Annotated in this window: 50 protein-coding genes (2 of these 50 cut by a window edge); 6 read left to right on the top strand and 44 right to left on the bottom strand. The window is 46.7% G+C overall.

Annotated elements, in window-relative coordinates; translation table 11 throughout:
- The 10 genes from gltA to allE all read right to left on the bottom strand — a co-directional run.
- Positions 1–321, bottom strand: the 5' end (the start) of a protein-coding gene (gene gltA / locus HMPREF1152_RS05345; RefSeq protein ID WP_009644100.1) for an NADPH-dependent glutamate synthase. It extends 1,080 nt beyond the left edge of the window; 321 of the gene's 1,401 nt are visible here — the first part of the coding sequence; it begins with the start codon at positions 319–321; its stop codon lies off the left edge, out of view.
- A gap of 2 nt (positions 322–323) precedes the next feature.
- Positions 324–1,160: a sulfide/dihydroorotate dehydrogenase-like FAD/NAD-binding protein gene (locus HMPREF1152_RS05340; protein WP_009644132.1), complete on the bottom strand. Its 837-nt coding sequence runs from the start codon at positions 1,158–1,160 to the stop codon at positions 324–326.
- Positions 1,161–1,616: 456 nt separating this feature from the next.
- Positions 1,617–2,642 (bottom strand): FadR/GntR family transcriptional regulator, encoded by a 1,026-nt coding sequence (locus tag HMPREF1152_RS05335; RefSeq protein ID WP_009644106.1) that lies wholly within the window; start codon positions 2,640–2,642, stop codon positions 1,617–1,619.
- 37 nt (positions 2,643–2,679) lie between these two features.
- On the bottom strand, positions 2,680–3,921 hold the full coding sequence (locus HMPREF1152_RS05330) for a M20 family metallo-hydrolase (RefSeq protein ID WP_009644102.1): 1,242 nt from the start codon (positions 3,919–3,921) through the stop codon (positions 2,680–2,682).
- A gap of 11 nt (positions 3,922–3,932) precedes the next feature.
- Positions 3,933–4,133, bottom strand: a complete 201-nt coding sequence (locus HMPREF1152_RS05325) for a hypothetical protein (RefSeq protein WP_009644115.1) — start codon at positions 4,131–4,133, stop codon at positions 3,933–3,935.
- A 100-nt stretch (positions 4,134–4,233) separates the two neighbouring features.
- A complete protein-coding gene (locus HMPREF1152_RS05320; protein WP_009644133.1) occupies positions 4,234–5,847 on the bottom strand; it encodes an L-lactate permease in 1,614 nt (537 codons plus the stop codon).
- Between the two features lie 51 nt (positions 5,848–5,898).
- Positions 5,899–6,831 carry a carbamate kinase gene (gene arcC, locus HMPREF1152_RS05315; RefSeq protein WP_009644069.1) on the bottom strand — a complete coding sequence of 311 codons (933 nt, stop codon included), beginning with the start codon at positions 6,829–6,831 and terminating at the stop codon, positions 5,899–5,901.
- Positions 6,832–6,920: 89 nt separating this feature from the next.
- Positions 6,921–9,932, bottom strand: coding sequence for a DUF1116 domain-containing protein (gene fdrA, locus HMPREF1152_RS09300; RefSeq protein WP_009644082.1), 3,012 nt, complete (start codon positions 9,930–9,932; stop codon positions 6,921–6,923).
- Positions 9,933–9,953: 21 nt separating this feature from the next.
- Positions 9,954–11,006, bottom strand: a complete 1,053-nt coding sequence (gene allD / locus HMPREF1152_RS05300; RefSeq protein WP_009644149.1) for an ureidoglycolate dehydrogenase — start codon at positions 11,004–11,006, stop codon at positions 9,954–9,956.
- A gap of 104 nt (positions 11,007–11,110) precedes the next feature.
- On the bottom strand, positions 11,111–11,896 hold the full coding sequence (allE, locus tag HMPREF1152_RS05295; RefSeq protein ID WP_009644137.1) for a (S)-ureidoglycine aminohydrolase: 786 nt from the start codon (positions 11,894–11,896) through the stop codon (positions 11,111–11,113).
- A gap of 386 nt (positions 11,897–12,282) precedes the next feature.
- Between allE and HMPREF1152_RS05290 the strand changes: the two genes are divergently transcribed.
- Entirely contained in the window at positions 12,283–13,146 is an 864-nt protein-coding gene (locus HMPREF1152_RS05290; RefSeq protein ID WP_009644083.1) for an alpha/beta hydrolase, read from the top strand.
- Positions 13,147–13,326: 180 nt separating this feature from the next.
- Here the strand turns inward: HMPREF1152_RS05290 and HMPREF1152_RS05285 are convergent, their stop codons facing one another.
- From HMPREF1152_RS05285 to allB (HMPREF1152_RS05265), 5 genes are all read right to left on the bottom strand, one after another.
- Positions 13,327–14,139 (bottom strand): protein-ADP-ribose hydrolase, encoded by an 813-nt coding sequence (locus tag HMPREF1152_RS05285; RefSeq protein WP_009644127.1) that lies wholly within the window; start codon positions 14,137–14,139, stop codon positions 13,327–13,329.
- A gap of 167 nt (positions 14,140–14,306) precedes the next feature.
- The gene (locus HMPREF1152_RS05280; protein ID WP_009644120.1) at positions 14,307–15,680 is read right to left on the bottom strand and encodes an NCS1 family transporter; all 1,374 of its coding nucleotides are present in this window, start codon (positions 15,678–15,680) and stop codon (positions 14,307–14,309) included.
- A gap of 32 nt (positions 15,681–15,712) precedes the next feature.
- On the bottom strand, positions 15,713–17,116 hold the full coding sequence (gene allB / locus HMPREF1152_RS05275; protein WP_009644055.1) for an allantoinase AllB: 1,404 nt from the start codon (positions 17,114–17,116) through the stop codon (positions 15,713–15,715).
- 84 nt (positions 17,117–17,200) lie between these two features.
- The gene (locus tag HMPREF1152_RS05270; RefSeq protein ID WP_009644071.1) at positions 17,201–18,562 is read right to left on the bottom strand and encodes an NCS1 family transporter; all 1,362 of its coding nucleotides are present in this window, start codon (positions 18,560–18,562) and stop codon (positions 17,201–17,203) included.
- 30 nt (positions 18,563–18,592) lie between these two features.
- A complete protein-coding gene (gene allB / locus HMPREF1152_RS05265) occupies positions 18,593–19,966 on the bottom strand; it encodes an allantoinase AllB (RefSeq protein ID WP_009644130.1) in 1,374 nt (457 codons plus the stop codon).
- Between the two features lie 290 nt (positions 19,967–20,256).
- On the opposite strand from allB (HMPREF1152_RS05265), the gene HMPREF1152_RS05260 reads away from it, so the two are divergent.
- Together HMPREF1152_RS05260 and HMPREF1152_RS05255 are read left to right on the top strand one after the other, a co-directional pair.
- Complete coding sequence (locus HMPREF1152_RS05260) at positions 20,257–21,144, top strand: DUF2877 domain-containing protein (protein ID WP_009644104.1); 888 nt, start codon at positions 20,257–20,259, stop codon at positions 21,142–21,144.
- 110 nt (positions 21,145–21,254) lie between these two features.
- Positions 21,255–21,782: a nitroreductase family protein gene (locus tag HMPREF1152_RS05255; RefSeq protein WP_009644066.1), complete on the top strand. Its 528-nt coding sequence runs from the start codon at positions 21,255–21,257 to the stop codon at positions 21,780–21,782.
- Positions 21,783–21,977: 195 nt separating this feature from the next.
- Here the strand turns inward: HMPREF1152_RS05255 and HMPREF1152_RS05250 are convergent, their stop codons facing one another.
- The 14 genes from HMPREF1152_RS05250 to HMPREF1152_RS05185 form a co-directional block, all read right to left on the bottom strand.
- Complete coding sequence (locus HMPREF1152_RS05250) at positions 21,978–22,769, bottom strand: DUF4352 domain-containing protein (protein ID WP_009644058.1); 792 nt, start codon at positions 22,767–22,769, stop codon at positions 21,978–21,980.
- Positions 22,770–22,823: 54 nt separating this feature from the next.
- A complete protein-coding gene (locus HMPREF1152_RS05245; RefSeq protein ID WP_009644053.1) occupies positions 22,824–23,777 on the bottom strand; it encodes a 2-hydroxyacid dehydrogenase in 954 nt (317 codons plus the stop codon).
- 111 nt (positions 23,778–23,888) lie between these two features.
- Positions 23,889–24,320, bottom strand: a complete 432-nt coding sequence (locus tag HMPREF1152_RS05240) for an aspartate carbamoyltransferase regulatory subunit (protein WP_009644073.1) — start codon at positions 24,318–24,320, stop codon at positions 23,889–23,891.
- Positions 24,320–25,249 carry an aspartate carbamoyltransferase gene (pyrB, locus tag HMPREF1152_RS05235; RefSeq protein ID WP_009644139.1) on the bottom strand — a complete coding sequence of 310 codons (930 nt, stop codon included), beginning with the start codon at positions 25,247–25,249 and terminating at the stop codon, positions 24,320–24,322. Before pyrB ends, HMPREF1152_RS05240 begins: the two co-directional genes overlap by 1 nt.
- Positions 25,231–25,857, bottom strand: a complete 627-nt coding sequence (pyrE, locus tag HMPREF1152_RS05230; protein ID WP_009644107.1) for an orotate phosphoribosyltransferase — start codon at positions 25,855–25,857, stop codon at positions 25,231–25,233. Before pyrE ends, pyrB begins: the two co-directional genes overlap by 19 nt.
- The gene (pyrF, locus tag HMPREF1152_RS05225; protein ID WP_009644118.1) at positions 25,850–26,557 is read right to left on the bottom strand and encodes an orotidine-5'-phosphate decarboxylase; all 708 of its coding nucleotides are present in this window, start codon (positions 26,555–26,557) and stop codon (positions 25,850–25,852) included. The genes pyrE and pyrF overlap by 8 nt, the downstream gene beginning before the upstream one ends.
- Positions 26,558–27,472, bottom strand: a complete 915-nt coding sequence (locus tag HMPREF1152_RS05220) for a dihydroorotate dehydrogenase (protein ID WP_009644123.1) — start codon at positions 27,470–27,472, stop codon at positions 26,558–26,560.
- Positions 27,457–28,188, bottom strand: a complete 732-nt coding sequence (locus tag HMPREF1152_RS05215; protein WP_009644081.1) for a dihydroorotate dehydrogenase electron transfer subunit — start codon at positions 28,186–28,188, stop codon at positions 27,457–27,459. The genes HMPREF1152_RS05220 and HMPREF1152_RS05215 overlap by 16 nt, the downstream gene beginning before the upstream one ends.
- Position 28,189: 1 nt before the next feature.
- A complete protein-coding gene (locus HMPREF1152_RS05210) occupies positions 28,190–29,428 on the bottom strand; it encodes a dihydroorotase (RefSeq protein WP_009644116.1) in 1,239 nt (412 codons plus the stop codon).
- A gap of 157 nt (positions 29,429–29,585) precedes the next feature.
- Positions 29,586–30,002, bottom strand: coding sequence for a Fe-S cluster assembly scaffold protein NifU (nifU, locus tag HMPREF1152_RS05205; RefSeq protein ID WP_009644096.1), 417 nt, complete (start codon positions 30,000–30,002; stop codon positions 29,586–29,588).
- Positions 29,989–31,182 carry a cysteine desulfurase family protein gene (locus tag HMPREF1152_RS05200; RefSeq protein WP_009644135.1) on the bottom strand — a complete coding sequence of 398 codons (1,194 nt, stop codon included), beginning with the start codon at positions 31,180–31,182 and terminating at the stop codon, positions 29,989–29,991. The genes nifU and HMPREF1152_RS05200 overlap by 14 nt, the downstream gene beginning before the upstream one ends.
- A gap of 122 nt (positions 31,183–31,304) precedes the next feature.
- A complete protein-coding gene (locus HMPREF1152_RS05195; RefSeq protein WP_009644144.1) occupies positions 31,305–31,727 on the bottom strand; it encodes an RrF2 family transcriptional regulator in 423 nt (140 codons plus the stop codon).
- Positions 31,728–31,918: 191 nt separating this feature from the next.
- Positions 31,919–33,655 (bottom strand): ABC transporter ATP-binding protein, encoded by a 1,737-nt coding sequence (locus HMPREF1152_RS05190; RefSeq protein WP_009644056.1) that lies wholly within the window; start codon positions 33,653–33,655, stop codon positions 31,919–31,921.
- A gap of 7 nt (positions 33,656–33,662) precedes the next feature.
- Positions 33,663–35,036, bottom strand: coding sequence for an MATE family efflux transporter (locus tag HMPREF1152_RS05185; RefSeq protein WP_009644148.1), 1,374 nt, complete (start codon positions 35,034–35,036; stop codon positions 33,663–33,665).
- 153 nt (positions 35,037–35,189) lie between these two features.
- Between HMPREF1152_RS05185 and HMPREF1152_RS05180 the strand changes: the two genes are divergently transcribed.
- Entirely contained in the window at positions 35,190–36,089 is a 900-nt protein-coding gene (locus HMPREF1152_RS05180) for a YitT family protein (RefSeq protein ID WP_009644105.1), read from the top strand.
- 189 nt (positions 36,090–36,278) lie between these two features.
- Here HMPREF1152_RS05180 and HMPREF1152_RS05175 read toward each other — a convergent pair whose 3' ends face one another.
- The 9 genes from HMPREF1152_RS05175 to HMPREF1152_RS05135 form a co-directional block, all read right to left on the bottom strand.
- Complete coding sequence (locus HMPREF1152_RS05175) at positions 36,279–37,622, bottom strand: DNA-methyltransferase (protein ID WP_009644145.1); 1,344 nt, start codon at positions 37,620–37,622, stop codon at positions 36,279–36,281.
- A 319-nt stretch (positions 37,623–37,941) separates the two neighbouring features.
- Positions 37,942–39,102, bottom strand: coding sequence for a D-alanyl-lipoteichoic acid biosynthesis protein DltD (gene dltD / locus HMPREF1152_RS05170; RefSeq protein ID WP_009644117.1), 1,161 nt, complete (start codon positions 39,100–39,102; stop codon positions 37,942–37,944).
- 18 nt (positions 39,103–39,120) lie between these two features.
- A complete protein-coding gene (gene dltC, locus HMPREF1152_RS05165) occupies positions 39,121–39,360 on the bottom strand; it encodes a D-alanine--poly(phosphoribitol) ligase subunit 2 (RefSeq protein ID WP_009644093.1) in 240 nt (79 codons plus the stop codon).
- A 105-nt stretch (positions 39,361–39,465) separates the two neighbouring features.
- Positions 39,466–40,632 (bottom strand): D-alanyl-lipoteichoic acid biosynthesis protein DltB, encoded by a 1,167-nt coding sequence (gene dltB / locus HMPREF1152_RS05160; RefSeq protein WP_009644086.1) that lies wholly within the window; start codon positions 40,630–40,632, stop codon positions 39,466–39,468.
- On the bottom strand, positions 40,633–42,147 hold the full coding sequence (gene dltA, locus HMPREF1152_RS05155) for a D-alanine--poly(phosphoribitol) ligase subunit DltA (protein ID WP_009644097.1): 1,515 nt from the start codon (positions 42,145–42,147) through the stop codon (positions 40,633–40,635).
- Between the two features lie 280 nt (positions 42,148–42,427).
- The gene (locus HMPREF1152_RS05150) at positions 42,428–43,039 is read right to left on the bottom strand and encodes a trigger factor, C-terminal domain protein (RefSeq protein WP_009644103.1); all 612 of its coding nucleotides are present in this window, start codon (positions 43,037–43,039) and stop codon (positions 42,428–42,430) included.
- Positions 43,026–44,489, bottom strand: coding sequence for a GH25 family lysozyme (locus HMPREF1152_RS09025; protein WP_009644088.1), 1,464 nt, complete (start codon positions 44,487–44,489; stop codon positions 43,026–43,028). The genes HMPREF1152_RS05150 and HMPREF1152_RS09025 overlap by 14 nt, the downstream gene beginning before the upstream one ends.
- A gap of 168 nt (positions 44,490–44,657) precedes the next feature.
- Positions 44,658–45,332: an NUDIX hydrolase gene (locus HMPREF1152_RS05140; protein ID WP_009644091.1), complete on the bottom strand. Its 675-nt coding sequence runs from the start codon at positions 45,330–45,332 to the stop codon at positions 44,658–44,660.
- Positions 45,333–45,477: 145 nt separating this feature from the next.
- On the bottom strand, positions 45,478–47,172 hold the full coding sequence (locus tag HMPREF1152_RS05135; RefSeq protein WP_009644121.1) for a hypothetical protein: 1,695 nt from the start codon (positions 47,170–47,172) through the stop codon (positions 45,478–45,480).
- A 381-nt stretch (positions 47,173–47,553) separates the two neighbouring features.
- Between HMPREF1152_RS05135 and HMPREF1152_RS05130 the strand changes: the two genes are divergently transcribed.
- Both HMPREF1152_RS05130 and HMPREF1152_RS05125 read left to right on the top strand, forming a co-directional pair.
- Positions 47,554–49,071, top strand: coding sequence for a Mur ligase family protein (locus tag HMPREF1152_RS05130; RefSeq protein ID WP_009644099.1), 1,518 nt, complete (start codon positions 47,554–47,556; stop codon positions 49,069–49,071).
- Positions 49,072–49,126: 55 nt separating this feature from the next.
- Entirely contained in the window at positions 49,127–50,164 is a 1,038-nt protein-coding gene (locus HMPREF1152_RS05125) for a threonine aldolase family protein (RefSeq protein ID WP_009644131.1), read from the top strand.
- A 110-nt stretch (positions 50,165–50,274) separates the two neighbouring features.
- Here the strand turns inward: HMPREF1152_RS05125 and HMPREF1152_RS05120 are convergent, their stop codons facing one another.
- The 6 genes from HMPREF1152_RS05120 to HMPREF1152_RS05095 all read right to left on the bottom strand — a co-directional run.
- Positions 50,275–50,697 carry a hypothetical protein gene (locus tag HMPREF1152_RS05120; RefSeq protein WP_009644140.1) on the bottom strand — a complete coding sequence of 141 codons (423 nt, stop codon included), beginning with the start codon at positions 50,695–50,697 and terminating at the stop codon, positions 50,275–50,277.
- Between the two features lie 105 nt (positions 50,698–50,802).
- Positions 50,803–52,071, bottom strand: a complete 1,269-nt coding sequence (glyA, locus tag HMPREF1152_RS05115) for a serine hydroxymethyltransferase (RefSeq protein WP_009644067.1) — start codon at positions 52,069–52,071, stop codon at positions 50,803–50,805.
- A 4-nt stretch (positions 52,072–52,075) separates the two neighbouring features.
- Positions 52,076–53,428, bottom strand: a complete 1,353-nt coding sequence (locus HMPREF1152_RS05110) for a bifunctional folylpolyglutamate synthase/dihydrofolate synthase (RefSeq protein WP_009644065.1) — start codon at positions 53,426–53,428, stop codon at positions 52,076–52,078.
- On the bottom strand, positions 53,418–56,102 hold the full coding sequence (locus tag HMPREF1152_RS05105) for a valine--tRNA ligase (RefSeq protein ID WP_009644155.1): 2,685 nt from the start codon (positions 56,100–56,102) through the stop codon (positions 53,418–53,420). Before HMPREF1152_RS05105 ends, HMPREF1152_RS05110 begins: the two co-directional genes overlap by 11 nt.
- 147 nt (positions 56,103–56,249) lie before the next feature.
- Positions 56,250–56,939 (bottom strand): GTP pyrophosphokinase, encoded by a 690-nt coding sequence (locus tag HMPREF1152_RS05100; RefSeq protein ID WP_009644068.1) that lies wholly within the window; start codon positions 56,937–56,939, stop codon positions 56,250–56,252.
- Between the two features lie 84 nt (positions 56,940–57,023).
- Positions 57,024–57,671, bottom strand: the 3' portion of a protein-coding gene (locus tag HMPREF1152_RS05095; protein WP_009644080.1) for a bifunctional 5,10-methylenetetrahydrofolate dehydrogenase/5,10-methenyltetrahydrofolate cyclohydrolase. It continues 219 nt past the right edge of the window; 648 of the gene's 867 nt are visible here — the last part of the coding sequence; its start codon lies off the right edge, out of view; its stop codon occupies positions 57,024–57,026.

The raw sequence follows: 57,671 nt of genomic DNA, 5'->3' as shown, positions 1-57,671 counted from the left end.
TCGAACGCACCTTCCCTCACACTGATCCTCCTGAGGACATACACGCCCGCAAATGGCAGGCAGTGCATTTTCACGAGTAATTACTTCATATGCTGCGTCGAAATCGCCTTCGGCAACCTTCTCTATGAACTCGGGAATCGGAACATTTACAGGACATCCTCCCACACAAGGCCTGTGCTTGCAGTGCAGACATCTACGAGCCTCTTCCATTGCCATCTCCGGAGTATATCCGAGCGCAACCTCATCGAAATTCTTGTTTCTTACGTTAGGATCCTGTTCAGGCATCTTGACCTTCTCAAGGCTCATGTTTCTATTAGCCATTATTAACCCCTTCCTATCTTACATGCGTGGTCGTTCATTTCCTGCTCCTTATCCTTGAAGAAGCTCTGACGCTCCATACATTCCTTAAAATCAACCTTAAATCCGTCAAAATCCGGTCCGTCGACGCACGCAAACTTCATCTCACCGTCTATTGTTACACGACATCCTCCGCACATACCCGTTCCGTCAATCATCAAAGGGTTAAGCGATACCATAGTGTGGAGCCCGGCCGGCTTAGTAACATCTACTACACCCTTCATCATGCCGAGGGATCCGATGGCAATGCATTCTTCATATTCCTCACCCCGGTCCAGCAGCTCCTGTAAAACCACCGTTACGAATCCTTTAGCTCCATAAGAACCGTCATCCGTACAGATATATACATTGTCACAGAATTCTCTGAACTGTTCTTCGAGGATGATAAAGTCCTTGGATCTTCCACCGATAATCACATCAACCTTTACTCCCATCTCATGAAGCTTCTTGAGCTGTGGGTAAATAGGCGCTGCCCCCAGTCCTCCGGCAACTCCGATAACCTTCTTGTCGGTATACTTGAGGGGTGAAGGGACACCGAGAGGACCGACGAAATCCTCTACATAATCTCCCTCCTGCTTCTCCGATAGCAGATTTGAAGAATAACCAACCTTCTGATAGATGATTGTAACTGTCTCCTTTTCTCTGTCGAAGTCTGCAATTGTAAGCGGAATTCTCTCTCCATCCTCATCCACTCTGATGATGATAAACTGTCCCGCTTCACATTTTCTAGCGACGAACGGTGCATGAATCTCCATCAGCTCGAGAGCAGAATTCAAAATTTTTTTGCTAACTATCTTATACATGTGGCCTCCATATTAAAATCATTAATGCAATTTAAATCACACAAAGCACTTTTTATACAACGTGTATTATTCGCAAGACTTAACATTGTTAATTCACAAACAGCTTGTATCTCAAGCCTCATAATATTTATACTACTCATTAACGCTTATGTCAATACGAAATTAAAAATTGGTTGACCCAATTTCACCAAAGCGGTTTCATTATTCTTCAACCAATTTTTAACAACATTTATTGCACTCTATAATACAACAGCCAATATTTACTTATGCATACAGGCCGGAATTCAGCCGTTGTTCTTCCATGCAGCTACAGCATTTTGAGCTTGATGTAATCCGAAAAGCTCATTAAAAATGCAGCAGCACTCCCTTTTTTAACAGGCTCGAAGTGCGCTGCTTATTCTCAAAGCACTGCCTGCGTCCTGCATCCTGTATAATCTAAATCAGCCAAAGTCACTATCACAGATCATAACGCAAGCTCGATTCATTTAGGTGATTCTGCATTGCCTTAGCTGCCGCCTCTGAATCCTTGGACATTATTGCATCAAACAGCTCCTTATGCTCAACCAGAACTGCAGAAATCTGATTGGGCTCTACCATGCCTGTGCCGCTGACTCTCTGCAAGAAGTTCCTGATAGTTCTTAGCATGGATAGGATTATCTGATTACCTGAACATTCCGCGATACATGTGTGGAAATCAATATCTTCATCCAACGTTTCCTTGAGCGCCGCCTGCGCGTTTTTATTGATATCGCAGTTAGCGAAGGTGTGTTCCATGCGACTATAGATTTCAGCCAGTCTGTCAAGCTTAACCTGATCCTCGCACTGTGCTGCCAGCTCTGCTGATTTAACCTCAAGAATCGATCTGACAGTCAGGATGCTGTCGACCTGATCACCATCCAGAAAAAGCGACCACGATAAGGGGATAGAGAAGAAATTAGTCTCGCGGCTCGAGATATACGTACCCTGACCAAGTCGAATATCGATCATGCCCAGTACGTCCAGTACCTTGAGCGATTCTCTGACTGCAGATCTGCCTACGCCCAGCTTTCGAGCCAGCTCACGGTCGGATTCTATCTGATCGCCACGCTTCAATCTACCTTCGAGCATCTCGTCTGCAAAATACATCGTAAGACGATTTACAAGCTTGCTGATACTGCCCTTCTTCTCAATGCCTCGTAATAGTTCTTCGTTCTCTTTGTGTTCTGCCAGATATTTCTCGATCTCCTTCATAAACTCATCCGGATTGAGGGAGAACAGCATCGTGTCTATCTGGAGCTTAGCACAAACCGAGCTGACAACCTCGTTGACACGCTCTCCGCCCTTTGATTCAAGGTTGGAGAGTGTGGCAATGCTCATCAACGGCTTATCGTCTCGCTTGCACAGGAAGTAGTCTATGAACTCCTTTTGTGTCATCTTGAGAGAGCGCCTCAATGACCTGATGTTGTTTCTCTTGAAGGCAGAATTGTATCTACCATCTACCATATTTTTTCACCATCCATATCCATCTTATGCAAAGTTTTTATTTGTTGAGCAGCTCCGCAATTAGATCTGTCATCAGTACCGACGCCTTAGCCAGGTCGCTGTACTTGCTGAACTCAACCGGCGTATGACTTCTTCCATCCTTGCTCGGTACAAACACCATCACTGTAGGAAGCTGCTGCCCTATCTCAAGAGAATCGTGGCCTGCACCGCTTGGAAGTCTCATGTAAGAATACCCTCTCTTCTTGCAGGAATCCTCCAGTATATCAAGCATTGAGCTGCTGAGCTCTACCGGTGTGATGACAAGCTTAGTATCGATCTCGTAGGTTCCGCCCATAATCTTGCACTCACGAGCAAGAGCCGCCTTAATTCTATTTGCGATATCATTAATATTGTCATTGTTCATCGAACGAATGTCAACTGTGAATTCAACCTGCTCAGCAACAATGTTCATCCCGCCGTTTGGGACCTTAATCAGACCAACCGTAGCAACTGTACCGTCAGCCTTCTCTCTAGCCCAGTCAGCGATCTTGGAGATAACCTTAGCTGCTGCATCTGCTGCATCGAGTCTCATATCCATTGGGGTTGTACCTGCGTGGTCGGCCCTTCCGTGGATTGTCACCATATATCTCTGGATACCTACGATACCTGTAACAAGACCGAGCTCAATCTGCTTCTGGTCTAATACCGGACCCTGTTCGATGTGAGCCTCTACGAAGCTGCCGATCGATCCATCCGGCCACTTAGCGTCCTCAAGCTTATCCGGATCCAGACCGTACTCCTTCATGGCCTCTGCGATCGTTACACCGTTAATATCAGCAAATTGCCTTGTATATGCCGCATCTCTGTGACCGAGTATAGCACCGGAGCCGAAGTAACCTGTTCCAAATCTCATTCCCTCTTCATCCATGAATCCGACTACAACTAGATCTCTCTTGTGCTCGAGGCCCATGTCGATAATCTGTCTGGCAACCTCTATGGAGCAAATTACTCCGCCGATCCCATCGTAGTTACCGCCGTGGAGCACCGAATCGAAGTGCGAACCGGTCATAACGCAGGGAAGTGAAGCATCAGTTCCTTTCAGTATACCAAATACGTTTCCGGCTGCATCTTCCTTAACCTCCAAACCGATAGACTCCATCTCCTGCTTGAGATAATCCACAGCCTCACGAGCCTCCTTCGTGAAAGGAAGTCTTGTGCATCCGGCATCAGGTGTGGCAGTAAATCTCTTAAGATGCTCAAGATTCTGAGCGATTCTTCCTGTTACCATTTCAATTTCCATCTTTAGTCCTCCTATTTACCCTTTCTATCGAGTATAAATACCTTTATAGGTGAAATTAAGACTGCAACGATTACGAGAACCAGCCCACAGTTCTCCAGCATTTCCGATTTCATCTTAATTCCTATCAATATTACCATAAAACTGACCATGGCTACCACAAAACCTATTGTCAGCGCGCCGGCCTTTGTCCGCCAGAAGCTCGTCTTTTCCATCTCACACCTCTCCTTAACTGCTTACAAGCTTGCTATAGTCAAATACTATGAACGTGCAGCGTTAATATCTTATGCCTCTACTATCTCGCTTACAAGATTGCTATAGTCCAAATACTATGAACAGGAAAGCTCCTATCAAAATCGTTGCCGGAATTGTTATAGTCAGCAATAGCTTAAGCACTTCGCCCTCTTTCCCGAGAATATTTGCCGTAGTAGTTCCAAGGATGATTTTACTTGGGCTCACTGCAGCTCCTATGGCTCCGCCGGCAGTCTGTGCACCCAATACACCTGCTGCTGAAACGTGGAGCAACTGCGCCGTTGTAACCTGGAATCCGCCGAACAGAATGTTTGAGCTCATGTTGCTTGCAGTCATAAAGGTTCCGAGCAGTCCGACGAACGGTGCCAACAGTAGATACTTGCTGCCGAGCACATTTGCAATTCCCTGCGATAGAACGATCGTCTGTCCCGTTCCACCCATGATTTTGGACATGATTACCAGTCCGATTACGGCCATACCTGATGGCATCGTCATTGAAATCGAGTTCGCAAACGCGTTCCTGATTCCACCTGTCTTGATCCAGCCCTTACTCTTGTAGTACGCAAGCGCAATAATCGCAGCAAGAAACAGAAACATGCCGGCCTGCGTAAATATAGCAACAGGAGAATAGCTGTCGCTTGCCGCATTTACAATACCATAGCCGGTACGCGTCTCAGGTACGACAATTCCTATCTTAAACCGCCCCAGCATCTCGTTGATTGGCTTAATAGCCAGAACAACGAACGTCATAACGGATAACAGCAGGTATGGCATGAAGGCCTGGATCAGCGACATATCCTTAGGAATATAGCTGTCGGCTGCAGCTGCAGGCTCGACCCGCTCCATAATTGGTGACTTTTCAAGCTTCCAATCTGTGTTGTACAACTTCATTCTGCCGAGCAGCATAACCAGCACCAGTGCGATTACTGCAGGGATAAAGTTGCTTAAAGTGGTATTAATCTGGCTGAGAACGAGCTCGCCAGCTCCACCTGCTGCAGTCAGAGCCAGCACTGCAGGTAAGCCCTTGCGCACCGCCTTGCCCTTGCCGTAGAACCAGCAGATAATCAGGCCTGTAATAAAATCCCATGCCAGCAGGAATACCGCAGCCCAGAACGCAGCCTTGAAATATTCCGCACTCCCGGCCTTTAATCCTGACGCATCTGCGAGTGCATCCCACGCGGCACCGAGTGTACCGAAGGTATTTCCCCAAGCCTGTCCCAGCAGAGGAATTGCAACTGCATAGATTGGCCTGACACCGATGCCTATAAGCAGCGGAGCGACCACCGCTACCGGAACTCCAAAGCCGGTAATTCCCTGTAGAAAGCTGACAAATACCCATCCAAGTGCAAGTATCAGCAGCAGCTCATTAGGAATAAGCTTACTGAGTTCATTCTTGATGACAAGAAAGGCGTTTGCCTCTTGTCCGGCCTGATACAGGAGAATCGCTGTCCAGATAATCAACAGGATCACCAGAGAGCTCCATACACCTTTGGCACTCTCCACAGCGACCAGATGAGCCGGAGCCTTATAAAAGGTTAGTGCAGAAAGAATTGTTACAAGCAAACCGACCGGGGCGGCTTCAGTAGCACCCCAGTGGAATTTAATCATTAAAACTATTAATACAATAATCGGGAGCATCGCCATGCCCCACATCGCGAAATTAACAGGTATGTTCATTTCTTAATAACTCCTATGAATTATACAGATGATTAACTTACATGACAGAAATTACTTGTGAATAACTGTTCCTGTCTCTCCGTTAATTCCTTCCTTAGCCTTTTCAAGGAGTGTGATGAGAGCATTTCTGCCTTCACCCGACTCAGCGAAACGAATAGCTGCCTCAACCTTGGGAAGCATTGAACCCTTGGCGAACTGCTCTTCAGCGATATACCTGTTAGCCTGCTCGATTGACAGATCAGACAGCCATTCCTGGTTTGTCTTACCGAAGTTGATAGCAACCTTTTCCACAGCAGTCAGAATTACTAAGTAATCAGCTCCAAGCTCTCTGGCAAGAAGACTTGATGCATTATCTTTATCGATCACAGCCTCAGCGCCTACGAGTTTTCCGCCCTCATCAAATACCGGGATTCCGCCACCGCCGCAAGTGATCACAACATGGCCCGCATCAGCAAGCGTCTTAATCGTTCCCAGCTCACAGATCTTGAGCGGCATTGGGGAAGCAACAACCTTGCGGTAGCCCCTGCCAGCATCCTCAGCTATTGAAATTCCTTCAGCAGCCAGCTTATCAGCCTCTTCCTTAGTGAGGAATCTGCCGATTGGCTTGGTAGGGTTCTTGAATGCTTCATCGGCCGGGTCAACGAGTGTCTGTGAGATAATGGAAGATACCTTCTTATCCATTCCTCTCTTCTTGAGCTCGTATTTGATAGCGTTCTGAAGGTCGATTGCAATGTATCCCTGTGACATAGCAACGCTTGTAGGCAGTGGTACTGCTCCATATCCGCCATTAGCTGCTGCAAGAGCATCCATAGCATTCTGAATCATTCCGACCTGTGGACCGTTTCCGTGTGTAACGATTAAATCGTGCCCCTCTGCGATGAGGTCTACGATAACCTCCGCAGTATGAGCAACTGCTTCACGCTGCTCATCAACTGTGTTGCCAAGTGCATTTCCACCCAGCGCGATGACAATCTTCTTTGCCATGTGTATATCCCCCTTGATATTCTCTGATAATAGTAACGACCTGATTGCTCAGGCCGTCACATTACTTGTTATTGTGCTCTTCACTTGGATTAACCTTCGTAACCAAGCTTTTTGGCGTAAGCAAGTACAGCTCTTTCAAATGCTTCAATTGGTGGATGTACTGTTCCGGCACCAATCTGTCCGAATCCGGCAATCTTGTGCGCAATCCCTGTATTGATTACAGGCGTGATTCCTTTCTCAACCACGAGTCTTGCATCGATTCCAAGGCATGTACCTGTGAAGTTCCAATTAGGAATAATGTAGTTAGGATTTCTATCTATTGTGATCTCTGTCATCTCGTTTGATGTGCTGAGAGCATCCTCGTATCCGCCGGCTCCGACAAATCTTGTTACGGCCGGAGCAGCAATCATGGCCATCCCACCTACACCTACTGTCTCAGTGATAGCGCTGTCACCGATATCCGGGCAAGCATCCTCACCGTCATATCCGGTAAAGTATAGACCCTGCGGGGTGTTAACCGGTCCGGTGAACCACTCGTCTCCCATACCTGCGATGCGGATGCCGAAGTTCACTCCGTTTCTGCACATTGCAGTAACAACAGTTCCCTCTGTAAGTGTTCCGGCTCCATCCATGATGGACTTGCCTGTAGCCATCATTACATTGAGGAAGAACTGATCTGTATCAGCGAGGAACTTGATGACCTGTGACTTCTCTTCCTCCGGCATATCCATGTCTGTTACGATTGGAGCCATCTCCTTGAGGAAGCAGAGAGAAGCAGCGATGTTTCTCTGGTGGAACTCGTCTCCCATTGCAATTGCCTTAGCAATCAGCGGGTTCACTCTGAGTCCGCCTTCAAGACTTCTGAGTGCTCTTCCCAGTGTAGGACCGAGTACATCTCTCATCCACCTCAGTCTGTTAACAACCTCTTCCGAATAAGCTCCGAATCTCAGTACCTTTCCGATACCCTCGTTCATCTGGCAGTAAGCATAATTACCGTCAGTCTCGTTCTGTACTACGAATACAGGCATGTGCTGAGTTGTGATTCCTCCCATAGGCCCTACTGCATTGCAGTGATGGCATGGGATGAACTTAATCTCGCCGGACTCGAGAAGCTTACGGGCGTCAGCTTCGTTATCTGCCCACTCCTCAAAGAGCACAGCACCTACACAAGAGCCTTGAACTGTTGCGGGCATATCCTTGTACTCGATTGGCGGACCGGCGTGAAGAATAACCTTTCCGTTATTCTCATTAAGCTGAGGAATTACTGCCATAGCCGGAACATTATCCTTGAGCACCGGCTGCGCAGCAACGACCTTAGCTATAACCTCGCGGTTAGCCTCGTCAATGTCAATATCTTCATAATTTCTGAGGAAGTTGAGAGCCTTGATTAACTCGAGGTTTCCGCCTGCCGGTGGCATCCAGTCATATTGAACAACATCGCATCCGAATTTGGCAGTTACTTCTGCGAAGCTCCTAAGGCCAATGTTGATAACCTTTGGCTTATTAGCGAGCATAAAGAGCAGCTTCTCTGATGGTTCAGCCGGAGTGAAGTCCTTAACTTCCTTAGGCCGAGTCTCCTTGTGCTCCTCTGTAAACCTGTATCCGATTGCTTCGATTGCAGTCTCAACAGCAAGCTTATTGGTCTCTGCCACGATTACCCCTGCAGCCTGAAGCTTCTTAACGGACTCATCGTATCCCTGATAGTCATTTCTGGTTCCACAAACCTCTGCAACAAAGAATATCTCTCTGTTCTGCTCTGCAGCCTTCTTCTTGAGAGTCTCAACAGCCGGAATCAGAGCCCCGGCCATATCGTCATGTGAACCGTATCCGAGAACTACGTCGAACAGGATAACGCCTGTGCTCGGATCATCCATAGCCTCTGCCATGCACTCAACTCTCTTGGTTGGGTCGATCATTGGATGTGGCTTGCCTTGAGTGTACATGTCATCACCGAGGTCGATAACGACGTGCCCCTTGTGGTTGAGTTTAAATCCATCCTTGTGAGTATTATCAGTGAACGCCAGAGCATCCTTGATCATCATTGCAGCTTCGCCTGCAAGAGTACCGCCGGAGTAGTAAGCCTTGATGGTCTTCTTGTCCTCAGCCTTAAAGAACTTGGACTTATCGCACTCTACAGCTCCTTCAGCAACCTTCCGCCCTCTCACCAGGCTAACAGCGAGACGCGCGCACTCATCGAGCGTATAGGTCTGATATAGGCCTTCCTCGTAGTACTCCGGCTTCTCGCCGAGAAACAGGCATACAACAGGCTTGCTGTAAACGCTGAGTCTGGCGGCGATTCTGTCTCTGACAGCCTTAGCCGGCGGCTTAGAGATAACCACAAGCACTTTAACTGTCTGATCCTTCTCCATAGCATCGATGACGTCCATCATAGTAGTTCCGCCGACTTCCTCGGAGAGGTCACGACCGCCGGTACCGATAGCATTTGTAACACCCTCACCAAGCCTATCTATGATAGTCGTCAGCTCCTGGATACCGGTACCTGATGCACCGATGATACCGATTGAACCGGGATTTACAGTGTTAGTGAATGCGATCGGCACACTCCGGATGATCCCGGTGCCACAGTCAGGGCCCATTACAACGAGCCCCTTCTCATGTGCCTTATCCTTAATCTTCTTCTCATCCTCAATTGTTACGTTATCGGAGAACATGAATACGTTCATCCCCTCATCCAGCGCTCTCTCGGCTTCGAGTGCAGCATAAGCTCCCGGGATGGAGATTACGGCCAGGTTAGCATCCGGCATCCGGCTGAGAGCCTGCTCCCAGCTCTTAGCTGACTTGTTTTCTTCGCCCTTCTTATTGGCGTTAGCTTCCTTGGCAAAGTACTCGTCAACCTTATCCATAAGGGGATCCAGCACGCTCTCGTCGTCTACGTCGGCAACTACAACCATGTCGTTAGCCGTTGCATTCATCAACTCCTCAGTCTCAAGTCCACTCTGCTTAAAAATATCCTTGTTAGCCGGAGTTGCCATCATGATGGAAACCTTATTGACGCCATCAACTGTTGAAACAGCATTGGTGAGAAGCATCAGTGTAACAGAATCATGGTAGCTTCCTGCTTTCACAATTGTCTTCAGCATTTATAAATTCTCCCTTTTTAATTAATCAGCAAATCTATTCTTGTGATCGTATCTATTGAAGTGAACGGGCTCCCCCTTCAGGTACTCTACCAGCTCGTCAGCGACGTCCAGACCGCCTGTTGCATAAGCCTTATCCATTCTGGCCTTAGCTCTCTCCCCGGGGTAATTAACCTTGTCGAATCCAGGAGCAGGCTTCATAGCATCAAGCTCGTCCAGGCACTGTGCCATAGCCTTCTTAAAGGCGTCTGCGCCTACAAATCTCTCCGGATCCATTACAATATGCATCTGCCCCAGTCTTCTGCCCTCAGAAAGGTCGTGATACATAGAGCTTACATGTCCGCCGAAAGGAACTCCCAGAAGGATCCCGGAGAATACGTCAACCAGCATCATCAGTCCATAGCCCTTAGCTCCGGCGATTGGATTAAGAGCGTTGACCTTGTGCGGATCAGTTACAGGAGCGCCGTCCTCATCTACCGCCCAGTCCGCCGGAATTTCCTGATGCTTGGATCGCTTGTCGAGGATCTTTCCCCAAGCCTGAACTGTAGTAGCCATATCGAATACTACCTTCCTGTCGTCAGCTGTCGGAGCTGCAAATGACATTGGGTTTGTGCCGTAATAAGGCTCAGCGCCACCATAAGGAACTGCCATTGGATCCGACTGGCAGAATGAAATTGCCAATAGATCCTCATCAGCTGCCATCTCTGTATAGTAGCCGATAGAACCGGAGTGTGAAAGGTTGGACATTCCGACAACTGCGATTCCGTTCTTCTTAGCCATTTCGATAGCCTTCTCCATGCCCTTCTTAGCAACAGTGAACCCAATTCCATTGTCACCGTCGAGGATTCCGGAGCAAGGGCCTGTTTCCTTCCAAGTCATATTAGGCTCTGCAGTAATACCGCCCTTTGCGATTCTCTCACTGTAGTACTCTACTCTTACAGCACCATGGGAATAGTAACCTCTCTCGTGTGCCCATGTAAGAACCTCCGACGTTGTCTCTGCATCATCCTCATGCAGACCTGCCTGCATGAGCTTGTCCTTCATCAAGCCCTTAAGCTCTTCTCTTGATAGTTTCACTTATTTACCTCCACGAATTAGTCAGTAACGAATTCTATTTCACAAAAGCAGGTTCGTATCTGTGACACGAACCCGTTATCAACAATGTTCATTATTGTTTAAACTTACAGCTCAACGTCTCTGTTGCAGTCCTTTGAGTAAATGTAGATGAAGTCCTCGGTACCTACACCGTAGCAAGCTTGAGGTACGTAAGAATCCATGAATACGTAGTCACCCTTCTGTAGCGGAATCCACTCATTGTCCAGTCTGTACATTCCCTTACCCTGTAGGAAGTACATTCCGTGCTCCTGGATGTGAGTCTCAATATATCCGTGGCATGCTCCCGGAGCAAATTTTAGGATATGCATATTCATATCAAAGCCAAAGTCTTTAGCTGCAGGGAGAAAGTCCTTGCTCTGGCAGTTTGTCATGCCCTCGTAGTCCATCCAGTCAACGTCGTTAATATTTGCAACAACTGTATGAGCCGACATACCTTCAACAGCAACGTATCTTCTCCTGTAAATGTAAACAAAAGCGTCCTCGCCGCTCTTGTTCTCGAAGCGGAACGGCTTATCAGCCGGTGAGAAGATATATCCACCCTTTGTAAGAGTTGCTTCTTCATCAGCGTTCTTAACTGTGAGCTCTCCGCTGATAACATACATGAAAGCCTCGATTCCTTCTCCACCGATCCTCTCGTTCTTGCCACCCGGGTGAACTGTCGAGATATAATCTGCAAAAGATGCTCCCATTGCAGGCGAACCGAGAATAGTTGTATCGCAGTTCTCATATCCGGGAATTGCATTCTTAACAAGACCGTCCGGTTCTAGAATTACATAATTCTCTTTCTTAAAAACGGATCTGGTGTCTAAAAGCGACTCTCTGTAACCGGTATTATTGTTTAAATAACTCATGAAGTTTACCTCTCTTCCTCATGCTTTAATAATAATAAACTTTTCAAGTTGGTCTTCAGTTGTCAACCAATTTCTTAAGATATTTAATCATCTTTCAACCTTTTTTTCAAGGATATATGCAAATTTATATTGTACTAATATTAAGCCATAGTCATCTTTGAAATTCATTTAACAGTATTATATAATTTCGTAGAAAACTCGGGAACTAATAGGTTTTTTCAAGGATTTTTAACATATTGCCTGTGCTTGTCCATATTTTACTCAATTCTGCATTTGCGATGTATATCGGAATATGAACAGATATATATTGGCAAGCTCTTCAGATAATTTTTATTCTGAAGTAAAATTCGCATTAAAATTTTAACACATGAGATTGTGAGGCAGCAATGGTAACTATCAGGAAGATTTCAACAGCTAAGAACAGGTTAAAAACCGGCAAAGGTTCTGATGGCAGAAATTTTATTTTGTATTATTCAGATGAAATTGATCCGAAGGCTCTGCTCGTATACATACACGGGGGAGGTCTACTCTACGGAACACCGGAGGATCTGCCGAAGATGCATGTAGAGAAATTTACAAGTACGGGATATGCCATATTAGCGATCGACTACCCGCTCGCACCACAGGCGAAAATTGATGCGATACTGGAAGATATAGTTGATTCTATCAACAAGAGCTTCAAAGCTGCAGATCTGGCTGACAGCCTGCCTCTCTTCGTATGGGGCCGCTCGGCAGGCGCTTATCTCGCCCTGCTCTCTTCTGTAAATGACAAGCTTACGGTTAAACTGAACGGAATAATTTCGTACTATGGATACGGATTTTTGAACGATGGATGGTACGATGCACCAAGTGCATTTTATAGTCAGCTCCCGGCTGTTCCCGCAGAGATGGCTAAGACTGATAGGCAGGAAGCTATATATAGCGGCGCACTCGACGAGTACTACAGCACTTACGTATATGCCAGGCAGACCGGAAGATGGAAGGACTTGATCTACGAGGGGCGCGATAAATTTTTCTTCCTGTATTACACGCTCAGAACGGTCGATTCTCTGCCTGCACCTGTATTTGCAGCACACAGCACAGGCGACACCGATGTACCGTATAGCGAGTTCATCTCATTGTGCAATAAGTACAAGCCCGAGAAGTTCATCGTTTCGATCCATGCACACGATTTTGACAGAAATACCGACGACCCTGCGACAAAGGATCTGTTAAGTAAGACATCTGATTTCATAGAAAACAACCTATAACCTATAACCTATAACCTATAACCTATAACCTATAACCTATAACCTATAACGGATTATATATTCATCAGAACTGAATAATACTCATTTAAATCCATAAAACCATCCACGCATCAAACGCGTGGATGGTTAATGAACGGGCAAGGCACTACACCCCCCGCGAGACGCGGCGAACGTACCATATCAAATGCATTGTTCATAATACTCTCTGTCATCATCCTTAAATACGTTAAAAATCACCCGTTCCATCGCCCCCGGGTGCTCCGACAACCACTCTTTAACAGTGGCAACCGCAATTTCTGCCGCCCTCCTGTTCGGAAAATGAAATACTCCTGTTGAGATGCAGCAGAAGGCAACGCTTTTTATGTCATTTTCCAGACACATATTTAATACGTTAGCGTAGCAGTCAGCAAGCGCTTGCTCCAGCTCTGATGTCAGACCGAATTGCACAATGGGTCCGACCACATGAATAACCTTCTTCGCCGGCAAATTGTAACCGCCGGTCAGAATCGGAACCGCTGTCGGCTGTTCATAATCGCTCCCATATATCACCCTCAGTCGATTCATCTGTCTGTTGCACTCTTCTCTAAGCTGCACCCCTGCAAAAGTGTGTATGCAGTTGTCAATACACGTGTGCATAGGAATAAAACAGCCGAGCATCTGTGAATTTGCAGCGTTTACAATCGCATCTGCCGCAAGTCTCGTTATATCCCCTTGCCATATTGAAATCACACCTTCTCTAATAGGAATATCGTGCAGCTCCACCACGCCGTGCTCCTTCGCTCTCGACTGCAGATATTCATTTTGTATCTGCAGAGCCATATCGTCCAGGTGACGCGGCATGCGCACGTTCATGAGCGAACGCAGCAGGCGCCTTTTGCCGATTACATCATCAGGTGTTTCAAGCACACTGTATTGTGCAGATTCCGACTTGAATACATCTACCAAGTAATCAAGCTGTTCTATCTCAGTCAGATTTGCTAGTCTCCTCTTCATATGTTCACCCTGCTTCCTTTAACCAAATTTACATGCCATAGTGACATCTTATGAATACTATATATCTTAATGCCCTGCATGACTATATGATATATGAAAACGCACGTATAACAAAATCACCTATCCGCAGAATACGGGTAGGTGATTGATTGTGCTATTGCTATGAGCTACTTCTTCTCAAGGGTTGTTCCCTTTCTGAAGTTATCGCAAGACTTCATGTTTCTCATTAACAGATAGTATACGATTCCTGTTGGAATAGTAGCCGTAAAGAATGAGAGGTTTACATCGAGCAGCCCGATTACACAGCCAACGATTGTGGCAATGATAGCTGCCATGTTGATACCTTTTTTTGAACCCTCAGGATCATACAGATCATCGAGCTGTTCCTTGGTGAAGTTCCTCTTGTGCAGTATGAAATAGTCTACGATAAGGATAGCGAAGATAGGCGCAAAGAACGCCGAGTATACCTTAACAAAGAGTGCAAGTCCTGCTGCGGAGCTGTCGTTAGTCAGAATCCACGGGCAAGTTGCAACTGCGATGATTCCGATGAGGATCACTGCAGTCCTATGCTTCATCTTAAAAGTATCCATGAATACATATGCCGGTGGAATTACGTTGCTTGCAAGGTTCGTCGATAGCTGAGCAAAGATGATAAACGCAAGTGTGACAATAAGAACGACCTTGTTGTCAACCATAGCAGCAAACGCATTGATTGGGTTAGCAATTCCTGTTGCTGTGGATGCCATTGCCCCGATAACGCCGAGCATTACCGTTGCCGGAACCATAGCCATAAAGTATGAGATGCCGCGCACCGGAGCACTGTAGCCCTGCTTCATTTCACGCGAATAGTCAGAAGCGTTGAGCATTACCGTTGTTGAGTTACCGAAGAATGCGATGATAGCAGCAACAAACGGCATGCCCCATGTGCCGCTCTTGTGCATCAGGTTAGTAGAAATTACATCCCACTGAGTTGTTACGCAGATGTAAAGGAGGTAGAACATGGCGATGACAATCACTGTACCCCCGATGTTTCCAACCCACTTTGCACCCTTGAAGCCCTTAATAGATAGAAGGATCTGAACGACCTGGAAAAGGATGAAGAACAGCCAGATGTTGTCATAGTGAAAGAGCAGCTTCGCGATGTTGTTGATAGCTGCACCGCCGAGCCATGTCTGATATCCGTACCATACGATGGCAGGCAGTCCTCTGATCATCGATGGCAGGATGTTACCCTTTGTACCATATGCGCTCTTGAGGTGAATCGAATACGGAGCACCGGTCTTGTATCCGAACTGGTCATTCATGGCGATGCCAACTACCAGAATAGTAGATCCAAGCAGCACTGCCAGGAAGAGCTGCAGGAGGTTAAGTCCTGTCTCAATCTGCGCAGATCCCTGAGCGAGAGTTCCGATTGAAATACAACCGCCGAGCCACAGCATCGTGTTAGACCCCCAGCTCATGGTACGTTTTTCCCAAGGAATCGGCTTAATGCTTTCACCCCCGGTCTCCGTGGCATTTACGTTTTTATTTTCTGTACTCATTACTTTGTTCTCCCTTTAATATTCAGCAACTATTACTTAACAGGCGTTACATACTCTCCATAGCCCTTAGCCTCTTCGAGGTACATACCGTCCTTAGCTACAACGTGCCCGCGGATAACAGTGCATGTTGGAGAGCCCTTTCCTTCCAGACCGTCGAAGCACGTTACGTGTCCCTTGGTGAACAGCTTAGTCTGATCAACCTTCCACGCCTTCTCCGGATCGACGATTACAGCATCGGCATCAAAGCCGATTTCAAATGCACCCTTCTGTCCGTAGAATCCAAATACCTTGGCAGGATTGTAATCCATAACCCGAGCAATCAGGCTTGGACTCAGCTTCTTCTGATGTACAACCATGTCGAACATCATTGGCAGGAAGAACTGGATGGCGTTAAGTCCGCCCCAGGCCTGCCAAATGTCTCTTGTTTCGTTGTCCTTCTCCTCGTCTGCAGCAGGTGAGTGGTCACTACCAACGCATGATAGAGTTCCGTCAAGGACGTAATCCCACAGCTTCTCTACGTCTTCCTTGGTTCTTAGAGGAGGTGTACACTTAGCCGGACCACCTTTCTCAAATACGAAGTCCTCAGAGAATCCGAGGTAGTGTGGGCAAGTCTCGGCTGTGATAGGAAGTCCCTCGTGCTGAGCTTCCTTTACAACCTGTGCAACCATTGGATGGCTTACGTGGCAGATGTGAACTCTTCCGCCCGTAGCTCTAGCCATGTCGATTACATTCTTAGTTGCTACGTACTCTGTCCATACATCGTGGGAATCCAGGAACGCTCTGATCTTTTCCCGTCCTGACCGACCGGACATAGCCTTAGCCTTCTTCTCTCTCTCCAGAACCTGACCATACTCCTCGCAGTGAAATCCGCAGAGCGCGTTGTACGGCCTCAGGATTTCGAGAGCCTCACGAACGTTACCCATGTTAACTGTAGGGAACAGCGGTCCGTTAGGGCAAGTGAAGCCTTTGAATGCAGCAACACCTGCCTGCTCGAGCTCCTCGAGATCAGCGAGGTTGTTATGTACCGAATCAGGATTGTCATCGAAATCTCCTACAATTCCACCCCATAGACCGAAGTCGATGTACGAGTGTTTGCTGATCCTGCTCATCTTGAGGTCAAAGATTTCCTTGTTCATGAGCGAAGGATCATTGTTAAGAGGCATATCGATCAGTGTTGTGCAGCCTGCAACTGCAGCAGCTCTTGACCCTGTCTCAAAATCCTCCCGGTAGTCGAATCCCGGCTCATTGAGGTGAGCGTGGCAGTCGATAATTCCCGGGTATACCAGATTACCCTTTGCATCGATGACTTTCTCTGCTTCCGCATCTGATCCGGGAGCCAGGAATGCAGCATATTTGCCATCCTGTACAGCTATGTCCGCTTCATAAATACGATCAGGGGTAACCAGCTTACCGTTCTTGATAATTAGATCATACATGTCTAATTCCTCCTTATTACTTACACAGAGCAGGGAGTGCAAGTCGCAGCTCTCTGCCTGATAATGTATAGATTAATTTTTTGATTAGTCTTCAAATATAGTTCCAATTCTGAAGTTCCCGGACGCCGGCAGGTACTTCATGAGCAGGTAGTATACAACACCCGTTGGAATGAGGCTGACGTACCATGACAGATCGACTACAAATACCGATACCAGGGCTCCTGCTGCGATTGAGATGATTGCCGCCCAGTTGACACCCCTGAAAGGTCCCAGCTTGTCATATAGCGCGTTTACATCCAGTGTACTCTTGCGCAGCAGATAGTAGTCAACAACCATTACTGCGAAGATAGGCCCCAGGAATGCCGAGTACACCTTTGTGAACAGCGAAAGTCCTGCAGCGGAATCCGCTGTTACAAGCTTCCACGGCATTACGCATACCGAGAGGATGCCTACGAGCACTGTCGCATGCGACCACTTCATTTTGAAGGACTCCATCAACACGTAAGCCGGTGGAACGATATTGTTGAGTACGTTGGTTGTAACCTGAGCAAATGCGATGAATACTAGAGTTACGACTGTAAGTAACTTGCTGCCCATTGTAGTCGAGAACACAACTACAGGATCCGAATTTCCTGTTGCTGCTGTAACGAGAAGTCCGATAAGTCCCATGAACAGAGTTACGGGCAGGATAGCAATCGTGTAAATCGAACCGGTCTTAACCGGCTTGATGTTCTCCTTGAGATTTCTCGAGTAGTCGGAAGCGTTGATAATCATCGTGGAATAGATTCCGAGGAAGGATGTTGTAGCAGCCCAGAAAGGCATTCCCCATGTTCCCTTTACCCCGGCAAATGAAGCGCTGATATCTACTGCGAATTTAGTCTTAACTACGTATAGCATATAAGCAAGAATTACCACGATGAATACGCAAGAGAAGTTCTCGAGCCACTTGATTCCGTGGAAGCCCTTGATCGCAAGGGCAACCTGGAGAAGTGTGAAAAGACCGAAAACCACCGGCAGGTTGTTAATTCCCCACAGAATCTTGAAGCAGCTGTTGATAGCGCCCGCTCCGACCCATGACTGGAATCCGAACCATACGATAGCCGGCAGACCTCTCAGTACACCGGGGATCTTGACACCGGCAGTACCGAAGCTGGATCTCAGCTGAACTACGTACGGCATACCATACTTGTGGCCTGCGTTACCGATCAGGACTAATGCGATAGCGATTACGAGGCATCCGATAGCCATAGCCAGGATAGCCTGAGTGATTGTCAGCACTCCAATCAGTGCAGAACCCATCGAGAATGTTCCGATGGATACACAGCCGCCAAGGAACGATGCTGTGTAAGATAGCGATCCCATGATACGTGTCTTGGTAGGCTGTAGGTCTTCATTGACATCAGCCGCAAGCTTAGGATCGAGCACCTTGTTATCTACAATGCTCATTAAAATTTTTCTCCTTTAAAATAATTTCGTTTAGAATAGTCTCTTAATCAGCTCGCCTTTGCCCTTCAGGCCTACAAGCTTGCCGTCTTCCGCCATCAGCTCACCTCGAACGAGGGTAACTACAGGGAAGCCTTTGCCCTTCATTCCGACAAATGCGGAAATCTTGTTTACATAGTATAGAGAATCCGCGGTGATCTCCCATTCTCTCTCCGGATCAATTATGACGATATCAGCGTCAAAGCCTACCTTGATGTCGCCCTTCCTACCGTAGATATGGAATGTCTCAGCCGGCAGCTTAGCCCAGGCGTTGGCAAGAACACGAGGATCTACACCGCGCTTTACCACTCCCTCCGAGTAGATTGCCTGAACGCAGCTCTGGATACCGCTGATTCCGCCCCATACGTCAAACACATTCTCAATCTTCTGTCCGAGAATTTCATTGTTCTTCTCATCGTATGTGCAGGGCGAGTGGTCTGATGCTAGTCCGGAAAATACTCCTTCTTCGACATACTCCCACATTGCTTCTACATCATCCTTAGTTCTGAGAGGTGGCGCGCACTTAAACAGCGCCCCATGCTCCAGCACATCGTCCTCCGTAAAAGCGAGGTAATGTCCGCAAGTCTCAGCTGACACCTCATATCCTTCGCACTGTGCCTCATATACCTTTTCAGCCGCACCCGGGTGGCTGACGTGGCAGACGTGTGCACGGCACTCCAGCTCTTTAGCAATCTCCACAACAGTCTCTGTTGCTACGATTTCAGAAGCAGGTGTTCTGGAATCGAGGAAGCCTCTCCAGCTGAAGTTGCCGGCTTCCTTCTGAGCCTTCTCACCTTCCTTAATCATCGCAAAATCCTCACAATGGAATCCGGCCATTCCGCCAAATTCCCTGATAATCTTCATTGCCTGATATGCCTGTCCATATGTCAGCGGTGAGTAGTCAGGCGATACAGGTCCGAGGAATGACTTGAAAGCTATAACGCCTCTCTCGTCGAGCCCCCGGAGCTGATCGAGGTTGCCCGGAACAAGTCCTCCCCAGAATGCGAAATCGGAATATGCATTTGGCTGAACCTTAGCCAGCTTGGCGTCGAAAATCTCCGGTGTTGTCAGAGCCGGCTCGTTCTGAAGAGGCATGTCGATAACAGTTGTATATCCGCCAACTACAGCAGCTGCAGTTCCGTGCTCGTAGTCCTCTCTCCACTCATATCCCGGATCGTTAAGATGTGCGTGGGTATCAATTGCTCCGGGGAAGACCTGCTTACCGGCTGCATCGATAACCTTCGCAGCCTTCGGCTCGTCATCCTTGGATAGAATTGCTGCAATCTTGCCATCCTTGACAGCAATGTTTGCCTCCTGAATGAGCTCGGGTGTAACAACCTGTCCATTCTTAATCAGTAAATCATACATATAATCTCCCTTCCTATGACCCTTTACGATCAAATGTGTAGAAGCTTAAGAATCTTTATGAAACAGTTTCATGGTTAATAAATTTCTTAATAAAATCGGTCAACCAATTTCAACTCCTTTCATAAATCTTATAGTACATTACTGAATGGTATTCTTCAATATTTCTAAGCCCTGTAAAAAATAGATTGAAACCTTTTTATTGATTAAAAAATTTTATTGTTGTCGAATTATCTAAAAACGCATTTTGATTTTTGTTATACATGATGATAACATAGCCACGAAGAGGATGAATGATGATAAAAGTAAAACAAACTTCGCTATATGTATTGAATAAGCTGGAGTCGCTGGCATCTCGGGGTGATCCGAGTGAACTCGATCTATACGTGCACTCAGTCTATGAGAGAACAATTAATCTAATGCTCGATAATCAGCTATTGGCTTTGCAAATACAGGATTCTCCTGTATCGCCGATAAGCGTCATACTTCCGATTAACGAAGCCGAAATACACGCCATCGGAGTTCACGACGGAGATGCTGTCACGCTCCGATCCAACAATCTGACTGTCGGAAAAGCTACTATCTCTTTTGATGCTCCGACCTGCATTTATGACGGGTATTTAATTAAGCACAATCACAAAGAGGATCTAAAATCCACTGTTAAACACATGATCGAGAACACAAATCGCGGCGGGTTCTCTTTCTTGACTGATCCGGCTGGTGCTCCGGACGATTTTGTTCTGTCATATGCAAAGGACAAGCTCACGGATGCGGTTTCATCTCTAAAATCCGGTGACACCGCTTCTTCGGGAAATGCACTGACATCGCTGATAGGTCTCGGTTCCGGCCTGACACCCGGCGGAGATGATTTCCTCACCGGAATGCTGTCAACATTTGCCGCGCTCCCAGCTCGCTTCAATCATAAGCTGATGGAGTCGGTGAGGGCTGCAATAACCGATAATCTCGATAACACAAACGAAATAAGCAGAGCCTTTATAAAATGTGCACTCGCTAGCCAGTTCAGTGTACCGGTAATTACGCTGTATGATGAATTGTGCACAGGTGCAGAAGCTGTCGATAAGCTGACGAAGGATTTCTTGGCTATCGGCCATTCATCGGGTATCGATACGTTGACCGGGATATGGTGGAGTCTGGAATACTTGACTCGAAAAGCAGATTAAATTACAAATCATAAAATTTATGCTGTTTTTGAATTTATTTTGCAATTATTCAATCATTTTTTAACATTCATGTTACAATGTAGTCAATTAATGTGAAAGGAAGTATTGAGATGGGTTTATTAAACACTATGCAGAATCGCCGCAGCGTTCGTAAGTACAACACACAGCCTGTTACAGACGAGGAGCTGAACGAAGTTCTGTCAGCCGCGCTCCTTGCCCCTAACGGCAAGGGATTACGACCATGGGAGTTTGTAGTCATTAAGAACAAGGACACACTCAAGGAGCTCGTTAACAGCCGAAAGGGTGGAGCTAAGATGCTTGAGACTGCGAATGTCGCTGTTGCGGTTTATTCGGATTCTGACAAGACAGATACATATATTGAGGATAGTTCCATCGCAATGAGCTATATGCTGCTCGCTGCCGCTGAACAGGGTCTAGGCAGCGTTTGGCTGCAGCTACGACTTCGTCCATCCAACCAGGACGGTGTAAGCTCTGAAGAATTTGTCAACGCCAGACTTAAGGCTCCTGCAAATATGAAGCTCGAAGCGCTGCTGGTCCTCGGACACATCGACGAGCAGCCGGAGGCGCAGAAGCTGCCAAGCTTCCCTTGTGACAAGGTTCACAGCGAACAGTGGTAGATACCAATATGACACAACGCCACAGCTAATAACACAAAAGTATCCGCATTCAGCTGTTCACTGAGTGCGGATGCTTTTGCTATAGTTGCTAATTTGTTGTTTGTTGACAGTTCGCATGAGGGGGCTTCTCAAACGGCTATGTACTCTGAGTTAAGCATACTGCCTCTACCTTGCTGATATCGCCGTGACGACAGCTTACTGTTTTGCAAAGTTAAATGATATCTCAAACTCGCTATGTTTGTGATCGGCACCTTCAAACGCAAAGGTAAATGGCAGGTTAGGATCAATTCTCTCAAATACCACCACTCCGGTGATCGTCTCTCCGGCTTTTACGGTGTTGCTAAGCTGGACATCCTCATAGAAGTAGTTGCCCATATCTGCCTCGTAGTCTTTGCTATCCTGTTCTATCAGACTCTGATCGGGATATACCTCAACCCGCTTGTCAGTTCTGTTCTTGATTGACAGATATACCCTCGTGGACTCCTTTGTAAAATCTATTTTCTTTATGGTTGCAGTTACACCATTCTTCTTGATCATCGAATCGACTCTCACGGTGTCTTCAGCCGGGAAAGCATCGGTTGACTTGATCTTGGAAATCTTTTCAGCTTGAATTTGCACGGCAGTCACGTTACTGCCGCTTTCGTCCTTTACCTTCACCTTGCCCGCAACCTTACCCTTGACCTTGATAAATTCATACTCTTGATAATCCACATCTGCATCTTTAACAATTACAAGCGTCGGATGCTCAGTCTTGCGAATATTCTCAAAGGCCCGAAGCTGCACCTCCCCGTCCTTCTTGTCCACTCCGACAACCTGCATCGTGAGATTCGCAATCCTTCTACCCTTGTAATCCTCCGGGTGGGCATACAAATCATTTATATCAGATTCGCGCAGATCGGATGAGCAACCTGCCAGGGCAAATCCAAATACCACTATCAGCAATGCCACAAACGGCACCTTGATTGAGCGTCTACTTATGACCGACATGAGCACCTCCTGCGGAACGCCAGGTTCCGACGAATTTAAGCGACTACGCCTCGCTTAGAGCATCTTTCTAATCTGATTACCACCCATCCAGGCTGTTACATTCTCAAACACCATCTCAGCACGCCTATCAATTGACTCTATGGTATCGAATCCTACGTGTGGAGTGCATACGAGATTAGGTGCGTCGATTAGCGGGTGATTTGCCGGCAGTGGCGGATCATTTTCAAATACGTCAAGTCCGGCTTTTATTTTGCCCTCTCTGAGAGCCCTTGCAAGCACCTCGGTCTCTATAACCGGCCCTCTGGCTGTATTGATGATGATAGCACCATGCTTCATTGCGGCAATTTCCTTCTCTCCGATCAGCCCTTTAGTCTCGGCGGTGAGCGGAGTATGAACAGAGATGATATCCGCATTTGCCATAACGTCGAGAAGTGACATGTATTCGAGTCCCAGAGCCTTGGCTGCTGTCTTCTCACTTCTGTTATATCCGATGAGCTTGCATCCAAATGCCTTGAAAATTGAAGCCGCCCGCAGGCCGATTGCACCTGTGCCCACGATTCCGACTGTCTTACCGGCTAATTCGTGACCTGCGAGGCTTCCCTTGCCATGGCCTGCCTGTACTGCGGCATCGCACTCTGTGATATTTCTGAGGCAGTCCAGAGTCAGACCTATTGCAAGCTCTGCAACCGCATCGTCGCAATACCCACCTGTGTTAGAGATGAGCACGCCTTTCTCCTTACAAGCCTCTACATCAACATGGTCTATGCCGACAAACGCAACTGATACGAGTTTAAGGCTTTGATCGGCTCTGATAACATCACCGGGCAGCGGATGATTAGCAATAATCAGGACATCTGCGTTCTCTGCTCTCTGTATCAGCTCATCTGTATCAGTTGCTACACTGTCGTATGCCTTAAAAATATGTCCCTGCTCGGTGAGAGTGCTCGAAAGCCTCTGCAGGGTATCCTCGGAAATGCCAAGTGGCTCCAAAAGAATGATCTTCATCATTAGTCCCCCTAGAAAATTATCTGTATATTAAGTGCTATTATAGCACATCGTGATGCAGTTTAGCTCATGCCTACACTGATATTCCGAACGTTACCGGCGCCGGAACAAGCTTTAGAATTTAATACCGCCCTGATGAACTGTATCACAATATTCACATCTGTAAATTCTCTTTTTAGGATCATCAAGTCTAAATCTCTGCTCTATGCCACGCTCTGTGGACGTGATACAGCGTGGATTCCTGCACTCTATTACGTTCATAAGCTGTTCAGGCAGTTTCATATGCTTTTTGGAATGGAGACTGCTGTTCTTGATAATATTGACCGTAATATGGGGATCTACAAAGCCAATTAAGTCGAAATCCAGATCGATAATCTGATCGATCTTGATTATATCCTTTTTACCATATTTACCGCTCTTCGCATTCTGGATAATCGCAACGCTGCAGTCCAGCTTGTCGAGTCGAAGCAGATTATATATAAGCATGGATTTACCGGCAGCGATATGATCCAGTACAATACCGGTTGTTACACCATCAATATTCATTATCTCAGACCTCCTTCAATACCCAGCAGCATGAGAATAAGCGCCATTCTCACGTATCTGCCGTTTTTAACCTGATCGAAGTACTTTGCTCTTGGATCATTATCCACTTCGACGGAAATCTCGTTTACTCTAGGCAGCGGATGCATGATAACCAAGTCGTCCTTGGCGGATTCCAGCTTCTGCTCATCGAGGATATATGTGTCCTTCAGTCTTACATAATCCTCTTCATTGAAGAACCTCTCCTTCTGCACTCTTGTCATGTACAGAACATCGAGATCCGGAAGCGCATACTCCAAAGAAGCAGTCTCAATCCATTTTGCGCCTGCTTCATCCATAGCGTTTTTGTTGTATGATGGAAGCTTCAGTTCCTCGGGCGAGATCAGCACAAACTCGATCCCCTCATATCTGAGTAGAGCAAGTATGAGTGAATGCACAGTTCTGCCGAACTTTAGATCCCCGCAAAATCCAATCCTGAAATTCTTGAGGCGCCCCTTGTTACGTAAAATCGTCAGCAGATCGGTGAGAGTCTGCGATGGATGCAGATGGCCTCCGTCACCCGCATTTATAATCGGTATGTTGCAGGAATTTGCAGCGACAAGGGCCGCACCTTCCTTAGGATGTCTCATTGCAATTATATCTGCCAGACACTCCATTACCCTCGTAGTATCACTCACGGTTTCTCCCTTAGAAGCTGATGAGGAATTGGCATCAGAAAAGCCGATTACATTGCCGCCCAGCCCATACATCGCAGACTCAAAGCTGAGTCTGGTACGAGTGCTCGGCTCATAGAATAGAGTTGCCAGCGTCTTATGTGTGCACTTGTCCCGGTATTTCTCAGGCGACTCTATGATGTCGTTGGCCAGCGCCAGCAGCTTATCGAGTTCATCAATGTTGAGATCAGTAATGTTAATTAAATCTCTCTTAGCCATTCGATTATTCCCTTTCCTTCTTCGCTTGTTACGTACTCTTCCGCTACAGCTGTCTCCATCAGCTCACTGATTGTGCACAGGCTGAGCTTCTCAACACCGGCTGCTTCGAAGTTCTTGTCTGCCTTGGCAGTCTCATAGGTAAATATGCTGATTACGCCAAGCACCTCGGCACCGGCCTCGCGTAGAGCTTCTACAACCTCAATTGAGGATCCGCCTGTTGAAATCAAATCCTCAACAACCACAACCTTCTCGCCCACCTCGAGCTTTCCCTCGATTCTGTTGTTACGTCCATGAGTCTTGGAACTGCTTCTGACATATCCCATTGGCTTGCCTAGGATGTGCGCAGAGATTGCAGCATGAGCAATTCCGGCCGTGCTTGTACCCATGACAACATCGCACTCAGGATACTTTTCCTCAATCACTCTTGCCATCTCGTGCTCAATGACATCCCTCACCTCCGGTGCAGTGAGTGTAAGTCTGTTATCACAGTAGATTGGGCTCTTGATTCCACTCGCCCATGTAAACGGATCGTTCGGTCTCAGGAATACCGCCTTGATCCCGAGCAGTCCCTCTGCAATCTGCTTAGACTTGCTGTCCGAATTAGTCATTATTAATCTCCTCCATACATATTCTATATGCTTTAACAGGGTCATCCGCCTTGGTAATGCTCCTGCCAATCACCAGATAATCTGATCCCATTTCCTTTGCTCTCGCAGGTGTTGCAACTCTGCTCTGATCGCCCTTGGCATCTCCCAAAAGTCTGATGCCGGGTGTGACGGTTATGAAGCTGTCTGAAGTCCCTGCGTGAATCTCTTCAGACTCCCACGCCGAGCATACCACACCGTCTAAGCCTGCTTCTTGAGCATTTCTAGCGTATGCGAGCACGACATCCCTGAGTTCTCCGTTGATCTTGAGCTCGCTGTTCATAGTTTCCTGATCAGTTGAAGTCAACTGAGTTACGGCGATAATCTCAGGTCTCGCTGCACCGGTTGAGCCATCCTCCAGTCCCTCTACAGCAGCCTTCATCATCCTGATTCCACCTGCAGCATGCACGTTAACCATATCAGCACCAACCGAAGCGAGCACCTTCATAGAACTCTTAACTGTATTCGGAATATCGTGAAGCTTGAGGTCGAGGAAAACCTTGTGGCCTCCAGCCTTTATTGCTCTGACAATCGAAGGTCCCTCGCTGTAGAAAAGCTCCATGCCCACCTTGACATAGAGCTGCTCTCCTTCAAACAGATCAAGGAACGAAAGTGCCTTTTTGCCAGTCGGAAAATCGAGTGCAATTATTATCTCCGGCTTCATCTATACCACCCCTCTTATCTCTTCCAAACTCTTGATCCCAAGCTCGTCCATCCTCGGCTGCAGCTCGCTGATTATGCGAGGCATCGTCCATGGATCGATCAGATTGGCCGAACCAATCTCGATAGCCGTAGCCCCCGACATAATCATTTCAAGCACGTCATCAGCCGTCCGGATACCGCCAATACCGATAATCGGAAGCTTTACTGCGTGAAACACTTCATTTACCATGCGCTGTGCGATAGGCCTGATTGCAGGTCCGGACAGACCTGCGTATTTCATGGCAGTCACCGTTGTCCCGGTGCTGAGATCGATTCGCATAGCCTTGAAGTTGTTGATCATGCTGATTCCATCTGCACCACCGGCTGCGCAAGCCCTTGCTATCTCGGTTACATCTGTAACATTAGGTGTAAGCTTCATAAAAACAGGCAGCTTAGTAACAGCTCTCACGGCTCTCGTGATTCGCTCCGAAGCTTTCGGATCAGCTCCAAATGCAGATCCGCCATGCTCTACATTAGGGCAGCTGATATTTACCTCGAGGATATCGGCATATCCCGACGCGTCGATCTTGGACGCAACCTCAGCAAACTCTTCGGTGCTGAACCCACTGATATTTACAATGAGCGGACCCTGATAAATTTCCTTGAGGGCAGGCAAATCCACCTCGACAACGTGGTCAATGCCAGGATTCTGGAGTCCTATCGAGTTGAGCATACCGCTCGTGCACTCTGCAATACGCGGCAAATTGTTGCCATATCTGAGCTCCCTCGTAGCGCTCTTGGTTACAACTCCACCCAGCACGTTGAGATCAAACAGATCCTTGTACTCCTGACCGTATCCAAAGGTGCCGCTTGCCGGCATTACCGGATTTTTGAGTTCGATTCCGGCCAGACTAACCCTGGTTACAGTTTTTCCCATTTTAGAACCTCCTTATCAAATACCGGTCCCTCCTTACACACTCTGCGGCTTCCATCCGTTGTTCTAATCGAACATCCCATGCAGGCACCAAAACCGCAACCCATGCGCGCCTCAAGGCTGAACTGGCCATGCTCAACCTTGTGATCCAATGCCCGCAGCATCGGAAGCGGTCCGCAGGCACAAGCATACTCACAACTGCTAAAAGCATCGGTTACGAAGCCCTTTTGCCCATATGATCCATCCGCCGTCATTACCGTTATATCATCGGCAAGCTGTTGAAAATCATCAAACATAAACATCTCATCAGCGGAATTATAGCCCAGTATAACCTTACAGGACTTGCCTGACATAACCATTGTCTTTAGCAGTCCGAGCATGGGCGGGATACCTATCCCGCCACCGATTATATATGCTCCATCAGTGATATCATCGATATTGTATCCATTCCCCAGCCCCGTGATACTCCTGACGTGTTCACCCTGCTCCATCTTGCTCAGAATCTCGGTCCCTCCGCCTACAACCTTGTATATAAGCGTGTACCTGTCGCTATCGTAGCTGCTGACAGAGATCGGTCTCCTGAGGAACTTTTCAGGAACCTCAACCATGGCAAACTGCCCGGGTTTAGCGAACTCGGACTTTGGAGTTTCGAGAGTCATCTTGTATATTCCATCGGCGAGCTGTTTGTTCTCAAGGATTTCGCTTCGTAAATCGCGCATTTTATCTCTCCAAATTCTCGTATACTGTGTTGCCTTCCATTATCACCATCTGCACCTTGCCATTCAGTATATGTCCATAGAAAGGCGTACACTTTCCCATAGAGCGGAAGTCCTCGCTGTCTACCCTGTAGGTATGTTCTAAATCCACCATGGTCCAGCCGTTTTGTTTGAGGCCAAACCTCTCTCTTGGTGCAACGGACATCATGTGCAACAGATGCTCCAGGCTCATTACACCAGTCTTAACCAAGTATGTGTAAAGTGCAGGAAATGCACATTCCAAACCCGTGATTCCGTTGGAACTATTGGCAAATCCACGGCGTTTCTCCTCGGCACTGTGCGGTGCATGATCAGTTGCTATCATATCCACTGTTCCGTCCAGCACGCCTGCAATCAGTGATTCTCTGTCTGCCTTGTCCTTGATTGGCGGATTCATCTTGAATCTGCCGCCGTATTCCGGACATCTGGCTATGTAATCCTCAACGTCGCTTGTATCAAATATCAGATAGTGTGGCGCAGTCTCGCAGGTCACATCAACCCCACTTTTCTTGGCATCTCTGATGACCTCGACACTTTCTTTGCAGGAAATATGGCATACATGATAACCTGCCCCGGTCTCATCAGCGAGCTTGAGATCCCTCTCAATCTGCTTCCACTCGCTCTCTCTGACCTTGCCTTCATTAAGCAGTGACTCATCCTCGCAGTGGGCAACTATCAGTTTGCCGAGCTCCTTGGCTTGATACATTGCCTCACGCATTAGTCCATCTGCCTGAACACCTCTGCCGTCATCAGAGAAAGCACACACATGAGGTGCCAGTGCCTTCATGTCGGAAAGCTTGCCCCTGCCGCTTTGCTCCATGGTTATAGTTCCGTATGGAACAACCTCGATAACAGCGTCCTTTTCGATTAGTTCAAGCTGGACTCTAAGAGTGTCCATCGTCGATGGAGCCGGCTTCAGGTTAGGCATTGTACACACTGTCGTATAGCCGCCGTGCGCTGCCGCCATGCTGCCTGTGCTGATAGTCTCCTTGTACGACTGACCCGGTTCGCGAAAATGAACATGCACATCACAGAATGATGGCAAAATAAAAGAGTTATCAGCATTGATAACTCTTTTGAAATCAAAATCACTACCGGTTTCGGATCTCAGACCGGCCTTCTCAGGAGCATCAACTACAAGCAATTCGTTAGGTACGAATTCACCAGCTTTATAAATCTTTCCGCCTTTAATTGCAGTAGTCATAGTCCCTCCAATTATGTTATTTCCTCCTCAGATAAACTCTGCATTAATCGGTAGTAGTATAACATTTTTGGTTCACACTATGTGAAGGTGTGTTAAAATCCCCTGCAAATTTTTGCTGTTAATATTATATTGTCACTTTCCTTGCGGCAATATATCACTATTCCTCAGTCGGCTCAAAGTCCTTAATCTCCGGTGGAAGTTCAAGACCGTTCTTCTCGTAATAGTCTACCAGTGCGGACTTGATTGCCTCCTCAGCCAGTACTGAACAGTGAATCTTTCTTGCCGGAAGTCCGTCAAGAGCCTCGACTACAGCTTTGTTGGACAAATCAAGAGCTTCCTTGATGTTCTTGCCCTTGATCATCTCTGTAGCCATCGAGCTTGATGCAATTGCAGATCCGCATCCGAATGTTTTGAACTTAACATCTGTGATAATATCGTTATCAATCTTGAGGTACATTCTCATGATATCACCACATGTTGGGTTGCCAACCTCACCGATGCCGTCTGCGTTCTCTATTTCACCAACGTTTCTTGGATTCTGAAAATGATCCATCACCTTTTCACTGTATAACATGTTCTCTCTCTCCCTTCTCCAGTTCGTCCCAGAATGGCGATAGCTTTCTGTAGTGCTCAACCACTTCGTGAACCTTCTCTATGATGTAATCAACCTGCTCCTCTGTGTTCTCCTCATTGAGGCTGAATCTGAGCGATCCGTGAGCTGCCTCTACAGGAACTCCCATTCCTACCAGAACGTGGCTCGGGTCGAGCGATTCGCTTGTACAAGCGGAACCGGACGAACACTCGATGCCATACATGTCCAGAGCGAGCAGCAACGACTCTCCCTCAACTCCTTCAAACGAGTAATTTACATTTCCGGGGAGTCTCTTTACAGGGTCGCCGTTTAGCTGCGAATAAGGAATATCTGACAAGCCCTTAATAAGTCGGTCTCTCAGCGCAGCCGTCTTGCGAGCATTCTCCTCCATATGGAGAACTCCATCCTCCAGTGCAGCAGCGAGGGCGGCGTTGCCCGGAACGTTAACTGTACCGGCTCTCTTGCCTCTCTCCTGAGCTCCGCCTTCGATTACGTTGATAAGTCTGATGCCGTTCCTGGCATAGAGAGCCCCAACACCCTTAGGTCCGTGGAACTTGTGTGCTGACATAGATAACATATCAATGTTCATTGCCTGTACATCTATCGGCAGGTGTGCTACTGCCTGAACTGCATCTGTGTGGAACAAAACCCTCTTATCATGGCACAGCTTTCCGATCTCTGCAATTGGCTGAATCGCTCCCATCTCATTGTTAGCAAACATAATGGATACGAGTGCTGTATCCTCTCTGATTGCATTCTCCACATCTTTGACATCTACGATGCCGTTAGGCTGTGGCTTAAGCAGTGTAACCTCAAAGCCTTCCTTCTCCAGTTTTGCCAAAGTGTGAAGGATAGCATGATGCTCGATGTTGAGCGAAATCAAGTGCTTCTTGCCCTTCTTAACAAGACCGCGAGCTGCCGAAATCAGTGCCTGGTTGTCTGCTTCGCTTCCGCCGGAAGTGAAGTAAATCTCATTAGGCTTGGCAGCGTTGATAGCCTCAGCCACCTTAGCTCTGGATTCATCCAGCTTCTCCTGAGCGACCTGCCCATCTGTATGAAGACTGTTAGGATTGCCGTTGTAATTCTTGAGACAATCCAGCAGTGTATTGAGTGCGACATCGTTTAGATAAGTTGTTGCCGCATTGTCTGCGTAAACTTTCATAGCTCCCTCCCCAGTGTTAAATTTAGTCATCTGTACATTCGCTATTATAGACCTCTAATCCCTACTAAGTCAATAGGAATTAGCAGCGACTGCGAACAGCATTGATTCTACGCGTCTTGATCTTACATCAGCTTGTCAACGTTACCGCTTATCAGATCCTGCAGCGAGATGTTGTCCAGATACTCATCGATAACCTTATCAAGCCCGATCCATAGCGGAAGCGTGACGCACGAATCAGCTCTGCCGCAATTAACCTCACCGGACTTGATGCAGTCAACCGGAGCAAGACTGCCCTCGGTGATGCGGAGAATCTCCCCTATGTTGTAATCCTCAGGAGATCTTATCAGCCTGTAACCACCCTTCTTGCCTCGAAAGCTGCGTAGGAGACCTCCTTTATTGAGCATAGACACTACGTTCTCCAAATACTTCATCGACAGCTTCTGGCGCTCCGATATGTCCGCAAGCGAGATATATCCTCCGTTATCGTGGTTTGCAAGATCAATCATGACCATAAGAGCGTATCGACCTTTTGTTGAAACAATCATGTGCCATTCCTCTCCTTGCATCTTGAGTATTTTATCCTACAACAGAAGAATAACATATTGCACACAATCAATCAAGCCTTTTCCTATTATTCATATAGGAATTTAGTGTTTAAAAAACCGAGCAAAACCGGCCCCGTCACATCCTACCGGGATATGACTAATTCGCTGTTCTGCTCGAAATTCACACTTATCTACAGCTGGTACATCCTGTACATGTTTGCGTAGATTCCGTCCTTTTCTATCAATTCATCGTGTGTCCCCTCTTCAGCAATTCCGTCCTGATTGAGCACGAGGATGCGATCTGCATTCTTGATCGTCGTCAGTCTGTGAGCAATTGTAATAGTAGTTCTGCCCTTGGACAGCTCGGCAAGCGATTGTTGCACCAGCATCTCGCTCTCGTTGTCCAGCGCTGAAGTAGCCTCATCGAGGATAAGTATAGGTGGATTTTTGAGAAACACCCTGGCAATACTAATCCTCTGCTTCTGTCCTCCGGAAAGCTTCATGCCGCGTTCGCCGACGCTCGTGTTATATCCGTCTGACATCTCTCTGATAAAATCATCTGCTCCCGCGAGCTTTGCAGCCTTCTCTATCTCCTCCATCCTCGCACCCGGCTTGCCGTAAGCGATATTCCCCGCGATAGTATCCGAGAACAAATATACATCCTGCTGCACCATTCCTATCTGGGATCGTAGCGATTTGCATGTCACATTCCTAATATCATGGCCGTCGACTTCAATACTACCGTCTGTAACATCGTAGAACCTGGGAATCAAGTTGCAGAATGTGGTCTTACCTGCCCCTGACGGTCCGACAAGGGCGACGTTCTCACCCGGCTTGATATTGAGATTAATCCCGTTAAGGATATCCTCACTGTCATTATATCTAAACGTAACATCTTTAAATTCTATCTCACCCGTAAGCCTTGGCAGTTCCTCTGCGTCCGGGGCATCATCGATTTCGACCGGCTCGTCCATCACCTCTATGAATCTCTCAATTCCGGTCATTCCGCGTTGGAATTGCTCGGTAAACTCTACGATTCTCCTCACAGCCTCCAGCAGCACTCCTACATACATGAGGAAAGCTATGAAATCACCGGTGGTGATTCTGCCGTTCTTTAGCTCAAACGAGCCCACTAGGATTACCGCAATATACATCAAGCCGTCGAAGGTTCGAGTCACTCCTCTAAATCCTGCCATCGCTTTATAACCGACGGCCTTTACATCAAGGAACCGCGAGTTATCCACCTCGAAGCGTTCCTGCTCGTAGTCTTCATTTGCAAAGGATTTGGACACCTTGATACCAAGCAGACTATCCTCGACATGGGAGTTTATCTCGCCGAGCCCGACCCTCTGCAGTTTAAATGCACGGCGCATCTTCTTGCGAAAAGCGTAGGTTGCAGCAATCATAATCGGAATGATTGCAAACATCAAAATTGTAAGTGTAGTATCGATTCTGATAAGCAATACAAATCCAAGCACAATCTTGAGAGCGGCAATCCAGTACTCCTCCGGGCAGTGATGTGCAAACTCAGTGATATCAAAAAGGTCGCTGGTGATTCTCGATATGAGCTGTCCCGTCTTATTCTCGCTGTAATACGAATACGACAGACTCTGGCACTTCTCGTACAGATCGCGACGCATGTCTGTTTCGATTTTGGCACCCATCACATGTCCGGTGTTCTGCATGTAGTAGTTCGCGACAACATCAACGCCTCTAAGTACTACATAAATCATAGCAATCCTGATGATCAGGCCGGACGTAAATGATGCGAAATCGCTTGCAACAACGTTACTTATGTATCTGATTAACAGCGGCAGCACTATATCGCTCACCGTCGTAAACGAAGCACAAACAAGATCGAAAATTAAAATTGCCAGATACGGCTTGAAATACGGTACAAATCTGCCAATCAGGTATCGTGACGACATGATTTTGTTATCTCCAGATTCTGTCATAATTAATCCCTTTCTGTAAATGTCTGTAGAATAAGAACGCAATTAGTGCACCTTCTAAAACAGATGTCAATGTCAGCGCCCACCACGCTCCGGTTATAGAATTAGCGACATGTATAAATACCAATGCGAGCGGTATCCTAAGCACTTTTGCTCCAATGCTGATGTATGCCGGCAGCTTCGTTTCACCTAATCCGTTGAATGCACCGCATGAAATTGCCGACAGGCATATAAAAATCTGTGAGATAGCCTGAATCCTCAGGTATACTCCTCCAAGCTGAACAACATTTTCTTCATGCAAGAAAATCCGAAATATCGGAACTGCAAACAGCAAAAAAGCAGCTGATATGATAGCTCCATACAATATCATCATGCGAATGGCCGACCTATATCCGGCTTTAATACGATTGCCTTTTTTTGCTCCGAAATTTCTTGCGGTAAAGCTCGTCATAGCAAGTGAAAATCCGTCGGCCACCATCCATGTTACGGATTCTATCATTCCGCCAACACGCTGAATTGCAAGTACGGAATCACCATACCTGACAACTATTCTGGAGATAACGATGCTTACAAGAGCAAAGAAGACAGTCTGAAGCGCAGGAGGAATACCCAGCTTAAAAATCCTCATAAATTCCCGAACATCTATTCTCCCCAGCAGCTCAAGCTCCACAAACAGATGATTATCTCTAATCATAGCGATAATATAAAGTATCAGAACTATCAGCTGCGATAATACAGTTGCTATGGCCGCACCATAGACTCCTAGACGAGGAAATCCGATGGCTCCAAACATTAAAATCGGATCCAGCAGCATATTGATCACAACGCCTGTGCTGTTGAAATACAAAGGAGTTCTACTATCACCCATCGATGTAAATTGACCGTTTATAACCGTATTAAGCCCGTAAATCGGCATACCTATGCCTACTATAAGTGTATATACATGTGCCATGGCTATAGTTGATCGGTTATTCAGATGGAAAAATCCGATAAAATTTCCTCTGAATACACATATTATTGATGAATACAGAACCATGAAAATTACAGCTTGCCTTATTGCCACAGAGGCGATTTTACGTGCTCCATGAAGGTTTGCCGCGCCCAATTCTTTTCCGGTCAGTATCTGTCCGCCGAATTGCGGTATCATAGCTACACCCTGACCAATCCAAATGATCTGACCTGCTGTTGCAACTGCTGCGACTGCGTTGCTTCCCAGCAGGCCCACCCAAGCAGTGTCAACCAGCGTATACGCCATCTGAATGAGCATTGATCCCATGATTGGCAACGCCAGCGCCATCAGAGCTCCGGTGATATTCCCATTTTCCAAATCAACAACTCTGCTATTAACCTTTGTCATTCTATTTACTTGCTTCCCCTTTATGGATGATGTTGATTATATCACATGAACAATTCTTAGGTGTTTTCTCAATTACACACAATAAATTATTGAACTTTCCCGGCAACAGATAGTATCATAATTATCATATACTAATTATCCGGGAGGTTTACCTTGAACCTATACAAAAGCTTATCTCCTCGCAAACAGTATCTGCTACACTACCTGGGATGGATGCTCGCGGGTAACGTAATATTCGCAATCGGCGTAAATGTGATAATTACACCGATGAATCTGTATAACGGTGGATTTACGGGAATGGCACAGCTGTTGAGGCTATTTTTTGTAAACGTGCTTCACGTTCCTGTTCTCCCCGGATTGGATGTAGTCGGCATACTTTACTTCCTGTTGAACCTACCGCTTCTGATCGTATCGTACAAGGTTGTCGACAAAGAATTCTGCATCACATCCGTAGTATCGATCACGCTATGCTCGGTTGCCCTCGGAATAATGCCGATTCCAGAAGAGCCAATTTTCAACGACTACCTCACTGCATGCCTCATCGGCGGAGTAGTAGCGGGAACCGGCGCGGGTATGGTGCTTAGAGCCGGTAGTTCGCAGGGCGGACAGGATATAATCGGAGTAATAGTGTCGGTGCTCAATCCCAACCACAGCGTCGGTAAGATCAGTATCATGATCAACATCGGAGTCTATATTATCTGTCTGTTCCTCTTCAACATTGAAATAGTCGCTTATTCACTTATATATACGACAGTTCTGGCAATTGCGCTCGACCGTGTTCATATACAGAACATCAATATGGAGGCTATGATATTCACCAAAAAGCCCGGTGTTGAAGAGGCAATCATGAAAGAGCTGAAGCGAGGTGTTACCAATTGGACCGGAACTGGCGCTTATACTAAAGAGACCTCAAACGTCATAATTACGATTATCTCAAAATACGAAGTAAACAAGCTGTTAGATATTGTCAAATCAGTTGATTCAGACGCTTTCGTAATAGTCACTGAGGGCGCACACATATACGGAAACTTCGAAAAGAAATTGACTAAATAGCAAAATCGGAGCGTGAGACCATACTCCGACTGTAAGTCCGCCGGACACGTGCAGCGGAGGCCGGTCAGGGTATAATTTGCGTTTTCATCTGACTTGGATTCGATAATCGCCACCGCCGGGTAAATTTTGACCATAGCGACGGCTTTCTTGACTTCGTGCATGTCTGCCATAAGTCTCACGCTCTCATTTTCACTTTACCAAATACTCCTTCCCAAAGACATCCACAACTATGTATGCGACATTGCCCCTGGATATGAACCTTATGTCGTCATAGTCATCTGTAACGCTGATTTCTGCGGAAAATTCACCTGTATAATCCGGGTCTATCATGATGTAGTCAATTAATGATTCCGGATTTGACCTGCATGCCGCTTCCAACAGATCGCGATCCTTGTGCTGCACGTATCCAATCTCAAGCTCCGGTCTGAATGCCATCAGCTTAGCATAGCAAAGCTTCTTGCCGTTCTCCAATTCATCCTCTCTGACTATTTTGATTATTGCATCTGTACGGTATGTATGTTCTTCCCCATTTCCGTAGAACAGGTAGTTTGACTCGCACGCATCAAGCCTCTTTTTGGCCGTTCCGAGCGCCAGATTCTCAATATCACAGCCTATCCACATCCTGCCCATCGAGTTAGCAGCCTCGAGAAAGGATCCGGATCCGCAGAAAAAATCGCCAACCAGGTCACCCCTCTTTGTGCAGGAACTGATAATCCGTATCATCAGCTCAAGCGGCTTCTGTGTAGCGTAACCGTTCCTCTCGCCGGAAGTCCTGCCCACCATATCTATACTCCATACGTCCTTCATATTTACAAGGGTATACCATCCATATTCGTCCTGATACTCCTCAACTCCCCTGAACCTATATGGCTTGAAATCACGGTTGTATGACTTTTCCTTGGGAACATTCAGATAATATTTGCTCGACTTGCTGTACATCAGAATTGTGTCGTGTTTACGGGAGAAATGTGTCTTGGCACTGCCTCCGGACTTATACTTCCAGATAATCTCATTGCGCATGTTCTCATACCCGAATATCTCGTCCATCACCAGCTTGACGTAGTGCGCCGAATGCCAGTCCAGATGCACCCAAATAAGTCCATCATCAGCTAGCAGCCTTTTCATCATCACTAGCCGCGAGGTCATATTCTCGACGTATTGTTCTATGCTACGATCGAACGTGTCATCGTACGCCAGATGTTTAACCTTACGGTTCTTGCCGTCGCTGCCCTTGATCGTAACAGTCGCATCGTATTTCGATCTGGTGAAGAATGGCGGATCTATGTAAATACATTTGAACTTGCCCTCATACCCGTTCATCAGCAACCAGCTCATGAACTCGAGATTGTTACCGAGAGCAAGTATGTTATTGCGCATTGCTGTCTCTGATTCGTCAGGTTCATCACCAAAGCTGACAGATCCGAACGAATCATATATGTGCCGTTCCATAACCTTAAACGGCTGAGCTGCAAGCTCATCACCGTTCTCAATACCGCGAATTATACTTTCTGCTATGCCCAGGACTTTGTTCATTCCTCACCTTTCCAATCGTATATTATTTAATCAGATATTTAATGATTATAGCTGATTGATATTGGGATGTCTATTTGTAAATAAAGTACCCCGGCACCATGCGATGCGCTGCGATATTCGCTGCGCATTTGCAAGCACCAAGGGTAAATCCAGCCTTATCGTACAACACTACCCTATACAATTCGCTAAAATTGCCTAGAACTCTGCATACGTAAATGTCGGGCTGCTGAGCATACTTCCAAACAATGAAAATATATACAGCAAAGCCATAAACAAGAACATATATAACGTGTATTTCAGCGATATTCCAGTCAAAATCTTATTTATTAATGAATTCTGCGATTTTCTCATTTATTCTTACCCAACCTTCATTCCACGGATGAACTGCATCTGACACTATATACTTATTGTAGCTGTATCCCGTTAGATTCGTGAAGTCAGCACCGTACTTACCCGCGATTCTCTCTACCTTCTGACCCACAACTGCACGTTTTTCTGCACCGAGTCCGGTATAATCGTACCATCTGCCGTTTACTGGTAGCAGTATCAGTTTAACCTGAATATTATTAGCCTTTGCCACCTGCAGAAACGCTTCTAAATCCTTGTATTCAGGCGACCTCTCATAGCTTTCTCCGGCGTGAGCATCCTTCATCTTAGGATAAACCTGTCGGAACTTGTTTCTCCATACGCGATCGCTCATATAGAACGGGTTATCTGCCTTGCCGATACTATCCTGATGTGCATTTTCAAGCAAACGCTGCCAATTAAAGCCTGCGGAGCCGTACCTGACAAAGTTTGCGGGAGGCTTCTTATCCCTCATGGCAAAACGCATAGATGCACCAATAGTGATTTTGTCCTTATCAAACGCATGACGTCTCTCAAAGCCATATAGTAAACCCGGCTTGAAGTCCAGGTTGGCCCTGTTGATCATGCGTGCTTTAACCTGTAGACTCTTATTCTTGGATAACAGCATCTCGCTTCTCTCTGCTACGTACCTCTTGGTTTCGAGTGGAATATTTTTATTTTCCATAAAAGCGAAGTACTCAGTCTCTGAGAATCTGAGAGCATAATCGCTCTTCTTGACGCCATTTTTCTTGAACCAGGTTGGCGATATGAGCAGCACGACCTTCTTGCTCTTAAGATGAGGCTGAAGCGAACCAAGTGCAACTGTGTGGAACAGAGTCTGATTGAATGGACCGCCCACAGTTACGAGATTTATATCTGTATTCCGGAATAGATTTCCGGGATGATACTGCGACTTGCGGCCATGCCTAAACTCCGAAGAGCCGAGCACCAGCACCGAATTCTTATTGAGATTTTGCGATAACGCGTTGTAGGACAGATCCTTATACGTGTTATACCAAGTACCGAAACGCCCTGTCTTGTCCCTGAGATCATTATTAGCGCATACAAAATGTACCACGAATGTGAACATCGCTAGCAGCAACAGCGCCGCTACAAACGAGTTGATCTTCTTCATCTTATCTTCGTTCCTGACCTATTCTCCTAGAATTCTTGCTGAAACTGTCTCAATAATCTTATTAGGTGTATCCATTTGCTCTCTTGTGAACTCGGACGGCGATAACACCACCCCATACTCATCCTGGATGTCGAGCAACAGACTAACATAGTCAAGTGAATCGATCAGATCCTCTTCGAGCAGATTGATATCCGGGTTCTCCTTTACAATCTCATCTCCGCAAATGTTTTCGATAATATCCAGTAGCTTCTCTCTCATTGTAATTTCCTCCTGTTTAGCTTTCTTTAAAATTATTCAATTAATATTGTTAGTTCATTTTCCGACATCCGTTCTTATCGCACACATCGAAGCGTTCTCTTCTCCCTATTTCTTGAATAGCAGAATTCCCAACCTACCTGAGAATATGAAGAATCCAAGCATTACCAGATTGAAGGTAATGAACCAGGAGAGAGCTATGAACCATTTATCCTTCTTGTGTGCCTTATAGAACTTCGATTTCTTTTGAAATATCTCACACAGCGAAAGCAGTACGCCGTGATACAGTCCGTATACGATATAGTTAGACTCAAGTCCGTGCCATACACCCATAACAAACATATTTATCATAAATGCCACCGAAGCGATCGCCATCTTGTTTTTGATTTTTCTGCTTCTGACAAGGCTCATCGTCACTCTCGAAAACAGAAAATCTCTGAACCAAAACGACAGTGTCATGTGCCAACGATTCCAAAACTCTTTGATATCCTTGCTGACAAACGGCGCATTGAAGTTCTCCGGCGTTTTGATTCCAAAGATGTAGCTGACTCCTATTGCCATCGAGCTGTACCCCGCAAAATCGAAGAACAAGTAGAATCCGTATGTGTAGAAGTATATTGCAATCGAGTACCATGTTCCGCCTGTGCCGAAATAGTTCATAACGGTGTAGAATCCGGCTGCGATTACTATCTTGTACATCATGCCCTTGAGGATCCTGTATATGCCTTCTCCCAGCAATTCCAGATACTCCGCCCTGGGTAGAACCTTATCTATGTCTTCGTCAAATCTCCTGCTCCTGTCGATTGGTCCCGAAGTAACAGTCGGAAAGAACAGCATAAGGTAGAAGAAATTGGAAGTCTTAAACTCCTTGATTACTCCATCATATATCTCTATTACCATCTGGACTGCCTTGAATGTCATATATGACAATCCGAGGAATGCAAATATATGATATTTATTTCCAATCAGTCCCAGCAGCTTATATATTGTCAGCGGTGCTATGCTCAGCAGCAGGAAGATCCTGTACTGCCACGTCACTCGACCCTTGCGGGTTCGAATAGTCAGATATGTGTGAACCACTGCATATTCGATAATCGTGAACGCTGCCAGGTTGCACAGTGCTGTCAGATTGCTGCCCATGGCTAGCCAGATGAACACGAGTGTTACAAACAAACCATACCATTTGAGCGACTTCTCCCTGCAGCCTAGATATATAGCAGGAATTGATAGGACTGCGAGCCAGATGAAGAAACTATTGTCTGTAAAAAGCTGCATTTACACCAATTCCTCCAATTTCCTTCTATCGGCCTTGCCGTTGTTGGTCAATGGCATCTTGTCGATAAATTTGACACGCTTAGGAACCATGTAGCTTGGAAGCAGATCTCTGAGCGCTTCTCTTACATACTTTCTGCCACTATAGTCGTCTGAAATCTCATTTCCTTCTCTCACGACAAACGCTATCAGATTAATAACCTTCCCCTCATGCTTCTTCGGTATAACAGCAGCAGCAGCTACTCCGTCTATATTTGCCAGGTTAGACTCGATGTCTCCCAATTCGATTCTGTATCCGTGAAGCTTAATCTGATTATCAATTCTTCCGTCGCAGAACAGCATCCCGTTCTCATCATAATGGCCTGTATCTCCGGTTCTGTACGCTCTAATCATTGCTTTGGGATTATCACTCAAGGTACCGGCCTCAGCCATAAAGAAAACCTGATCAGTCCTTTCCTTATCCTTGTAGTAGCCTGAGCTTACCGAATCTCCGACGATAATCATTTCACTGCTCTCCGGATCAATCCTTATATCAGTACCGGGCTTAGGAAGTCCGATCGGCAGAGCACCGGCCTCTGCGATGACCTCATCGGTGATATCCACCTCTGTTACGCAAACCGTTGACTCTGTAGGGCCATACGTGTTGATAACCTTGGCATCCGGGAATCTGCATCTAAGCTGCTTAGCTGTATCCTTGGTAAGCACCTCGCCGCAGAACAGAAATGCCTTGATGCTTCCGAAATTCTCGTAACTAAACTCAGCTTCTCCGAGGCACATATCCGCAAATGACGGCGTTGACACCCAATACTCAACTTCAGCTGCTGAGATGTACTTCATCATCTCCGGCATTTCCTGCTGAAGCCCCTTGTCAAGCGCAACGATTGTAGAACCGGTCGCCAGCCCTGTATAGAGATCCATAACAGATAGATCAAACGAGAACGGCGCCTGATTGAGAAATCTCGTTGCCTCCGGAATACCACCAGATAGCGTTACCGACCAATTCAGATAATTATTCAGAGCATCGGCCGGAATTTTAACACCCTTAGGCTTGCCCGTGCTTCCGGAAGTGAAGATGACGTAATATGTGTCATCACCGGAAACAGGTTCCAGGCCGCCATATGCAGCGTGCCCGGCAAATATATCGTCCAGCTGTTCTCTGCCGACTATCTCAAATTTAGAATTTATCTCAAGAAGCTCCTCATGCTGCGGGACAATTACTATCTCGTTGTCCACTGCATCTGCGATATCGCTAACTCTCTCCGGAGGATTGCCAATATCGACCGGACAGTATGCATGTCCGGATCTGACGCATGCAAGAAAAGAGACAAGCATATCCGGACTCTTATGACCGTACACCATGATCGGCTCTCTGTTACGAAGTCTATTCTCGATGTAATTAGCCAAAGATGAAGATTTCTCCCATAGTTCCCCATATGTCATCTGTCCTGCCCTGGAGCTAAATACCAGTCTGTCAGGCGATTCCATTGCCGTACTCTTAATCTTCGCCAGGATGTCCATAACATACCTCCAATTAATCAATGTTCGAATAAATATTAAACAAACACCCTTAAATGCAAGAGAAGAAATTATTAAATAAAAATTAAGATTGCATTTTTCTTGTATTTTACTAAGCTCAAGCTGTTTGACAACCTGATGCTTCTCCACAGCGCATATTAAAGTCATTAAAATTTCAAAATACAGTCCTCATTTCGTATGAGGTTGAGCTTCAACAAAAAAGGGGAGATTTTCATCTCCTCCTCGAATTGCGGGACTTGCGGTATTTAACAGTGCTAAAGCCCTATTTTTTAACTATCTTGGCATACAGCAGCTTAGACTCAAGGTCTATCTCCTTGACATGCTCGTTGATTGTCTCCCCCGTCAGCTTCTTATACTCTGTTTCCGAGCTGACTCCTTTCTCCTTGAGCAAGCCCTTCTTTGCCTTCTCAAGCTCAGCCTTGCTAACCGAGATCCCCTTCTTATCTGCAATAGCATGAAGAACCAGCTTATCTCTGACATTCTCTTTTGCCATCTCTGTTATCTGATTGTTGAACGCGGTTTCATTCATCCCTGCTTCCTTGAGGTACTCTTTAAAAGTCATGTCGTATTCTTTGATACGTTTCTCATACTGGCTCTTGATGTGGGCAATCTCCCTTGTCAACTGAGTCTTGGGATACCTGTTGACCTTTGCATTCTTGACGAGCGCCTGCCATTGCCGAGCCGACATGGATTTGTCCTTAGGCATCTTAAACTCAACATATTTGCGCGAATTGATAAGGTCATATCCGTTGTATCTGGTTACAGTGAAAGTGAATAGGGCGATATCGACTACTATAAAAACAAACAGCCCGATGAGCAGCTTCTGGCGCCGAGTGTAACTCTTGTGCGGATGCTTGCTCTTAGATAACGACATCTTCACTTACCTCCTTATTGATTTTCTTGAATTTATCCCTATTGCATAGCGCCTTGCCGCCAAGTCTATAGTCAGACTCAACCGAACCATCTATAATCTCATACTTTTGAGAGTTATCCGGCAACGCCATACCGTATAGCTGTCTGCCGACAACAGCAGAAACTCTAATCTGTTTATACTGGCCATCGAGTGCATACTCCGCCTTACCTCCAGTCCTGACAGCTTTCCATTCCTCCGAATCATCATTCCTGTATTCGATTCTATAATCGTCTACATCACCACCAGCTGCTGTGAATTTAACATACGTCTTGCCGTTCTTGATGCCGGTAACCGCTTGCGAAGGCTCGAGATCTGCAGAGTGAAGCAGCTCTTCATCTCCAATCTGATATGGAAACACCTCGGTGTAACCTACATAAGTACCCTTTCCCTTGATCAGTGCATACGCCGTACCCTTGCCGTTGTTGTTCATATAGGAAACCGTGTAGTCCTTATTCAAGGTCAAAGCCTTGCCATTATCTGATACATTCACGTTCGTCGTTGCAGGCGCACCGGTGTAGCGAACCATGGTGTTGGCAGGTTCGGCATCAAGTCCCGGGTTTCCGGCTTTGCGAGCAGACTTATCCACATACATCGCATCACAGTCAACATTTCCCTTGATCCCCTGCATACGTCCGGTACTTGTAAACTGCCATACGTTGTACTCCGGGTATGCCGACAGTTCGTTTGAGTAGTGCGCAACCCATACTTCGTACGAGTTATCCGCGAGGCTCTTAGTGTCTACCCCGGAAAAGCTTCCTGCCAGCGAAGTCGACAGATAGATAGAGGCAGGATAACCCTGCGAACGACAATATGAAAGGAAGGCTTCAGCTACTGATGTCATCCTCTGTCTTGCATACGCACTGCCCCTGGCACGCCATGAATTATATGCTTTATCAAATCTCCCGTTTGAGAATTCAAGATCCATCACCAGCGGTAATTCGACATCATATTTTTTCGCCTGTGCAACCAATTTCTTGGCCTCAGCCACAGCCTCTTCCTCTGTAGTCGCCTGAGAATACCAATACAATCCCCGTGCAACTCCTGCGCTCCCGGAGCCCTGCATATTTATATCGAATTTTCTGTCCTCCTTGAGATCAAAGCTCGAAGACGTGGTTGCACCTGCTCTGATAAAAGCATAGTCTACACCATCAGCCTTGATGCCATTCCAGTTTATATCACCCTGCCATTCGGACACATCAATTCCGAGGAATTTGTAGTAATCCTCTCTGCCGGACGGGGTCTTGGGCAGTGAAGTACCTGCAAGCACGGTGCTTGATGCAAAAAACAGCACAACAAACACAGCAATCGCAATTGCCGCAATACGGTCAGCTGTATTGAACAAATATAATTTATAAATTAAATTTGTTGAGCTTGAATTTGCGTTCATATCAGCCTTTCTTGATTCCTTCATTATCTGAAATCAGTCAGAAAGAAAACAGGGTGACGAATCACCCCCTTTTCTTGACTTGAATTATTATAACATAATATTTATCCTCAATATGTGAAGAGTGCATGCAAATGATTACATATATAAAACGGAAGTTATCGGATAAGCAGCTGATTACACTACAGGGGGGGGCTAACAGTATCCACCTCTTTTAAGTCTCTTGACAAAGTCGTGCATAATCCCCGCTGTCAATCCCCAGATAGTTTTATCCCTATATGTATAGAAGCACACGCTTCGGTGCCCGATGTCCCAGTGGTAGTCTTCCCCATCCGGAATCTTATCGTATGGGAAGTCTGCAGTAGGAAAACTCCTCATCTCTATGTCATAGTAATCCGGCTCATGCTCAAGAAAAAACGACAGCGGCACAGTAAAGACCTCGGCGACCTCGTCAGCTGAAAACGCAAGTCTCTCGCCCCCGTCGGTATCACCAACACCAATGCCATCAGCACCGTCAAAGCCTTCTAAACTCCTAAGCAGTCCAACCACCGGTCTCAGAATACCGCCGGAGTACACGTTGATGACGTCGAGCTCCTTGACAACCTCAATGCTCGACATCTCGATGAGGAGCTCCTCGCTCGTCTCCCTTATAGCAGCAGCCGTGGTCGACTCGCCATCCAAGGTGCTGCCGCCCGGAAAACAGATCTCTCCTGGCTGACGTCTCAGGCTTGCGGCGCGCACCTCAAACAATACCGATAGGCCACGCGGAGTCTCGATTATAGGAATCAGGACGCCAAAGCTCTTAGAGGTCGACTCCGCACCCTGACCATTTTCTAATGCAGTTTTTATTCTGTCTATATCTTTAATCATAACTCGATATTACCACAAGACAGGAGAACGGACTAGCCTCACTTGTCCGTTCCCCTGTCTTTAATTCTATATCACCATCCGGCTTTTGCCGGACTATATAGCTTTGCGGCTTTAATCTAACCGGGTACGACGCCATATATAAGCCTTAGTTCTCCTCGATAAACTTTAGCAGCTCCTGTGCCCCCTTGACGATGCTGTCTCTGTCCTCAGGATCTCTACCGAGATGAGTGTAAATCTCACCGATAAACACACCGTTCTGCTTCAGACGATCGTACACCTTATCAATGATAGGATCGCATATATCCTGCTGCTGCATAGGTCCGAACGGGTTAGCGAAGTAAGTAGTCGATAAGCCGATCTCCTGAGTTGTCCCCTTCGCCATTCTCTTTCCCTCTACAAATACCTTCTTGACATCCTCAAGGTTTTCAAACCTGTGCAGTCCGAGCTCCTCATCGTAGTTGTTTGCGTAAGCAAACAGGTCAACATGGTGGTTGTCAGTTACAACTGCATACGGCGCAGCGGGAGTTATTACTCTTGCGTTGGATAGATCGGGGTTAAAGAATATAGCCCTGTTCATATCGCGGTATGGAGTTCCCGGATCAAGATCGTCCAGTCTTACGAACGCACCGATTTCAGTTCCCTTTGCATATACCTCGTCGTCTTCAAGATGAAAGGTTCCCATATCATCAAATACGACTTCGATATTCTTAATCTTCTCATTGCCGAGCGATTTGAGCGCCTCGATAGTCTCGGATTTTCCGGCTCCGGAATCTCCCATCAGACATATGCCCTTCTTCTTGCCGTTCTTAAGCGTGATATTTACAAACGCTCCGTGAATCGGTAGCCATCCCTTCTGCATCATAGCGACGTTGTGAAGCGTCAACACCGTCTTCTTCATATATCCAAAGTACGAAATCTTTTCACTGTACGTTACCGATCCGACCCAGATGTCCTCTTCATCATCGTGGTAGAATGTGCAGGCATTTTTGCCGTCATCATTACCAAAGAGCAGCACGCAGTCCGGCTTCCTGGATGCTTCCCTCTTGGATGCCAGCTCAAACAGGTTAGCCAGCGACACACCGTTGGACATGAAATCTCTGTGGAAGTACACGAATACCGTCAGGTCTCCTACTTTAGCCGGGAAGCAGAAAAACTCGTCGCTGTCGCCTTTAAAGGTATCCAGAGGATTCTCATATACCTGTTCGAATGCCCACTCACGCTTGTTCGACTTGGGATGAAGAATCATTGGAGTACGCAGCATTACGGAGTCGATGAACTTAACCTTGCGCAGCGCATCGTAACGAGCTCCAAGCTTGAATGACTCATTTCTATACAGCGCAAGTGCAGCGTTCGTACCTGCCGGCTGCTGCCGATATATTTTATTTGCACGACCCATCAGAGTCTCCTCGATGCGTCTAAAGGTTGCCATAATCAACTGGTTGTGTGCCGAATCAGCCTTTACAAAGGTCGTCGAGTTGGACTCTCTTCTCTTATCTGTTGTGACAGAATATCTCTCATGAGCCTTCCAGAAATCATAGATACCTTCTACGAACTGCAACGCAGTCGCTCTATCCTTTATATAAGGCGAATCAATCTCCTCCGCATTGAACACGAGAGTCTGACGTGCAAATGTAGATAGCGCATCAAGAGCCCTTGCCGGTGAATTGCCCTGAATCGCCCAATCATACAGCTTCGTATCGTATTCGGCGAGATAGATTATATAATTCTCCAGGAATACCTTGAATGCCTTAGACTTAACAACATCGAGCCTGGATTCCGGGTATACCAGATCAAAGTTCAGAATGACTTCATTATCGTTTAGATAAATTTTATCTTTCATTACTACACCCTTTTCTTAATAATTATCTACAATGCAATGACTTAACTATCTCTAACTGTAGCATTTTTTGTATATTCTTTCAATACATATGCCATGTTCTTATTAAAACACCACAAATTACAATGAGTAATCTTATCTGCCGCTACTTATCCACTCTCGCTGTCGGAATTTCCCTGATATCGGCGGCAGTGAAGTTCTAAGCAGTATTGCAGAAAATTCGCTTTACCTCTCTCCTCCCGGTCGTATACGATATCATGTAAATACCGTTTATCATGCCGTATGTAAATATCGGTTATTATACCATACGTATTGGAAAATTAACTAATTAAGGATATAATTAAGTGTTATAAATCCCCATTTTGCAGGGAATCCGGAGGAAAGATGAATACTAACGAAATAACTTCAAGATTAGAATATAAGCTGCTGCAGGGAAAACTCGATCAGGACGTAACCGGGCTGTGCTTTGACAGCAGGCACGTTAAGCAAGGCGATATATTTGTATGCATTCGCGGCGCTGTGTTTGATTCGCACGACGCTCTTGAACAGATTGACGCAGGACACCCTTCCCTTATCATCGTCGATAAGGCCTATGAACTAAGTCTGTCAAATATATCTTCTCCTGTCGTTGCAGTTTCCGACACTAGACACGCCAAGGCTGTCGTTGCCGCTGCGTTTTACGGCTATCCGGCCGAAAAGCTCAGACTAGTCGGAGTTACCGGCTCAAAGGGCAAAACTACTGTTGCAACAATGATTACGGCTGCACTCAGGGAGGCTGGCTGCAAGGCCGGCTCAATCGGTTCTAACGGAGTAAATCTCGGCGATGAGATCCTCGAGGTTGCCAATACTACCCCCGATTCCGATCAGCTGCAGAGGTTTCTAGCTCTGATGGTATCTAAAGGCATCGAGTACGCAGTCATCGAATGTTCATCTCAGGGTCTCATGCAGCACCGGACAGATATGATCACCTTTGATGTAGGGGTGTTCCTCAACGTGCAGCATGGCGATCATGTGGGAACTGACGAGCACCCTACCTTTGAAAATTATGCATATTGCAAGAGCTTGCTGCTGAGACAGTGCAGACAGGGAGTCGTGAACCTGGACGATAAAAACATTGATTTTGTAGTCAAGGAAGCGACATGCGAGCTGATAACTGTCGGGCACGATGATACACACGCTGCGACAGCCAAGCTCGGAAGCACTCCGGATTATGTAATCGGCAAACAGAGAACAAGAGAGCGCAACGGGCTGATAGGTGAAGAATTCAACCTTTCAGGCAAGCTTGATGATGAAGTATACGTAAATATGCCCGGCGAGTTTGCGGCTCTCAACGCAGCGGCTACAATAGCAGCTGTTGACGCACTGGGCTTGCCGGCTTCAGCTGCAAAGGAGGCTCTATCGCACATCCATATTAACGGCAGAGTTGACATGATATACCGCACGGAGGAGCTAAGCGTGTGCATCGATTCCGCACATACCAGAGAGAGCACAAGAGCTGTTCTCAAAGCTCTCAGGGCATATAAGCCTAAACGCCTTGTGTGCGTATTTGGAGCAGGCGGGAACAGGGATATTCAGAGAAGAATCGGGATGGGCGAATCAGCAGGTAAATATGCCGACTTCTCGATTATAACGACGGAGCACAACAGGTTTGAACCATTTGAGACCATACTCGAAGGTGTAAAATCCGGTCTTGAGCCAACCGGCGGCAGGTACATGGTTATTGAATATAGACCTGAGGCTATCCACTATGCCATCACACATTCCGAATCCGGAGACATGATTGCAATCATCGGACTAGGAGATGACAAGTATCAGCACATAAACGGCGTAAATGTACCACAGGATGACGACAAATGCGCTAGAGAGGCTATCAGGGAGTGGGAAAATACCCACCGCAAGTAAACATGCTTATACTATATAATTCAACCCCGGATCAAATAAATCAAGAGGTACCGTCATGATCAAATTCGACAACGACTACAGCAAAAGCGCCCACCCCGTAATTTTAGATGTGCTAACCCAGGATGCAAAAAACTCACACACCGGCTATGGATTAGACACATGGTGCAAGCGAGCTACAGCTGAAATAAGGAGGGCGACGGGAAGCCCTACAGCCGATGTTCACTATCTCGTGGGAGGAACACAAACTAATATGACGATTATTGACATAGCGCTCAGAAGCTTTGAAGGAGTGATTGCCGCCGATACGGGTCACATCAACGTTCATGAGGCCGGTGCTATTGAGTACACCGGGCATAAGGTAATCGCTCTCCCTTCCAAGGATGGCAAAATAACTGCCGCTCAGGTCAGAGAGGAAGGTCGGCTAAACGAAAATAATCCAACTCCCGGTCACGTAGTCGAGCCCAAGATGGTGTATATTTCGCAGCCTAACGAGCTGGGTATGCTGTATAGCAGATCGGAGCTTGAAGAGATATATAGTGTATGCCAAGACTGCGGTTTCTATCTCTTTGTCGATGGCGCCAGACTTAGCTATGCTTTGGCATCTCCGGCAAACGATGTTAATCTCGAGTGCCTGGCACACAACTGCGATGTTTTCTATATTGGCGGTACAAAGTGCGGTGCATTGATGGGAGAAGCGATTGCCATTGTGAACGATGAGCTCAAGCCCCATTTCTTCAGCTATCAGAAACAGCACGGCGCGCTGCTCGCCAAGGGTTGGCTGCTGGGACTGCAGTTCTACACTCTGATTAAAGATGATTTATATACTGAGATTGCATCACCCGCAGTCAAGATGGCACTTCAGGTCAAAGAAGCAATGCTTGCACGCGGTGTGGAGGTTGCCGTGGACAGCCCAACCAACCAACAGTTCTTCATTCTGTCGGACGAGCAGATTGCGGCACTAAACGGTAAATACCTGCTGTCGGAAATTGAGAACGTGGATGAAAATCACAAGTGCATGCGCCTATGTACTGCCTGGTACACATCGCAGGAAGACGTCGATGCTTTAATCAGAGATATTAACAATCTATATTGATTCAGCTGCCTAAAGCGCAATATATTTTTTCGCAGCAACGGGAATAATAAAAAAAAACAACCTAGTCGGCTTAAGCAGCTGATTAGGTTGTTTTTATAGCTGTTCACAAATTAATTAAGAACCTCTACTCCATCGAAGTTAACTCCGATCATCTCCTCGAGTTCAGCGCTGATACTGATAACAAAGTCGATGCCATAATCCTTCGAGATGTCCTTAATCTTTGATATGAAGCTTGGAAGTATCTCAAGTGAGAAGTCTGCGTGTCTCATGATGCCATCCAAGAATATTGTTTGTATATCGTTGTCCGAGCTAATAATTCCGAATAGAAATCCGATGTACTCATCTTCGTTAGTGATATGAACGAAATCCTCCATGCAGATAACTCGAATCTTGTAGTCTAAATCATAGATAAGTCTTGAATTCTTGTTTATGAATACGGTGCTCCCCTTGGTTTCCTCGACGCAGCAATTTGCCAACTCGATCATTTTCTTGGTCTTACCCTTACCTTTGTGTCCTACCAATAATTTAACCATGGAATTGTCCTCCTTAATGCTCTTTTTTTGATTATACAATACCCGAATTTGTATATCAACAAATCCGGGGGTATGCTAATTAAATTAATTATTGAAGACTATCAGTTATTTCTCTTCTGCTGCCTTCTCAGCCTCAAGTCTCGTGACTACTTCATCGATTCTGTGAACAACCTCTCTAAAGTCGTCCTCTACAAAACCTCTTGTGGTCATCGGAGCTGTTCCGACTCTAACGCCGCTTGTCTGCATTGGAGAACGCTTCTCGTTAGGAACGCAATTCTTATTTAGGGTGATACCAACCTCGTCACAAGCATTCTGCAGGTCCTTACCCGAGAAATTCTTGTCGGACAGGTCTATCAGGAACACGTGATTGTCTGTTCCTCCGGTAACGATATTGTATCCCAGCTTGAGGAACTCATCAGCAAAAGCTGCGCAGTTCTTAACTACCTGTGCCGCGTACTCCTTGAACTCCGGTCTGAGAGCTTCCTCAGCGCATACTGCCTTTCCGGCGATGATGTGCTCGAGCGGACCGCCCTGTGAGAATGGGAATACAGCGCTGTCAATCTTCTTGGCGAGCTCTTCTCTGCAGAAGATCATACCGCCTCTTGGTCCTCTTAGAGTCTTGTGAGTTGTAGTTGTGATGATATCAGCATATCCAAACGGGGAAGGATGTGCCTCACCTGCCACTAATCCGGCGATGTGAGCCATGTCCACCATGAACAGTGCTCCAACACTCTTAGCTATCTCGGCAAACTTCTCGAAATCGATTATTCTGGAGTAAGCGCTTGCTCCTGTGAGGATGAGCTTAGGATGAAGCTCGTTCGCCTTATGCTCCAGGTCTGCCATGTCTATATATCCGTTGTCATCTACGTTGTAGAAGTGTACGTCAAAGAACTTTCCGCTGAAGTTCACGGATGAACCGTGGGTGAGGTGTCCACCGTTGTCCAGGTTGAGTGATAGAATTGTGTCTCCCTGCTCCAGCACTGCATTGTAGGCAGCGAAATTAGCCTGTGAACCACTGTGTGGCTGAACATTTACGTGATAATCAGTGTGGAATACTCCTCTCCACTTATCACAGCAGTACTCCTCCAGCTCGTCTACGTACCTTGTACCACCGTAGTATCTGCCCTTGTTCCCCGAGTGCCTGGCAACCGGCTTTGCAGGGTATCCCTCTGCATACTTCCAGGATAAGCAGCTTCCGCATGCAGCGAGAACAGCCTCTGAACAGTAGTTCTCGGATGCGATCAGCTCCACATTGTTCTTCTGTCTGTTGTACTCCTTCTCAACCAGAGCAGCAACAGTTGGGGAAGTCTTAGCAATTTCAGCGATATTATCCAGGTTATATCTGCTGTCATCGTAGCCGTTTCTGTCAAACATTAATTTACCCGTCCTTTCGATTGAAAAAAATTCGTATATCTCCTATAAGATATATTGATCCTAAAAAGAGTATAACGTCATATCCGGACGCCATCGCTCTCTCAAAGGCTGTCTCATCATCGCCGATAGCTGTAACAGCGATGCCCTCATCTTCGAGCTCCGACTTGAGCATCTCAGCAGGAAGCGCCCTCGGACTGACCGGTTCCGTAGCAATAACTTCACCACATCCAGCTGCTCTAAGTCCCGCCTTCAATATCTCAGACATTTTCTGATGCTCCTTATCTGCAAAGCAACCGAAGATTGTCAGTATCCTCTTGTCCTTAAATATCGTCCCTCTTAATTCCACCAGCGCATCCACAGCAGCCTGTAAGCCTTGCGTGTTGTGCGCCCCATCTATTACCACATACGGATCGCTATTGAGTATCTCAAAGCGCCCCATATTCCTTGCAGCCATGAGTCCTTGCCTCATCTGCTGCTCATCTATCTCAACGCAGCCTCTGGCCCTCATGCTCTCTACAGCCAGTATAGCAGTGATCGCATTTCTGACCTGATGCTCGCCTATTAGGCCTATCCTGACGTCATCCATTCTGATATTGCATCCAGAGCTGTTATCGCTTCCTTCAAATGCAAAATTGAACCCCATCGGCTCCGCGTAATTCGTAATCCTATACTCAGCCAGCGAAGCATCTATAAACTCAGCATGCTTCTCTTCCGCGGTACGAATTATTACTTCCTTAGCCTCTGATTCAGTTGATTCAGATACGATCGGAACACCGTTCTTGATAATGCCGGCCTTAGCAACCGCAATCTCTGCCAGCGTATCCCCGAGCATTCCCACGTGGTCGAAGCCTATCTCTGTTATCACGGTAACCAACGGTTCAGAAATGACATTTGTCATATCTATCCTACCGCCGATACCCGACTCGAGTATCACTATATCAGGAGCTTGCTCTTTAAAATACAGCAACGCTGTAGCTGTAAGTATCTCAAACTCAGCCAGGTAGCCGTAGCCTTCGCCGTAGAGCTGTTCAGCATATGACATGACGCAGTCTGCAATACGGCAGAAGTCGTCGTCGCTGATATAGTGTCTATCTATCTCGAACCTCTCGTTGTATTCCATCACGTGCGGTGAAGTAAATACCCCTACGGAATATCCCGCTGCTCGCAGCATAGAGGCCGTAAACTGGCACACTGAACCCTTGCCATTGGTTCCGGCCACATGTACAACACTCATGTGCTCCTCCGGGTGCCCAAGTAACACCAGCAGTCGCCTCATTCGCTTGAGTCCGATCGGACCTTTCTTGGCTGTCATATCCCGGATACGCTGTATGACAGCCTCACTAGCTTTATTTGACACTTGTTGCCCCCATGGACTCAAGTCTGTTATTCACAGTTTCAAGCATCTCGCGATACTTTTCGCCCTTCTGCTTTTCCTCTTCAACAACTGCAGCCGGTGCCTTTGCTACGAAGCCTGCATTTGCAAGCTTCTTATCTACACGTGCAACTTCGCCCTCCAGTCTCTTCTTTTCCTTCTGAAGTCTCTCACGCTCAGCCTCAAAGTCGACCAGTTCTGCCAGAGGGATTAGAATCTCTCCACCGCTGAATACTGCCGATACCGCATCGTCAGGTGCAGCTGCATCAGTTTCGGCTATCTCTATATCTACAACGTTGGCAATCTTCTGTATGTGCGCTGCCACTGCCTCAATAGTATCATTTAAAGTATCGGTCTTGATAATCAAATTGAGTTTGCGGCTTGGTGCAGCATCAACCTCGGTTCTGGCATTTCTGATAGCCTTGATTATCTCCTTGGCAGTCTCGATTTTAGCTACAGAATCAGCATATACCTTGGATGTGTCGTATTCAGGCCAAGCAGCCTTTATCAGCAGATTGTCATTGTTGTCTGTCGCCTTATCTGCCGGCAGATATCCCCATATCTCCTCTGTTATGAATGGCATGAATGGGTGAAGCAGCTTGAGCAGGTCCTTGAGTACGCTCTGCAGTATAAATCTTGCTGTAGCCTTATCCTGCTCGTCATCTCCCCACAGCCTGGCCTTGACCAGCTCTATATACCAATCGCAATACTCATCCCAGATGATCTCGTATACCTTCTGCCCCGCGAGTCCCAGCTCGAACTTTTCAAGCGAGTTGGTGATATCCTGTACAGCTTCGTTAACACGAGAAATAATCCATTTATCCTCATCTCTCAGGGCTGACGTCTCTGCGCTTGCCATTGGCAACAGATTGCCGTTATCGTCCTGCAGATTCATGATTGTAAATCTCGATGCGTTCCACAGCTTGTTAGCGAAGTTGCGCGAGGATTCGAGCCTGTCCCAGATGAACCTGGTGTCATTTCCAGGAGTAATACCTGTGATAAGCATGAATCTGAGAGCATCTGCCCCAACCTTATCGATAACCTCAAGCGGATCAATTCCGTTGCCGAGCGACTTACTCATCTTGCGTCCCTGCTCATCTCTAACCAGGCCGTGCAGGAACACATACTCGAATGGAGGTTCTTCCATGATCTCGCATGCTGAGAACACCATCCTGATGACCCAGAAGAAAAGTATGTCATATCCGGTTACGAGAACCGAAGTCGGATAAAAATACTCCAGCTCCGGCGTCTTGTCAGGCCAGCCAAGTGTCGAGAAAGGCCACAGGCCGGAGCTGAACCACGTATCTAGCACATCCTCATCCTGATGAAAATGAGCGCCGCCGCATTTAGGGCACACGCTTGGAATCTCACGTCCGACAACTACCTCATCGCAGTCATCACAGTAGTAAGCAGGTATTCTGTGTCCCCACCACAGCTGTCTCGAGATACACCAGTCGTGAATATCATTTAGCCAGTTGAGGTAATTCTTCTCAAATCTTTCAGGCACGTGCTTGAGCCTGCCCGACTTAGCCGCCTCGACTGCGGGCTTTGCCGGCTCCTCCATCCTTACGAACCACTGATCGGACAGCTTAGGCTCGATAGCATTATGACATCTGTAGCACTTACCTACAGGAATAGTCAGCTCCTCTACCTTAACCAGGAAGCCCGCCTCCTCGAGGTCGCGGACCCACTCCCTACGACACTCATATCTATCCATGCCCTCATATTTGCCAGCGAGCTCATTCATAGTAGCATCATCATTCATACACGACATAATCTCAAGACCGTGTCTCTGACCTACCAGGAAGTCGTTGGCGTCGTGCGCCGGGGTGATTTTAACAGCACCTGTTCCCTTCTCGGGATCAGGGTATTCATCGGTTATAATCGGAATCTCTCTTCCGACAATAGGCAGTATTACGGTCTTGCCTACCAATTCCGCATATCTCTCATCGTCAGGATTTACAGCGATTGCGACATCTCCGAACATAGTCTCCGGCCTGGAAGTTGCAACTGTAATGCCTTCACCGCCATCCTTCGCCGGATAATGGAAGTACCAATACTTGCCCTGTACATCTTCGTGATCTACCTCTGCATCAGACAGAGTAGTCATGCAGTCGGGGCACCAGTTGACAAGTCTGTTACCCTTATAGATCATACCCTTTTCATACAGCCTGATAAAGAACTCGGTTACTGCCTTATTGCAGCCCTCGTCCATCGTAAAACGCTCTCTGCGCCAATCGCAGGAATCTCCAAGCTTACGACATTGCCTGGTAATGTGTCCGCCATACTCCTCTTTCCATTTCCAAGCGCGTTCAAGGAAGGCCTCTCTTCCTATATCCTTCTTATCCTTACCTGTCTCCTCGTGAATAGCGTTGTTAACCTTAACCTCTGTTGCGATACTGGCATGGTCACTGCCCGGTAGCCATAATGCGCTGTATCCCTGCATTCTTCTCCACCTAGTCAGGATATCCTGAAGAGTCTGGTCTAATGCGTGTCCCATGTGAAGCTGCCCTGTGATGTTTGGCGGCGGCATAACGATGCAGAAAGGCTTCTTATCACTGTCCACCTCTGCATTGAAAGCACCCTTGTCCTCCCACATCTCATAAATACGATCCTCAAAATTCTTCGGATCGTAAGTTTTAGCAAGATTTTTACCCATTCTTAGCTCCTATATAATAAATAATTATGATTTGCCATAAGCGCCCGCATTATGAGCGATATGAGCATGATGCCGCGAGTTTCTCAAGCATAAACATAAAGCTCTGCACATCCTGTAATTACTACCGAACCTGCAGCAACAATCATGTTATTCCGTGAAGAACACCTCATGCCTGATATTCTCCATCCTATTGTCGACATCTGCAAGAATTTCAGCGCACACCTTGAGCTTAGTCTGCACATTCTCACTCAACTCGCCTTCGTTCTTATATTTGAGTTCATGCTCCAAGCTTGCCCACGTATCCATGGCAATGCTTCGGAACTGTATCTCAACAGGAATTGAAACTTTTTCATTTACAAGGAATACCGGTACAGATATTACTACATGCAGACTCCTGTAACCGCTTTCCTTAGGATTGGAGCTGTAGTCCTTGATTCTAATCAGCTTGATATCTTCTTGCTTGAGAAGCAGATTGGACAGCACGTATATGTCATCCCTGTAGTTGCACACAACTCGCACGCCTGCAATGTCATATATCCGGCTCCTGATTTCTTCGAGATTGTTAAGCGGATCCTCTATGCCGTATCTTACGGCCTTGTCGAACATGCTGTTGACAGATTTGAGTCTGTACTGGATATGGTGGATAGGTCCGTGATCATCGTGCTGCTTAAAATCATCGTCGAGAATCTCGAGCTTAGTCGATATCTCCTTTATGGCTGCCTCATACTCAAGCCTTATATCCGCAATCTCCTTGAAAAAGGCTTCCTCATCGCGTACCAGTTCAAGCTTATTCTCACTCAGTCTCTCAGGGCTGATTATCTCGTTGGTAATATTCATATTCCCTCATAAGCGTTTCGATCAAATGCACGAAGCGCGAATCTCTCTAGAACGTCAATATTGCTTCAAGACGTATTTGTAAAATCACTTTCCGAGCTCTGCAGCTTTTACGATATTGCGAAGCAGTAGTGCTGTAGTAACTGTACCTACGCCTCCCGGAACAGGGGAGTAGTTCAGCGAGCTTGGCATACCGGGCTTATCAAGTGCCCCGGAATCGAAGTCGCCGGCAAGCTTCCCATCCTTACCTGTACCCGTTCCAACATCGATGATAACCTGATTATCGTGGAACAGCTCCGGACTGTAGGATTCAATCTGCCCTGTCGCCAGCACTACAACATCAGCTCTCTCACACGCCTCTTTCAAATTCTCATCAGTTGTCCTCGTGTGGCATACGGTTACCGTTGCGTTTGCGTTCATCATCATGAGCATAAGCGGTTTTCCAACTCTCATGCTGCGACCGATAATTGTAACCTGCTTACCTTTTAGTTCAACTCCATAAAACTTTAGTATCTCCATACACGATTCAGCCGTGCACGCATAGAAAGCATCGGGATCATCTGCAAAAAGCTTTGCATACGACGCATCAGTGATCGCATCTATGTCCTTCGCCGGACTTAACAGCGAGCGCATTCTCTCGCTATCGATAGTCTTGGGGAATGGCATCAGCATTATGATTCCGCACGTTGCGTCATCCCCGTTGAGCCTGGCCAGCTCCTTCTCTGCAGCTTCTTG

This window comes from Mogibacterium sp. CM50 (genome assembly GCF_000293155.1).
In the GTDB taxonomy this organism is placed as follows: domain Bacteria; phylum Bacillota; class Clostridia; order Peptostreptococcales; family Anaerovoracaceae; genus Mogibacterium; species Mogibacterium timidum.
This window is presented reverse-complemented; position numbering and strand designations above follow the sequence as displayed.

Excerpts from the sequence above, each read along its gene's own strand:
- HMPREF1152_RS05335 (WP_009644106.1), bottom strand. The coding sequence starts at position 2,642 with ATGGTAGATGGTAGATACAATTCTGCCTTCAAGAGAAACAACATCAGG.
- glyA (WP_009644067.1), bottom strand. The coding sequence starts at position 52,071 with ATGTTTGACAGAAACGGCTACGATGACAGCAGATATAACCTGGATAAT.
- HMPREF1152_RS05195 (WP_009644144.1), bottom strand. The coding sequence starts at position 31,727 with ATGATTGTTTCAACAAAAGGTCGATACGCTCTTATGGTCATGATTGAT.
- HMPREF1152_RS05245 (WP_009644053.1), bottom strand. The coding sequence starts at position 23,777 with ATGATGAAGATCATTCTTTTGGAGCCACTTGGCATTTCCGAGGATACC.
- HMPREF1152_RS05250 (WP_009644058.1), bottom strand. The coding sequence starts at position 22,769 with ATGTCGGTCATAAGTAGACGCTCAATCAAGGTGCCGTTTGTGGCATTG.
- HMPREF1152_RS05200 (WP_009644135.1), bottom strand. The coding sequence starts at position 31,182 with ATGAAAGTTTACGCAGACAATGCGGCAACAACTTATCTAAACGATGTC.
- HMPREF1152_RS05120 (WP_009644140.1), bottom strand. The coding sequence starts at position 50,697 with ATGGTTAAATTATTGGTAGGACACAAAGGTAAGGGTAAGACCAAGAAA.
- HMPREF1152_RS05255 (WP_009644066.1), top strand. The coding sequence starts at position 21,255 with ATGGGTTTATTAAACACTATGCAGAATCGCCGCAGCGTTCGTAAGTAC.
- HMPREF1152_RS09025 (WP_009644088.1), bottom strand. The coding sequence starts at position 44,489 with ATGAAGGAATCAAGAAAGGCTGATATGAACGCAAATTCAAGCTCAACA.
- dltA (WP_009644097.1), bottom strand. The coding sequence starts at position 42,147 with ATGGACATCCTGGCGAAGATTAAGAGTACGGCAATGGAATCGCCTGAC.
- nifU (WP_009644096.1), bottom strand. The coding sequence starts at position 30,002 with ATGTTATACAGTGAAAAGGTGATGGATCATTTTCAGAATCCAAGAAAC.
- HMPREF1152_RS05215 (WP_009644081.1), bottom strand. The coding sequence starts at position 28,188 with ATGCGCGATTTACGAAGCGAAATCCTTGAGAACAAACAGCTCGCCGAT.
- dltB (WP_009644086.1), bottom strand. The coding sequence starts at position 40,632 with ATGCAGCTTTTTACAGACAATAGTTTCTTCATCTGGCTCGCAGTCCTA.
- HMPREF1152_RS05285 (WP_009644127.1), bottom strand. The coding sequence starts at position 14,139 with ATGAAGAGGAGACTAGCAAATCTGACTGAGATAGAACAGCTTGATTAC.
- arcC (WP_009644069.1), bottom strand. The coding sequence starts at position 6,831 with ATGGCAAAGAAGATTGTCATCGCGCTGGGTGGAAATGCACTTGGCAAC.
- allE (WP_009644137.1), bottom strand. The coding sequence starts at position 11,896 with ATGAGTTATTTAAACAATAATACCGGTTACAGAGAGTCGCTTTTAGAC.
- HMPREF1152_RS05175 (WP_009644145.1), bottom strand. The coding sequence starts at position 37,622 with ATGAACAAAGTCCTGGGCATAGCAGAAAGTATAATTCGCGGTATTGAG.
- allB (WP_009644055.1), bottom strand. The coding sequence starts at position 17,116 with ATGTATGATCTAATTATCAAGAACGGTAAGCTGGTTACCCCTGATCGT.
- pyrB (WP_009644139.1), bottom strand. The coding sequence starts at position 25,249 with ATGGCTAAGAGAGATTTAATTAACATTACTGATCTCAACATTGATGAA.
- HMPREF1152_RS05150 (WP_009644103.1), bottom strand. The coding sequence starts at position 43,039 with ATGTCGTTATCTAAGAGCAAGCATCCGCACAAGAGTTACACTCGGCGC.
- HMPREF1152_RS05125 (WP_009644131.1), top strand. The coding sequence starts at position 49,127 with ATGATCAAATTCGACAACGACTACAGCAAAAGCGCCCACCCCGTAATT.
- HMPREF1152_RS05130 (WP_009644099.1), top strand. The coding sequence starts at position 47,554 with ATGAATACTAACGAAATAACTTCAAGATTAGAATATAAGCTGCTGCAG.
- HMPREF1152_RS05140 (WP_009644091.1), bottom strand. The coding sequence starts at position 45,332 with ATGATTAAAGATATAGACAGAATAAAAACTGCATTAGAAAATGGTCAG.
- HMPREF1152_RS05135 (WP_009644121.1), bottom strand. The coding sequence starts at position 47,172 with ATGAAAGATAAAATTTATCTAAACGATAATGAAGTCATTCTGAACTTT.
- dltC (WP_009644093.1), bottom strand. The coding sequence starts at position 39,360 with ATGAGAGAGAAGCTACTGGATATTATCGAAAACATTTGCGGAGATGAG.
- HMPREF1152_RS05185 (WP_009644148.1), bottom strand. The coding sequence starts at position 35,036 with ATGACAAAGGTTAATAGCAGAGTTGTTGATTTGGAAAATGGGAATATC.
- HMPREF1152_RS05270 (WP_009644071.1), bottom strand. The coding sequence starts at position 18,562 with ATGAGCATTGTAGATAACAAGGTGCTCGATCCTAAGCTTGCGGCTGAT.
- pyrF (WP_009644118.1), bottom strand. The coding sequence starts at position 26,557 with ATGAAGCCGGAGATAATAATTGCACTCGATTTTCCGACTGGCAAAAAG.
- HMPREF1152_RS05220 (WP_009644123.1), bottom strand. The coding sequence starts at position 27,472 with ATGGGAAAAACTGTAACCAGGGTTAGTCTGGCCGGAATCGAACTCAAA.
- fdrA (WP_009644082.1), bottom strand. The coding sequence starts at position 9,932 with ATGCTGAAGACAATTGTGAAAGCAGGAAGCTACCATGATTCTGTTACA.
- HMPREF1152_RS05190 (WP_009644056.1), bottom strand. The coding sequence starts at position 33,655 with ATGTCGTCACGATACCTGATTGGCAGATTTGTACCGTATTTCAAGCCG.
- HMPREF1152_RS05260 (WP_009644104.1), top strand. The coding sequence starts at position 20,257 with ATGATGATAAAAGTAAAACAAACTTCGCTATATGTATTGAATAAGCTG.
- HMPREF1152_RS05240 (WP_009644073.1), bottom strand. The coding sequence starts at position 24,320 with ATGAATATTGATGGTGTAACAACCGGTATTGTACTGGATCATATCGCT.
- HMPREF1152_RS05105 (WP_009644155.1), bottom strand. The coding sequence starts at position 56,102 with ATGGGTAAAAATCTTGCTAAAACTTACGATCCGAAGAATTTTGAGGAT.
- pyrE (WP_009644107.1), bottom strand. The coding sequence starts at position 25,857 with ATGACTAATTCGGACAGCAAGTCTAAGCAGATTGCAGAGGGACTGCTC.
- dltD (WP_009644117.1), bottom strand. The coding sequence starts at position 39,102 with ATGAAGAAGATCAACTCGTTTGTAGCGGCGCTGTTGCTGCTAGCGATG.
- allB (WP_009644130.1), bottom strand. The coding sequence starts at position 19,966 with ATGTATGATTTACTGATTAAGAATGGACAGGTTGTTACACCCGAGCTC.
- HMPREF1152_RS05330 (WP_009644102.1), bottom strand. The coding sequence starts at position 3,921 with ATGGAAATTGAAATGGTAACAGGAAGAATCGCTCAGAATCTTGAGCAT.
- HMPREF1152_RS05210 (WP_009644116.1), bottom strand. The coding sequence starts at position 29,428 with ATGACTACTGCAATTAAAGGCGGAAAGATTTATAAAGCTGGTGAATTC.
- HMPREF1152_RS05100 (WP_009644068.1), bottom strand. The coding sequence starts at position 56,939 with ATGAATATTACCAACGAGATAATCAGCCCTGAGAGACTGAGTGAGAAT.
- HMPREF1152_RS05320 (WP_009644133.1), bottom strand. The coding sequence starts at position 5,847 with ATGAACATACCTGTTAATTTCGCGATGTGGGGCATGGCGATGCTCCCG.
- HMPREF1152_RS05290 (WP_009644083.1), top strand. The coding sequence starts at position 12,283 with ATGGTAACTATCAGGAAGATTTCAACAGCTAAGAACAGGTTAAAAACC.
- HMPREF1152_RS05325 (WP_009644115.1), bottom strand. The coding sequence starts at position 4,133 with ATGGAAAAGACGAGCTTCTGGCGGACAAAGGCCGGCGCGCTGACAATA.
- HMPREF1152_RS05340 (WP_009644132.1), bottom strand. The coding sequence starts at position 1,160 with ATGTATAAGATAGTTAGCAAAAAAATTTTGAATTCTGCTCTCGAGCTG.
- HMPREF1152_RS05280 (WP_009644120.1), bottom strand. The coding sequence starts at position 15,680 with ATGAGTACAGAAAATAAAAACGTAAATGCCACGGAGACCGGGGGTGAA.